This window comes from Kitasatospora sp. NPDC032757 (assembly GCF_055579305.1).
This window is the reverse complement of the sequence record NZ_JBVINN010000027.1, coordinates 57,672-115,342: the sequence shown is the minus strand read 5'-3', so window position 1 is coordinate 115,342 and position 57,671 is coordinate 57,672. Positions and strand designations below refer to the sequence as shown.

The following is a 57,671-nucleotide window of genomic DNA, read 5'->3' as shown; positions in this document are numbered from 1 at the left end:
CCAGAGGGCGAGCACCCGGGGCATGCCCGGCAGCGGGTCGGGAATCAGCAGGTGGGACAGGGTTCCCTTGGTGCCGGCGGCGACCTCCGTTCCGGAGAGGCCCGGCGGCGGCGCCCCCGGCAACGAGTACAGCGCCACCGCCTGGACCGTGGTCGGCTCGCCGCGCCGCACCCGGCCGCCGTGGAGGCCCTGGCCGGTGCCGGGCCGTCCCGCCGTGCCGTCGCGGGCCGTCGCGCCGTTGCGGCCCTTCCCGCCGTTCCGACCCGCCGTGCCGTCGCGGCCGGCGGCGCCTCCACGGTTCACCGCATCGCCGCGGCTCACCGCGTCGCCGTGACCGGCGCGCCGGTGTTGCACCGGTTCCCGGCGGCCGACGGCCCCCGGCAGGACGAGATCACTCACCGCGCCCCCTTTCCCACGACGCCGAGACTCCCGCCGCCGGAACCTCCCGGGAGCCCGCCGACCCGGACGGCCCGGGCAGAACGCGGCCCGACGCGCGGCGACCCGGTGGCCGCCGCTGCGCCCGTGACCCTTTCCAGCACGAAGAGTTCGTACGGAGTCGGCACCGGCGACCTGCTGCCGGAGCATGCTTCCCGCATGGCGGCACCCCTCTCTCTCGAAACCCTCGGCCCCAACCGGGCCGGACACGTTTAGAGATGGGCCGCCGAAGGTTTCGTCCCGCCGCGTTATCGATCCGTTATCTTCCGCACAGCACCCGACACCCCGCAATCACCGCCGGAAGCGCACGCCACAAGGGCCGCAAGTGCACACACCAATGACCCGAAGGCCGTACGGAAAACAGCACTTGACACCACATCGCCCGCACGAATCCCTCACAGCCGCACCCGGCCGGACACTGCCGTCCCTTTTCGTGCACACCTGACACACCGTCACGTCACCGCGGTCGCAACCCGATTGACTTTGGTCAGCGGAGATCACCGCTGGATCACGGAGCGCCGCACTGCGCCCCGGAATCGACGAACGCCGGTCCGGCCCCCCGCGATTGTGCCGACCGAACAGGTATTCTCCCGGCTACTTGTAGGCTGTGGCCCCCACCAGGGCATGACAGGAACTGCGGCAGCCTGTCCCGCGGCCCTCAGGCCCGCAATGCCCTGCACCACATCCACGCGATCGGGGCCTTATGCGACTCAATCTGAACCAACTGGCGATCTTCGCGAAGGTCATCGAATGTGGTGGGTTCTCCGCGGCGGCCCAGGTGCTGTTCCTGAGCCAGTCCTCGGTCTCCAAACAGGTGCAGAACCTGGAGACGTCCCTGCGAACCGTCCTGGTCGACCGCTCGGGCCCGAAGATCCGTCCCACCCCGGCAGGCCGGGTCCTGCTCGCCCAGACCAAGGAGATGCTGGCGCTGGCCAACCACGCCGTCGGCGCGGTCCAGGCGGCCGCGCGCTGGCCGATCGAGCGCCTGGTGGTCGGCAGCACGAGCACGGTCGGCGACTACCTGCTGCCGGCGGTGATGCGGGAGCTGCGACGCCGCGAACCCGACGGGCTGTTCACCGTGGTCATCAACGGCCCCGACTGCCTGGCCGACGCGCTCGAACAGGGCCGGATCGGCGTCGGCGTGGCCGACGGCCCGCTCCCCCCGGGTCGCTACGAGTCGGAGCTGCTCGCCAGCGACGACATGGTGCTGATCTGCGCGTCCGACCACCCGCGGGCCGGGCAGGAGGTCACGCCGGCCGAGCTGTCCACCGAGTCCTTCCTCCTCCTCGAACCGGGTTCCCAGACCCGACGACAGCTGCTGGAGCTCCTGCACACCTGGGACCTCGTCGGCGCGCGCACCCTCGACCTGTGGGGAATGGAGAGCATCCGGGAGGCCGTCCGCATCGGCCTCGGCGTCAGCCTGGTCCCTCGACGCTCCGTCCGCTTCGAGCTCCTCCACGGCGTCCTCGCCGAACTCCGCGCCTGCCCCGGCCCGGCCCCCCGCACCGTCACCGCCAACTGGACCCTCGCCCGCCCCCTCTCCACCTACGAGGAACTCCTGCTCTCCCTCCTCCACGACGTGGCCGGCACTCCCACCACCCCCCGTCGCCCCGCCGAACTCATCACCGACTGACCCCCCACCGCCCCCGCCCCACCGCCCGCGGCTGCGCGCCCGGCCCGACGGACCCGCGAACAGCCGCAGCCGCAGCCGCGAGGGTGGAGCTACAGGTGCCGGCGGCAGGGGAGTCGGTGTTCAGCCGGGTGCTCTCAGCCAGGTGCTCGATGCGGCCGCCCCCGCCCCCGGCCGGGGCCCGGGCAGCCCCGCCCCGAAGGACAACAGTCTCGGCGGCCGGTCCGCTCCTGTCAGTCCGTATGGTTCCGGGTTCTGCGCCGCGCGCCGTGTGGCTACCGTCCCAACCGCCCGACACCTGGCGGTCCGGAACGGCCGCCGTCACGCGCCCCTCAGGAGGTCACGTTGACCGCGCACCACCCCACCCGTAGGAGCATCCTCAAGCGGCCCGCCATGATGCGGCCCGACGTCGACGGCGTCATCGACCGCCCGCGCACGGCGTGAGGGGCGCCCCGGTGTTCCCCTCCTCCTCCCGCCGCGCCGCCCGCCGCGCCTCGCGCCTGGCCCTGGCCGCGCTCACCCTGCTGCTGCCGGTCACCGTGCCATCCGCCCCCGCCGCGGCCGCCGGGTTCACGGCGTCCTGCCCGGCCGCCGGTTACATCTCCCAGGGCTACACCCCGGAGCACAACGGCATCGACATCGCCAACGACTACGGCTCCCCGATCCACGCGGTCGGCGACGGCGAGGTGCTGGTCTCCGGCCCGGCGCAGGGCTACGGCCAGTGGATCCGCATCCTGCACCCGGACGGGACCATCACCGAGTACGGGCACATGCGCGAGCGGGACGTCGCCACCGGCGACCATGTGACGGCCGGTCAACTGATCGCGCAGATGGGCAGCGAGGGCACCTCCAGCGGACCGCACCTGCACCTTCGGGTCTGGGCCGACCCGGACGCGACCGTGCGCACCGACCCGATCCCCTACCTCGCGGAGCGCGGCATCACCATGCCCTGCACTCCGGGAACCGGCCCCCACCCCGCCCCGCTGGTGCACCCTGCGCAGTCCGGCCGGGTGGTGTCCGCGCGTTCGGCGGACGGCCGGCTGGAGGTGTTCGCCGCCGGCGCGAACGGCGTCTCGCACGCCTGGCAGACCGCCGTGAGCGGCGCCTGGTCGGACTGGGAGTCCCTCGGCGGCCCCGGCGGCGCGAAGCTGGCCATCGGCCCGAACGCCGACGGCCGCCTCGAGATGTTCGCCATCAACGGCAACACCTTCCAGCACCGCTACCAACTCCAGCCCTCCGGCGCCTGGTCGGACTGGGAGACCTTCGGCGGCGGCGGCCACGACATCGCCGTCGGCTCCAACCAGGACGGCCGCCTCGAAGTCTTCGCCTCCGGCCCCGCCGGCCTCTTCCACAAGTACCAGACCGCCCCCAACAGCGGCTGGGCCGAATGGGAGCCCACCGGCGGCGGACCCACCGACAGCGAGATCGGACTCGGCAAGGCCCCCGACGGCCGCCTCGAAGTCTTCGCCCTCAACAACGGCACCTTCCAACACCAGTGGCAGACCGCCGTCAACGGCGCCTGGTCCGCCTGGGAGACCTTCGGCGGCGGCGGCCACGACCTCACCGTCAACCACAACCAGGACGGCCGACTCGAAGTCTTCGCCTCCGGCCCCATCGGCGTCTTCCACAAGTACCAGACCAGCCCGACCACCTGGTCCGACTGGGAAGCCACCGCCGGCCCCGCCGACTCCCAGCTCACCAGCCAGCCGACCGCGGACGGCCGCATCGAGGTGTTCGCCATCAACGGCAGCACCGCACAGCACACTTGGCAGACCAACCTGAACGCCCCGTACGGCCCGTGGGACACCTTCGGGGCCGCCGGTACCGAGATCGTCGCGGCGGCCAACGCCGACGGCCGGATCGAGGTGTTCGGCACCAGCAGCGCCGGCGTCCACCACAAGTGGCAGACCGGGTTCTCCACCTGGTCCGACTGGGCCTGGCTCAACACCACCGCCGGACCCGCCGTCCCCTGACCACACCGGTAGCCCTCCTGGAGCAGAACCATGTCCCCGATCAGCAGGCGCGGCCTGCTGCGGACGGCCGGAGCGGGAGCACTCGTGCTCCCGCTCGCGGGCCGTACCGCCACCCCGGCGTCCGGCGCCGGCGCCACCACGCCCCACCTGTGGGTCGGCGCCGGCCCGTTCGGCCAGGTCCACGACCCGTCCACCACGCGCCGCCGCTACCTCAACGACCACACGCTGATCCGGGCCGGCGGGCGCTGGCACCTGTTCAGCATCGTCGGCGACAGTGCGCCGCCCGGGCAGGCCCCCGACAGTTCGGCCGAGGTCGCGCTCGCGCACGCCTCGGCGCCGGACCCGTCCGGGCCGTGGACCGGCCATCCGGACGCGCTGACCGTCGACACCTCCTACTTCGGGGAGGAGCACCTGTGGGCCCCACACGTCGTCGAGTCGGACGGCGTCCACTGGATGTTCTACGCGGCGGGCGGGCGCGCCGGGGCGGCGATCAACGCCGCCACCTCCACCGACCTGTTCACCTGGACCAGGCTGCCGTCCGGGCCGCTGTTCCGGGGGAACGCCGCCCGCGATCCGATGGTGCTGCGGATCGGCGCCGAGTGGGTGATGTACTACACCGAGCTGTCCGCCGTCGACGGCCGGCACCAGGTCTGCTACCGGCGCTCCACCGACCTGCTGACCTGGAGCGCTCCCGGCGTCGCCTTCACCGACGCGGCCACCTCCGCGGACGGCGTCTCCGTCACCGAGTCGCCCTTCGTGGTGGCCCGGGACGGCTGGTACCACCTCTTCGTCGGACCGCGGAACGGTTACGAGGGCACCGACGTCCTCGCCTCCCGGGACCCGTTCCGCTTCACCCTCGACGGCTACGCCGGCCATGTGCCGGGCCACGCGGTGGAGGTGGTCACCGACGGGCAGCAGTGGTGGGCGAGCGCCGCCGGCTGGTTCCGGCACGGCCTGTACCTGGCTCCGCTGAGCTGGCAGTCCACCCCGCCGCCCTGGCAGAGCCCGGACAACCCGGTCGCATCCCCGGACGCACAGGGCCGGCTGACCGTGTTCGCCCTCGACGCGGCCGACCGGTCGATGCTGCGCCGGGTCCAGCTCGACCCGGAGGCCGACACCTGGTCGGGCTGGGAGGAGTTCGGCGGCCCGGCCGGCGCGGTGCCCGTGCTGGGGCGCAACGCCGACGGCCGGCTGGAGGTGTTCTCGCTCGCCCCCGGCGGCGCCGGCCTGGACCACCGGGTCCAGCGCACGGACGGCACCTGGTCGGACTGGGAGGGGTTCGGCGGCCCGGCCGGCGCCGCCCCGGCCGTCGCCCGCAACGCCGACGGCCGCCTGGAGGTCTTCGCGCTCGGCCCGGGGGGCACCCTGATCGCCCGCCGCCGCCAGTGGTCGCCCGGCTCGCTCACCTGGGACGCCTGGGACGCGGGCTTCAGCGGCCCGGTGGGCGCGCCACCGGTCGTCGCCGCCAACGCCGACGGCCGGCTGGAGGTGTTCGTGCTCGCGCCCGGCGGCGCGGAGCTGCTGCACCGCTGGCAGACCTCGCCCGGCGGCGCCTGGTCCGCCTGGGAGCGCTTCGGCACGCCGGCCGGCGCCGCGCCGCGGGTGGCCCGCGACGGCACCGGGCGGCTGAACGTCACCGCGATCGCCCCGTCCGGCACGGCGGCCTTCCACCGCCGCCAGTCGGTGCCCAGCGGGGGCTGGGACGACTGGCGCCCGCTGCTGGGCTGGTCCACCGCCTCACCGCTGGCGGCCCCCGGCGCGGACGGCCGGCTGGAGGCGCTCACCCTCGCCCCCGGCGGCGACCGGCTCGCCCACCGCTGGCAGTCGGCGCCCGGCGGAGCCTGGGCACCGGACGACGTGCTCGGCGAGGACTTCGGCGAACCGGGACTGCTGCTCGCCGCGCCGCCCTCGGCCGCGGCCGACCCCACCGGGCGGCTGCACGTCTTCGCGGTGGCCGAGGACGGCCGGCTGCGCACCCGCGTCCAGGAGCGGCCCGGCGGCGGCTGGCGGCCGTGGGCCGCCTTCGGCGACCGCCCGGTGGCGCCGCTGCGCTCGGGGGCGCCGATGCCCTGACGGCCCGTCCGCCCGCTCCCCCGATTCCCCGTCAAGTGGCCTGCGCCACCATACGGTTTATTGTCATGCGCGAAGAGGTAACGTTCGTCCGTCTGGCAACGGTCAGCAGGCGAAACGGGGAGCGGTGCGCGGGACGGAGGAACGGTGAGCGGGATTCTCGTCCACCTGCCGGAGGGGAACGGCGACGACGCGGTGACCTTGCGGCTCGGTCCGGGAGAGCGGGCGCGCTTCGGCCGCGGCTCCGCCGGCACGCCGGTGGAGCTCCGGATCGGCGACGAGACGGTCTCCCGGCTCGCCGGCGAGATCCACGCGACCGACGACCACTGGCAGTTGAGCAACCTCAGCAACACCCACGCCTACCTGGTGGAGAACCCGGAGGGCGCCGGCGAGTACCTGCGGGTGCCGCCGCGGCGGATCGGCGCGCCGATCCCGTTCGAGTTCGCCCGGGTGGTGCTGCCCTCGCGGCGTGAGACGCCGCTGTCCTTCCAGGTGTTCGCGCCCGACCACGTCTACCTGGACCCGCACGCCCGCGGCGGCGGCTCCTGGGAGAGCCGAACCATGACGGCGTACTCCCTGGACGAGACCGCCACCTACTTCCTGGTCCTGGTCGCGCTCTGCGAACCGTGGCTGCGCGACCGCTCCCCCGCCGCCGTGCCCACCACCCCCCAGGTGGTCGCGCGGCTGCGCGGCCACCCCGCCTGCGCCCGGCTCACCGCGCGCGCGGTCAGCTCGCACCTCGACTACCTCGCCGACGAGAAGCTCCGCATCGACATGCCCGACGGCGCGGGCCGCGCGGACCGCCGCAGCGGCAAACGCGAGGCCGTCGTGGGGCTCGCCCTGAAGTTCGGCATCGTCCGCGAGGAGCACCTCGCGCTCCTGCCGCGCCCCGAAGCCGCCGAGGCCGGACGGTAGGGAGGGGCGCCGATGGTGCACGACCTGGCCCTCGGCGGGGACGGCGAGGAGCTGCTGCCGCCCGGCCACCGGGTCGGCGAGTGGACCGTCACCGGGCCCATCGGCGAAGGCGGCTGGGCGACCGTCTACGCCGCCCGCCGGGCCGGGGACACCGCCGGTCCGGACGGTCCGGCGGGTCCGGACGGCCCGGACGGCGCAGGCGGTGTGGACGGCACGGTCGCCCTCAAGGTGCTGCCGACCGCCGGACTCGCCCCCCGCCAGGCCCGCCAGGTCGCCGAAGCCGCCCGCCGCGAAGCCGAGTTGGCCCGCACCGCCCCGCACCCCCGGCTGGTCCGCCTGCTCGACACCCTCGCCCTGGCCGCCCCCGACCACCCCGCGCTCGACGGCGCGATCGTCCTGGTCATGGAACGCGCCCGGTGCACCCTGCGCGACCTGCTCGCCACCGGCGTCGACGAGGCCCGGGGCGGCCGGATCATCGCCGGCATCTGCGAGGGCCTGGCCCACCTGCACCGCTCCGGCTGGGCCCACGCCGACCTCAAACCCGAGAACGTCCTCATCGGCCGGGACGGCGAGGTCCGCCTCTCCGACTTCGGCCTCGCCATCGAACTCACCGGGACCCACGGCCACTCCGCCCCGATGGGCACCCCCGACTACCTCCCGCCGGAACGCTGGAGGGAACCGCTCGGCGAACACGGGGTCAAGGTCCGGACCACCGCCGACATCTGGGCGCTCGGCATCGTGATCCACGAGGTGTTCGCCGCCGGTGTCCCGCCCTTCCCCGGCGCCACCCCCGCCGCCCGCAGCGCGGCCGCCCAGCAGTACGCCGAAGGCCGCGCCGCCCTGCGCCTCTCCCCCGACGTCCCCCCGTTCTGGCGCGCCCTCGTCGCCGACTGCCTCGCCCCGACCCACGCCGCCCGCGCCCCGCACACCGCCGAAAGCCTGCTCGCCCGCATCCGCGCGCGCCGGCCCGGCCGCCGCCACCGCGGCCCACGACCGCGCACCGCCCTGCTCGCCCTCGCCACCTGCGCCACGGCCGCCGCCACCGCTCTCTGGCCGAACCCCGGCCCGGCCGCGCACCCCGCCCGCATCCGGGTCTTCAACGCCGAACGCGGCTGCCAGGACCGCACCGACCGCGACCCGCGGTGCAGCCTCGGCCTCGCCGTCGACCCCCTGCGCCCCTACACCGCCGAGAACGTCATCCCCACGCGCGTCTGGCACAACGACACCCTCGACGCCGACTGCCAACTCCCCACCGGCCTCCCCGTCATCGACGAAGAGGACCGCGCCTCCACCCTCTGGTACCGCATCCACCTTCCCGGCCCCATCACCGCCTGGCTCCCGGCCGTCCGCACCAGGGACCGACCCACCCTCCTCCACTGCCCCTGACCACCGCCGGGAACCCCGGGGCGGACCGGAGCCGGCGAGCCTGTCCGGGGCGAGGAGGTGATCACCCGCGTGCGCCGGTCCACCGGGGACCGTCGCGCACGCTCCTCCGGATCGTTCCGGATTCCCCGCCCCGCACGGCCGCTACTACCTTGTCGACGGCCGCCGGACGGGCCGGCCCGGAATGCAGGGAGCAGCGATGCCGACCACCGCCACCACCAGCCGGCCGAGCGCCGCCGTTCTCGGGCACCAGGAGCGCAGGGTGCTCCACGCGGTCGGCTGCGGCCTGAAGGACGACGAGATCGCCGCCGCCCTCGCCATCCCCGAGGACGCCGTGGCCGGACACCTCGCGCGGATCCTGGTGAAGCTCGGGCTGCGCGACCGGGCCGCCGCCATCGTGCACGCCTTCGACTGCGGAGTGATCGCCCCGGGCTGCGGCCCCCGCACGCAGGTGGGCCCGGTCTTGCGGAGCGCCGCCGGCCGGGCGGCCGGGCCGAGGGTGCGGATCTCCGTGCTCGGACCGGTGCGGGCATGGCAGGACGGGCGCGCCCTGGACCTGGGACACCTGCGCCAGCAGGCCGTCCTGGCGGCGCTGGCGCTGCACGGGGGGCGGACGGTCAGCCAGCAGGAACTGCTCGACGGGGTGTGGGGGTTGGAGGCGCCCGTCACGAACGTGGTGCCGGTCCACATCTACCGGCTGCGCAAGACCCTGCGCATCGGGGACAGCCCGGACTCGGTGATCGAGCACGACCGGTGTGGCTACCGTCTGGTCGCCGGCGCGGCCGAAGTGGACCTGGCGCGTATGGAGGACCTGGTCACCGACGCCGGGACGGCTCATCGGGCGGGCGACCCGGCCGAGGCGGTCCGCCTCTGTTCCCACGCGCTGGACCTCTTCCGCGGGGAGGTCCTGGCCGGCGTGCCCGGCCCGCTCGCCGAGCTGGAGCGGGTGCGGCTCGCCGAGCGCAGGATCACCGTCGCACAGCGGAAGTCGGAGTGGCAGCTGCACCTGGGCCGCTACTCCGAGGCGATCGCCGGGCTGTTCGCCCTGTCCGCGGAGCACCCCCTGAACGAGCAGGTGGCCGCGATGCTGATGCGTGCGCTGTACCGCGGCGGCCGGCAGGCCGACGCCCTGGCCGTGTTCGACCGCACCCGCCGCCGTCTGGCCGACGACCTGGGGGTTCCGCCGAGTCGGATGCTGCGGCAGACGTGCCGGATGATTCTGCGCGGGGACGAGGCCGGGCTCGGCCTCACCGGAGCCACGCCTTGACCGGGCGGGCGCCGGCCGCTCGGGGCGCCCGGCCGGAGCCGCCCGGTGACCGGCCGGACGGGCGGGTCCGTCCGTCCGTCCGTCCGCGACGCGCTCTCATATCGTCCCCGGCCGGCACCGGCAGATCACCCCTGTCCGTGGACGGATGGTCCCGGCCACGGACAGGTGGTGAAGGGATGCGGCCACGGGCCCGGCCGACGGGCGTCCCGTGACTACCAGGGGTACCAGGCGCCGTTGAACCACTGCTCGTTGGCGCTGTCGTTGTGGTGATCCATGTTGAAGTCTTCGGGGTAGTTCTTGACGTGGTTGTTCGGGTAGGTCCAGATGCCGGCGGACTCGTCGCAGACGTAGTCCCAGTGGCAGATCGTCTTGACGGGCACGTTGCCGAAGAACCTGTCGGCGCCGGCGAGCGGGGCGCCGATGACGCCGCCGAACGGCACGGCGCCGCCGTTGGCACCGGGAGGGCCCTGGCGCTTGGGGTCAGCGACGAGGATGGCGTTGACGTTGTCGAACGTCTGCCAGTTCTCGGTGACCCAGGTATGCACCACCCCGGCTCCCAGGGAGTACCCGGCCATCTTGACGTGCTGGCCCGGACACACCGCGCGTTGGTCGCGGACCAGCCGGTTCAGCTCGTTGACGCCGGCCCGCGCGCTCGCACCGTTGGGGATCTGGGTGGGATACCCGACATGCTGCTGGATGTTGCCGTAGAAGCCGTCGTTGTTCCACGAGCTGCCGGTGCCCCCGACAACGATCGTGTAGGTACCCTCGCACGGAGCGGCCACGCGTGCGGCGGCCCCCTGTGCCGTGGCTCCCTGAGCCGCCGTGAGCCCGATCGTCAACAGGAGTCCGGCTGACGCGGCCGCGATCCTTCGTGCTCGCATTCGATCCTCCTCATGCAGGTGGCCTGCGCGTCTGCTCCGATGCGGTACGCGGTCGGCCGAGGTCACCGGACCACCGTGGCAGCGGTCGATGACATCCCGATGACGTCCGCCGTCCGCCCCCCGCGTTCACCGCAGCCGGGCTGACGGTCACCGGGCTCACCGCAGCCGGAGCCGGCCGCGAGGACGGGCGCGGGGGAAGGGCAGGTCAGCGGGCCGGCTCCGGCGGCCAGGCGCCGGCCGCCAGGACGCCGGTGGCGTAGGCGCGGGCCACCAGCGCGGTGCGGTTGGGCAGGTGCCAGCGCCGGCTGAGCCGGGCGAGGTGGTAGTTGACGCCGTCCGGGGTGAGGCCGATCTCCTTGGCGATCTGGGTGGTGGTGGCGCCCCGGGCGGCTGCGGCGAGGATCCGGGCCTCGACCGGGCTGACCTCGGGGCGGGCGCCGGCCTGCGGGGTGACGGGCCGGCCGGCGGGTTCGTCCAGCCGGCGGAGGGAGAGCAGCAGGTTCGGGGTCTCCTCCGGGGCGTCGCTGACCAGGTCGACGGTCATCTCGCCGTGCCGTTCGGTGCCGTCGACGGCCGACCAGGAGACCCGGGCCGGGTACCGCGAGCGGCGGTGCAGCCGGACGGCCTCGGTGAGCGCCTGCAGGGTGGCACTGTCCCGGAGGGCGAAGAACTCGAGGATCTTGCGGTTCCGCAACTGCCCCGGCAGCAGACCGAATTCGGCGGCCATGGCGCGGTTGACGATCAGGATCCGGCCGCCGAACTCGCACACCGCGATGGGCATCGGCACGTGGTCCAGCAGGCGCAGGGCCCGGTTGCGCCAGATCACCGCCGGATCCTGCCGGCTGGCCGCCGGCGGACCGCAGCCGTCGGTCGGTCGCATGTGCAGCTCTCCTTACCGTGGCAGCGGATGGTGCATCAGATCCGACGGTTCGTGGGCAAGCCTCCGGATGGTGCTGGTACTACACAATCATGTAGTGATCGGTGGTGGGCATCCTCCGCGGCGGGCCCAGAGTGGAAGGCGGCCAGAACGTTCCAGCTACGGAAGGCGATTCACCGATGACCGAGACCTTGACCGAGACCATGAACGTCCCCCTGGTGGACATCTCGTCGGCGCCTCCCGTCGCCGCCCCCGTCCTGCGGACCATGGAGCTGGCCAGACAGTACGGCCCCGCCTTCGTCCAGCGGCTGCACGGACTCGACACCCTGATCGTCGGCAGCCTGGACCTGGTCACCGAGCTGGCCGACGAGGAGCGCTTCACCAAGTCGGTCGGTCCGGCGCTGGAGAACGTCCGCGAGTTCACCGGGGACGGCCTGTTCACCGCGTACAACGAGGAGCCGAACTGGGCCAGGGCGCACGACATCCTGGTGCCCGCCTTCGCGCTCGGCTCGATGCACACCTACCACCCGGTGATGCTGCGGGTGGCCCGTCGGCTGATCGACTCCTGGGACCGCCGGGCGGCCGCCGGGCTGACGGTGGACGTGCCCGGCGACATGACCCGGATGACGCTGGACACCATCGGGCTGGCCGGGTTCGGCTTCGACTTCGGCTCCTTCGAACGGGACGAGCCGCACCCGTTCGTGGAGGCGATGGTGCGCTGTCTGGAGTGGGCGATGACCAGGCTCACCCGCTCACCGGACCTCGACCACGGCGAACGCGACGCGGCGTTCCGGCTGGACGCCGGCTACCTGGCCTCGGTGGTGGACGAGGTGATCGCCGCCCGCGCCGGGGGCGGCGACCAGGGCCCGGCCGAGGACCTGCTCGGTCTGATGCTGGGCGCGGTGCACCCCGCCGACGGCACCCGGCTGGACACCGGGAACATCCGCAACCAGGTGATCACCTTCCTGATCGCCGGTCACGAGACCACCTCGGGCGCACTGTCCTTCGCGCTGTACTACCTCGTCAAGCACCCGTCCGTGCTCCGGCAGGTCCAGCAGGAGGTGGACGCGCTCTGGGGCGACCAGGCCGATCCGGAGCCTTCGTACGAGGACGTCGGACGGCTGCGGTACACCCGCCAGGTGCTCAACGAGGCGCTGCGGCTGTGGCCGACGGCGCCCGCCTTCAGCCGGGAGGCGCGGGAGGACACCCTGCTCGGCGGCCGGATCCCGGTCCGCGCCGGGGAGCCCGTCCTGGTGGCGACCACCATGCTGCACCGCGACGCCGCCTGGGGCGACAACCCGGAGCTGTTCGACCCCTCCCGGTTCGACCCCGAGCCGGAGGCGTCCCGCTCGCCGCACGCCTTCAAGCCCTTCGGCACCGGCGAACGCGCCTGCATCGGCCGGCAGTTCGCGCTGCACGAGGCCACCATGCTGCTGGCGATGCTGGTCCACCGCTACCGGCTGATCGACCACGCGGACTACCGGCTGACCATCAAGCAGACGCTCACCATCAAGCCCGACGACTTCACCCTCGCCCTCGCGCCGCGCACGCCCGCTCCCCCGGCGGCCGTCCCGGACGCGCCGGCCGCCCGCAGCGCCGGGGAGCTGCCCGGGCGGGTCCGCCAGGGGACCGGGCTGCTGCTCCTGCACGGTTCCAACTACGGCGCCTGCCGGGAGTTCACCCGGCAGCTGGCGGAGGCGGCCGCCGAACTCGGCTGCGACACCGCGATCGCCCCGCTCGACGCGTACGCGGGCGGACTGCCCACCGACCGTCCGGTGGTGATCACGGCCGCCTCGTACAACGGGCAGCCGACGGACGACGCCGCCGCCTTCGTCGGCCGCCTCCTGGAGGCGGCCGACCACGAGGCCGACGGGGTCGAGTACGCGGTGCTCGGCATCGGCGACCGGACGTACGCGGCCACCTACCAGCGCGTCCCGGCCCTGATCGACGACCGGCTCGCCGCCCTCGGCGGCGCCCGGCTGCTCGGCCGCGGCGAGGCCGACGTCTCCGGTGACCTGGCCGGCACGGTGCGGGCCTTCACCACGGCGCTGCGCACGGTCCTGCTGGAGCGCTACGGGGACGCCGGCGCTCCCGCCGTGCGGCCGAAGGAGGCGGCGTACACGGTGACCGAGGTGGCCGGTGGCCCGCTGGACGCCCTGGCCGCCCGGCACGACATGGCCGAGCTGACCGTGACCGCGGTCGGCAGCCTCACCGACCCCGCCTATCACCGGGTGAAGCGCCTGGTCCGGCTGGCCCTGCCCGCGGGCGTCGGCCACCGGACCGCCGACCACCTCACCGTGCTCCCGGCCAATGACCCGGCCCTGGTCGAGCGCGCGGCCAAGCTGCTGGGCGCCGATCCGGAGACCGTGCTCAACATCGTGGCGCACCGGCGCACCGGTCTCGCCGTGGACCGGCCGCTGACCGTCCGCGAACTGCTCACGCACCACGTCGAGTTGCAGGACCGTCCGACGGCCGGCCAGCGCGCCGAGCTGGCCGCACTCAACCCGTGCCCGCCCGAGCGGGCGGCCCTGCGGGGCGTGTCCGACGACGACCCTCGCACGCTGCTGGACCTGGTCGAGGACCACCCGGCCCTGCGGGAGAGCCTGACCTGGCCGGTGCTGCTGGAGCTGCTGCCGCCGATCAGGCCCCGGCACTACTCGATCTCCTCGTCGCCCTCCGGCACCGGCGAGGTCGAGCTGATGGTCTCCGTGCTCAGCGCCCCCGCCCGCTCGGGCCGGGGCACCTTCCGGGGCGCCGGCTCCGGCTACCTCGGCCGGGTGGCCGTCGGGGACACCGTGCTGGCGCGGGTCCAGCCATGCCGGGAGGTCTTCCGGATCGGCCACCGGACGCCGGTGATCATGGTGGCGGCCGGCACCGGTCTGGCACCCTTCCGTGGCGCCGTCGCCGACCGCCGCGCGCTGCTCGCCGAGGGAGCCGACCTCGCCCCGGCGCTGCTGTACTTCGGCTGCGACGCCCCGGACGCCGACTACCTGCACCGGGACGAGCTGGAGGCGGCCGACCGGGCCGGCGCCGTCTCGATGCGGCCCGCCTTCAGCGAGCGGCCGGTCGACGGGCAGCGCTTCGTCCAGGACCGCATCGCGGCCGAGGCCGCGGAGGTCTGGGAGCTGCTCGCCGCCGGCGCGGAGGTGTACGTGTGCGGCGACGGCGCCCGGATGGCCCCGGGCGTCAGGGCGGCGTTCCGGGAGCTGTACCGGCGCCGGACGCCGGGAGCCGATGAGCAGCAGGCCCAGGCCTGGCTCCAGCACCTGGTCGAGGCGGGCCGTTACGTCGAGGACGTCTACGCGGGCTGAGGCGCACCGGGCCGACGTCCACACGGGCTGACGTCCACGCGGGCGCGGCGGCGGCCACCCGGGCGCCGCCGCGCCGAGGGCCGGCTCCTCCGGCCACCGGACGGTCTCAGTCGCCGTCGATGAGCCGCTGCAGCGCGGGGGCGTAGAGGTCCGCCAGCCGCGCGGGCGTCGCGCGGTTGCCCGCACCCGGGCGGTGCAGGCTCAGTGTCGCTCCGAGGCCGAGCAGCAGGCCGGCGATCAGCTCGGCACGCAGCTCGGCGTCCGGTCCCGGCAGCGAGGCGGCGAGGCGGTCCGTCACCTGGTGGCGGAAGCGCTCGCGCAGCAACGTCCGCTCGTCCTCGTTGCCGAGCGAGAACACGACGCGCAACAGCGGGTCGCCGCGCAGTTCCCGGCGCAGCCGGACCATGGTCAGCACCAGGTGGCGGCCCAGCCCGGCAGGCTCGGCGGCGAGCAGCTCGTCCGCCGCGGGCCGGAAGTCGGCGACGGTGTTGAACAGTTGTTCCTTGCTGCCGAAGCGCTTCACGATCAGCGAAGGGCTGACGCCCGCGTCGGCCGCTATCCCCCGCATGGTGACGTCGGCGTAGGGGCGCAGGGTGAAGGCCCGACGGGCGGCGCGCAGGATCGCGTCGCGCCCGGTTACCTGCTCGTGGCCGGCGTCGGCCTCGGCGTTCGGCTCGGCCGCGCCGGTCTCGTCGGCGGTGGTCATGTGCTCTCCTGGGCCGGGGCCGCGGGCGTCGTCACCTCGACCGTACCGGGTGCGGCGGAGCCGGGGCGCGCCGTCCGGCCCGGGGGCAGGAAGAGCGTCGCGACCAGTGCGGCGGCGGCCATGGCGGCCGCGATCAGGAAGATCAGCAGATAGGCGTGCAGGGTGGGGGCGGTGTGCCCGTCGACGGTGAAGGTGACGTGGGCGAGCACGGCGGTGACCACCGCGCTGCAGCAGGCCTGCCCGACCGAGCGCATCAGCGTGTTCAGCCCGTTCGCCGCGCCGGTCTCGCCGACCGGCACGGCGCGCATCACCAGCGCGGGCAGCGCCGAGTACGCGATGGCGGTGCCGGAGGAGACGACCGTGGCGCCGGCCACGATCAGCCAGAGGCTGTGGCTGGTGAAGAAGCGCACCAGGTAACCGACCACCATGACGGCCGCCGCGAGGGCGAGCGTCGTCCTCGGTCCGTACTTCGCGGAGGTCTTGGCGGAGACCGGGGACAGCGCCACCATCGCCAGGCCGCCCGGCAGCAGGCAGAGCCCGCCCACCACGATCGAGGCGCCGAGTCCGTAGCCGGTCGACCTGGGCTCCTGCACCATCTGGGCGGTGACGAGGGAGTTCGCGTAGAACGCGAAGCCGATGAGCATCGCGGCGACGTTGGTCAGCAGCACGGCGGGCCGGGCCGAGACCCTCAGGTCGACCATCGGCGAGGAGGTGCGGAGTTCGTAGCGGCCCCAGACCAGCCCGAGCAGCACCGATCCGCCGAGCAGGCCGAGGGTGCGCGGCGAGGTCCAGCCCCAGCCGGCGCCCTGGGTGATCGCGAGCAGCAGGCCGACGAGCACGGCGCCGAGGCCGAGGGTGCCGAGGAGGTCGAAGCGCCCGCGTGAGCGCAGGGGCGACTCCGGGACGATCCGGAGCACCAGCGCGATGTCCGCCAGGCCGAGCGCCGCGGAGGCCCAGAACATGGTGTGCCAGTCGAAGTTCTCGACGACCAGCGCCGCCACGGGCAGGCCCACGGCGGCGCCGATGCCGAGGGTGGAGCTCATCAGGGCGATGGACGGCAGCACGCGCTCGGGCGGCAGTTCGTCGCGGATGATGCTGATTCCGAGCGGGATGACGGCGAGGGCCGCGCCCTGGAGCGCCCGGCCGGCGATCAGCACGCCGATCTGCGAGCTCACGGCGCACAGGACGGAGCCGGCGGTGAGCACGCCCAGCGAGGCGAGCAGCACGCGGCGCTTGCCGTACATGTCACCGACCCGGCCGAGCACGGGGGTGAAGACCGCGCCGGTCAGCAGGGTGACGGTGACCAGCCAGCCGGCCGCGCCCGGCGAGCTGCCGGTCAGGGCGGGGACGTGCGGGAGCAGCGGGACGACCAGGGTCTGCATGACGGCGACGACGACACCGCAGAAGGCGAGGACCGGCACGATCGAACGGGCCCGCGACGCCCGCGCGGACGGGGGAAGGGCCGGGGAGGGCGGGCCGGTCTCGGCCGTCACCGGGGTCGTCATGCTGCTCCAGACACTGCTCCGCCAAGGGGTGCACAAGCGTTCACCCATTCCCAGGGTAAACGCTTGTGCACCCCCCTGTCCCGTCCTTGGCCTCCCCCCGGCGGCGGGCCGCGGCGCGAGCGGCGGCGAGGGCGGACCTGGCCGCGCACAGGGCGGGTGCACCCGGCCCCGGCCACCGGAGGAGTCCTCGCTCCCCCGGACCGTTCGACCCCGTCCAGGCCGCTCCCTCCGGCCGCGGGCCACCCGCCCGGACCGCGGGCGCGGACCACGGGCGCGGGTTTCGGCAGCGCGGTTCCCATAGCCGGGACGACGGCTTATGATCGCGCGCATCGCGACGAGCCGCCGACTCCCGTTCGACCAACGGGAGTTCGTTTGAGCTGCCCACAAGGTCCGTAGCTCGGGGGAAACATGCGCTACACGGTTCTTGGACCGCTGGAAGTCTTCGACCACGGCACCCAGGTGCCCATCGAACGGCCGCGCCGGCGTGCGGTGCTGACGTTCCTGCTGTTGAACGCGAACCACCAGGTCTGCATCGAGCAGTTGGTGGACGCGCTCTGGGGCGAGCGTCCGCCGCGCAGCGCCCGCGGCCAGGTGCACACCGCCGTCTCGGCCCTGCGCAAGCTCCTCCCCGGGGCTGCCACCGGGGCCGGGGCGGGGGACGACGCCGGGCCGCTCGCCTCGCTGGCGGGCGGTTACCGCCTGTCGGTCGGGCGGCACGACCTCGATACCATGGACTTCTGCCGGGAGGTCGCGGAGGCGCGGCGGCTCACGGCGCTGGGCGAGCACACGCGGGCCGTCCGGCATTTACGGACCGGGCTCGGTCTGTGGCGCGGCGCCGCGCTCGTCGGGATCGATGCGCCGTTCGTGGAACCGTTCCGGGCCCATCTGGAGGAGGAACGTTTCGCCGCCTTTGAACTGCTGGCGGACATCGAACTCGGCGCGGGGCGGCACCACGAGCTGGTCCCCGAGCTGACGGCCCTGGTGGACCGCTACCCCGCCCGCGAGCGCCTCGTGGAGCAGCTGGTCCTCGCCCTGTACCGCAGCGGGCGGCAGACCGACGCGCTGGCCGTGGCCCGCCGGCTGCGGGCCCTGCTCGCGGACGAGTTCGGGCTGGACCCGGGGCCCGCCCTGGTGGAGCTGGAGCACGCCGTACTGCGCGGCGACCCGGCCCTGCTGGGCCCGCGCCGGCACACGCGCGCGGGCCTCCCCCGGCTCCGCCGGCTCTGCTGCCATCCGGCGCACACCCGTCCGTACCACCCGCGGACGGGCCGCTGACCGGCGCGGCCGCCCCCGCGGTCCACCCGCCGGGAACGCCGACCGGGATTGACCGGGAGCGACCGGATCCGTCCGGAACAGCAGGGCCGTCAGGAGCGCCGGGGCGTGGCGGGCCCCTGGAACAGGTAGGCGATGTCGTCCCACCGTACGACCAGGGCGCCCGCGGCCACGCCCGCGGCGAGGGCGGCCGCCGCCAGGGCGGGGGCCACGTCACCGCCGGGGGCCAGCGCCGCGGTGAGCGCGCCGGCGGCGAGCAGCGAGTTGCGCAGGACGAAGCCCCCGGCGCTGCCGCGGGCGGCGGGCTTCGCCGGGCCGAAGCACCGGCAGTCCGCCGCCCGCCCGGCCCGCAGGGTCGCGACGGTGAACCCGGTCAGCAGCCCGAGCGCGGCCACCGCGCCGGCCTGTCGTACCGTCACCAGCAGTACCACGGTCACCAGTTCGGCGGCGATCACACCGACGGCGGTCGGCAGCCGCAGGGCGGCCGGCAGCCAGCGGAAGCCCGCCAGGTCGGCGGTGAACGCGGCCAGGGCCGCGCGGCTGCGCGCCTTGCCGGTCAGGGCGGCGCCGAAGACCACCACCAGCAGGGCGCGGGCGGCCAGTTGCAGCATCGTCATGCGGTCCTCCTCGAACCGTGGGTCGTACGGTGCCCCGATCGGTTCAGGGACTGCGCGGGCCGCCCGTCGCGGGACATCCGGCGTACGGCGACGCCCAGGGCGGTGCGGCTGGGGACGGTGCCGAAGGTCCGGGAGTCCAGGCTGCGCGGGCTGTCGCCGAGAACGGCGAGGTGCCCGGGCGGCACCGCGGGGCAGCCGTCCGCGGCCTGGTCCCCCGGCATGCCGCTGACCCGCTTCACCAGCCAGGGCGTGTCCCCCGGGGCGCGCGGTCCGTCCGGGACGGGGATGACCACGACGTCGCCGCGGTGGAACACCGTGGTGCGGCGCACCAGCACCCGGTCGCCGTCCCGCAGGGTGGGCTCCATGCTGCCGCCGTGCACGACGACCAGCTCGAAGGAACGGCGCAGCAGCAGCACCACCGCAGCCCCGGCCAGTGCCCCGGCGGCGACGGCCGCCGCGGTCGGGGAGAGCGCGTTCACCGCACCGCCTCGGGTCGGTCCGCGTCGACGCGCGGCACGTCGTCCTGCACGTCGTCCTGCGCGGGCCGCCGGCCGGCCGGCCGGCGGCCCGCGGCGGGGCCGGCGGCGGGCGGACCGTCCGCGCGGTACCCCTCCGCCTGGGCGGCGAACATCTCCGCGTACCGGCCGTCGAGCGCCACCAGTTCGTCGTGGCTGCCGCGTTCCACGACCCGCCCCTCGAAGAGCACCACGATCATGTCGGCCTCGCGCAGCGCGGCGAGCCGGTGCGAGATCAGCAGGCTGGTGCGCCCGGTCCGGTGGCGGCGCAGCGCCTGGTGGACCTGCCGCTCGGCGAGCGCGTCGAGGCCGGAGCTGGGCTCGTCCAGGATGAGCAGCTCGCCGTCCTCGCGCATGAGCGACCGCGCGAGGGCGACGCGCTGCCACTGGCCGCCGGAGAGCGTGACGCCGTCCTGCTCGTCCTCGTCGGTGAACGTGCGGCTGAGCAGGGTCCGGTAGCCGCGGGGCAGCCGCTCCAAGGTCCCGTCGATGCCGGCGCGGCCGGCCGCGGCGCGGATCCGGCCGAGGTCCTCGCGGTGTTCGGGGGCGCCCAGGCCGATGTTCTCGGCGGCGGTCAGGTCGTAGGTCATGAAGTCCTGGAAGGTCGCGCCGATCCGGCGCCGCAGCTCGTCGACCGGCATGGTGCGGATGTCGACGCCGTCCCAGAGGATGCGCCCGCGTTCGGGGTCGTAGAACCGGCAGAGCAGCTTGACCAGCGTGCTCTTGCCCGCGCCGTTCACTCCGGCGAGGCCGACGGCGCGGCCGTGCGGCAGGTGCAGACCGACGCCGCGCAGCGCCCAGGGGCCGTCGGGGGTGTAGCGGAACCACACGTCCTCGAAGGTGATGCCGTCCCGCAGCGGGGCCGGTACGACCGTGCCCTCCGTCAGGTCCACGGGCGAGCCGAGCAGCGCCAGGTAGTGCCCGAAGAGCCGCAACGCCTCCTCCGCGCGCCCGAGTTGCATCACGATGGACGACAGTGCGCCCTGGACGGCGGCGACCGCGGCGGTGAACAGGGTCATGTCGCCGAGGGTGATCCGGCCGACGAGCACCTGCCGCGCGACGACGACGGCCGCCGTGCCCGCGGCGGCCGCGGTGAGCAGGGCGAGCCCCGACTGGACGAGGACGCTGCGGCGCAGGGCGGCCAGGCCGGCGCCGGTCGTCTCGCGGAGCCCGTCGAGCGCGCGCCGGCGGAAGAGCGGCCCGGTGCCGAAGAGGCGGATCTCCTTGGCGGCCCGGGGGTCGATGAGCAGCGTCCGGTAGAAGTAGTACCGCCGGGTGGCGGGGACGATGGCGGCGGCGGTGTCGGCGAGGCCCCGGGAGGTCCGCACGTGGCCGACGACGGAGACCGCGACGCAGAGGACGAGGAGCGCGCCCATCGGCGGCCAGAACACCAGCACCGTGCCGAGGAACCCGGCGATCGTCGCGCTGCTGCGGACCGAGTCGAGCAGGAAGTCGAGGACGTCGTGCGGTGCGCCCTGGGCCGCGGTCTCGGCGAGCCGGATCCGGTCCTGGGTGGCCGGGTCCTCGAACGGGCGCAGCCCGCGGTAGGCGTTGACCCGTTCGTAGAGCCGGTCCTGCACCTCCAGGTTGACGGCCCGGCCGACCACGGCGCCGGTCAGCGCCGTGACGTGGTTGAACACGGCGATCGCCCCGGCGAGGACGGCGCCGGCCGCCGCGAGCCACGCCACCCGGGTGCCGTCGGCCGCGCCGGGGCCGCCCGCGCCGGCGAGGGCGTCGACGAGCAGCTTGGTGACGTAGGCCGTCACGGCGGGGAGCACCCCGGTGAGCAGGGCGAGCAGGAGCTGGAGCAGGATCCCCCCGGGCGAGGCCCGCCAGCCCAGCCGCAGGGCGGCGGCCGCGGTCCGTGCCCGCCCGGCGACCGCCGTGATCACACCGTTTCCCGGACCGCAGCCGGGCGGTCGGCCTGCGCGCGGTGGGCCGGCGCGGGCACGACGTCGGCCAGCTCGTGACCGGCGGCGGTGATGACGCCGTCCTTGAGCCGGAGCAGCGTCGGGAAGGCGCCGACCTGGCCGAAGGCGGCGGTGGCCGAGGACTTCTCGGCGACGACGGCCACCCGGCCGACGGCGCCGAGGGCGGCGGTCATCCGGCGGGTCTCCGGGCTCTCCGGGTCGCCGACGACGAAGAACAGCGGGTCGTCGGCCCCGGTGGCGGCGCCGCCGGCCAGGGAGTCGATCAGCGTGCCGCAGGGCGTGCAGCCGACCATGACGAACCCGGCGAAGGCGTCACCGGAGGCCACGTCGGCCACGGTGAGCTCCTCCCCGGAGGTCGTGACGGCGCTGAACCCGCCGACGGCGGTGCCGACCGCCGGCAGGGCGTCGGGGGCACCCGTGCCGCCCTCCTCCAGCGTCCGCAGCCTGCGGATGACGGCGAAGGTGAGCACGAGGTTGGCCGCGGTGGCGATGCCGAGCACGACGGCGAGGGCGATGAGGGCGGTGAGCATGTCGGTTCCTCTCTGGGCCGTTCCGGGGGCGACAGAGGGCGGGGGCCGCCGGAACGGGGCCCCCGCCCATCCGGTCGTCAGCAGCCGTACGCGACCTTCTTGTTGTACTGGAGGCCGCCGGTGCCCTTGCAGGTGCCGGTGCAGTTGTAGTAGCCGTTGCACATCGGCTGCCACCACCAGCCGCCCGAGCAGTAGCCGCTCCTCGAGGTACAGGCGACGACACCGCAGTAGTCCGGCGGCACACAGGCGCCGGCCTTCTTCTGCTTCAGCACCGCGCCCAGCATCCGGTCGCCGAGTGACGTGAGGGTCCTGGTCATGAGACCTCCTTGTGGGGTGCGACCCGTCCGTTCGGGTCGCCCACCATGCTGTCCGGGCGCTCTCTCCATCGGCTCCTCATCGGCTCTGCGCCCGGAAGCGGCGGCGCACGGGTGCCCGGCCGGCTCGCCGGACCGGCGGTCCGGCGGTCCGGCGGTCCGGCGGTCCGGCGAGGGCCGGGCCGGTCAGCCGCTCGGCGTACCCGTCGCCGCGCGGTGCTCGGCGATGGCCTGCCAGACCTTGTCGCGGAGGAAGGGCGCCTCGGTGAAGCGGATACCGGTGGCGTCGCGCAGGGCGTTGGCGAAGGCGGGCGGGACCGGGTTGAAGGGGCTCTCGCTCATCGACTTGGCGCCGAGCGGCCCGATGGCGTCCGAGGTCTCCGTGAAGTGGACCTCGGTGCGCGGCACGTCGGCGTAGGCCGGCAGCCGGTAGCGGCGGAAGGCGGCGGCGGTGACCTCGCCGCGTTCGTCCACGAGGACCCGTTCGAAGAGGGTCGCGCCGAGGGCCTGGGCGACGCCGCCCTCGACCTGGCCGCGGCACTGCAGGGGGTTCATGACCTTGCCGGCGTCGGCGCCGTGGACGCTGCGCAGGATCCGGATCTCCCCGGTGCCGGGGTCGACGGCGATGCGGAACCACTGCGAGTTGAAGGCCACCGAGCGCGGGGAGCCGCCCCAGTGACCGTCGGCCGCGAGGTCGACACCCCTGCCGCGGGCCGCCTCGAAGACCTCCTTGAGGGAGACCTGCCGCCCGTCGCACTCGACCACGTCGGCGGCGAGCCGCAGCAGGCTGCGCGGCGTGCGGGCGTACTCGGCGGTGAAGGAGAGGATCCGCTCGGCGAGCGCGTTGGCGGCCTTCATCACGGCCTTGCCGGCGACCACCGTGCCCGCCGAGCCGAAGGCCCCGGTGTCGTGCCGGACGACGTCGGTGTCGGACTGCCGGATGGCGATGCGGTCCACCGTGGTGCCGAGCGCGCCGGCGGTGATCTGCTTGTGCACGGTGGTGGTGCCGTTGCCGAACTCGGCCGTGCCGACGGCGATGTCGTAGGTGCCGTCCTCCAGGAGCTTCACCGTCGCGTCGGCGAAGTGGCCGCCGGGCGGGCCGGTCGCGATGGCGGCCATCGCGAAGCCCTGGCCGACCAGCCAGCCCTCGGGTGCCTGTTCGGCGCTGCGGTCGTCGGCGATGGCGTTGCGCACCACCTGGAGGCACTGGTCGAGGCCGTAGCTGGCGATGTGCAGGTCCTCCTCCTCGCCGCAGGGGCCCTCCATGTGGTCGCCGGGACCGATGACGTTCTTCTCGCGCAGGACCAGCGGGTCGATGCCGAGGCGTCGGGCCAGCTCGTCCATCGCCGACTCCAGGGCGAAGGTCACCTGGCCGAGTCCGTAGCCGCGGAACGCCCCGGCGGGCACGCAGTTGGTGTAGACGGAGTAGGCGTTCACCTTCTTGTTCGGCGCCCGGTAGACGCCCATCGACTCGCCGACGCTGTGGAACATCACGGCCGGCCCGTGGTTGCCGTACGCACCGGTGTTGGCCACCACCCGGAACTGGAGCGCCGTCAGGGTGCCGTCCCTCCGGGCGCCGACCTTGACGGTGATCTTGAACGGGTGGCGGGTGGTCGCGCCGTGGAACTGCTCGGCGCGGGTGAACTCCAGCTTCACCGGACGGTGCAGCCTCAATGCGGCCAGCACGACGATGTCCTCGGCCAGCATCTCCTGCTTGCCGCCGAACCCGCCGCCGACCCGGCCCGCGACCACCCGGACCTTCTCCTGCGGCAGGTCGTAGAGCGCGCAGAGCGCACGCCGGGTCAGGAAGGGCACCTGGGTGGACGAGCGGACCGCGATCCGCTCCTCGCCGGTCGGCTCCCCGGCCTCGTCGAGCCGGTCCTCGAACCAGGCGACGCAGCCGTGCGTCTCCAGGCTGGCGTGCTGCACCCGCTGGGTCTGGAACGTCTCCTCGTAGACGACGTCGGCCTCGGCGAAACCCTGTTCGACGCTGCCCATCTCGCCGTGCACCTCGCCGCAGACGTTGTCCTCGGCACGGAAGATGCGCGACTCGGGACCCTTCGGGTGGATCACCGGCGCGCCGGGCAGCATCGCCAGCTCCGGATCGACCACGTACGGGAGTTCCTCGTACTCGACGACGATCCGTCGGCAGCCCTCCTCGGCCGCCCCCTCGCTGTCGGCCACCACGGCCGCCACGCGCTGCCCGACGAAGCGGACCACGTCGTCCAGCACCCGGGTGTCGTCCGGGTCCTCGGTGGGGTGCTCGTGCCGGGCGGAGGAGTACAGCTTGTCCGGCGCGTCGTGGTGGGTGAACACCGCGTGCACCCCGGGCACCCGCAGCGCGGCCGCGGTGTCGATCGAGACGATCCGGGCGTGGGGGTGCGGGGAGCGCAGGAGCTTCATGTGCAGCAGCCCCTCCACCTCGACGTCGAAGGTGTAGCGGGCGGTCCCGGTGACCACCTGCGGCCCGGCCGGCGCCCCGAGGCTGCGGCCGACGGCCTGCCCGGCGCACGGCTGTTCGGTGTGCGTGACCCCGCGAATGGCGTCCTCGATGGCCCGGTAGCCGGTGCAGCGGCACAGGTTTTCCTTCAACGCCCGGGGCAGGTCGGCCAGTTGCTCCTCGTCGAGGGCCGAGGTGGTCATCAGGAAACCGGCGGTGCAGAACCCGCACTGGAAGCCCTGGGCGTCCAGGAACCGCTGCTGCATCGGGTGCAGTTCGCCGTCCTTGGCCAGCCCCTCGACGGTGGTCACCGAGCGGCCCTCGGCGCGCCGGGCGGGGTAGATGCAGCTGTGCACCGGTCTGCCGTCGACCTGGACGGTGCACGCACCGCAGTCGCCGGCGTCGCAGCCCTTCTTGACCCCGAACCAGCCACGGTCGCGCAGGTAGGTGCGCAGGCACTGGCCCGGGCGGGGCTCGGCGTCGAAGTCCTGGTCGTTGACGCGGATCTCGAAGCTCATCGTCCGGCCTCCTCGGTCAGTTCGCGGCGGATCTCCTCGGCGAAGCGGAAGGTCATGTGCCTGCGCCAGGCCGGGAGTCCGTGGATGTCGTCGTAGTACTCGCCCGGCTCGATCGCGTACTCCACCGCCTCGCGCAGGGCCTCGGCGTTCGGCGGAAGCGCGAACCGGATGCGGATCGGCCGCACGGTCGAGGCGGTGACGGTGACGGTGAGCGTCCCGTCGACGGGGTCGCGCATTCCGATCACCAGCGCACCGGACCGGCCCAGTCCGTAGAGCGAGGCCTGCCGGAACGCCGTGCGCGCGGCGAGGGCACGGGCCGGCAGGGTGATCGAGCGGAGCAGTTCGCCGGGCTGGAGCACCTTGACGCCGGCGCCGATGACGAACCCCTCGACCGGGACCTCCCGCAGAGCGCCCGTCCGGGACTGCAGCAGGCAGACGCCGTCGAGGGCCGCGGTCAGCGAGATCATCGGCCCGGCGGGCAGCCCGTTGCACAGGTTGCCGCCGACGGTGGCCATGTTCCAGATCTTCCAGGACGCGAGGAACGCCCGGCAGCACTGCTCGAACAGCGGCGCCGCCGTCCAGTGCGCCGGCTTCGGGAACCGGGAGAGCTCGGCGATCGTGCAGGTCGCGGCGATCTCCAGGCCGCCCTCCTCGGTCGGCGTCAGCGGTTCCCAGCCCATCCGGCTCAGGTCGATCAGCCGGCGGATGTGGGGCTGGGGCTCGGAGAAGAGGTAGGTGCCGCCGCCCAGCCAGGCATCACCCGGGCGCCACGTGTCCCGGCGCCGGGCGTCGCACATCTCCGCCACCGTGTTCAGGTCCACGTCGCTCCACCGTCCTCGACCATTCGATTACGGCGATTGAAACAAGGGTGGGCGGCCCGGAACGAGTGGTGCCGCACACCGGCGATTCAGCTGCGGACTGGACGATCAACCAAGGCGGAATGCCCTCATCGGCTTGCATCTGCCATGATGTTGCGCTCCGTAGCCTCGCATATGCGGGGAGCTGCGGGTGACTGCGAGTGCGGGGCAGGCCCGGGGAAACGGGCACGCGCCGCGTCCGGCCGGCGCCCGGGCGTCAGGGGCCGCCGCGGCGCGTGCCCGGCCGGATCGCCCCCGGGCAAGGGGCGTCCTCAGTAGACGTCACGGACGTAGCGCTTGTCGGTGGCGAGCTGCCGGACGTGGGCGCCGGCTTCGTCGTCGTCCAGGCCGCCGTGCGCGGAGACGATGTCGCGCAGGGCCCGGTCGACGTCCTTGGCCATCCGGCCGGCGTCGCCGCAGACGTAGAGGTGGGCGCCGTTCTGCAGCCAGTCCCACAGGCGGGGGCCGTGCTCGCGCATCCGGTCCTGCACGTAGACCTTGGCGCGCTGGTCGCGGGAGAAGGCGAGGTCGAGACGGTCCAGGTGGCCCGACGCCTGGAACGCCGCCAGTTCCTCGCGGTAGTAGAAGTCGGTCGCCTCGCGCTGCTCGCCGAAGAAGAGCCAGTTCGGGCCGGTGTGGCCGCGGGCCTGCCGCTCCTCCAGGAAGCCGATGAACGGTGCCACCCCGGTACCCGGGCCGATCATGATCATGGGGGTGGCGGGGTCGCCGGGCGGGCGGAAGTGCGGGGAGCGCTGGACGAAGACGGGCACCGGACCGTCGTCGGCGGCGTCGGCGAGGAAGCTGGAGCAGACGCCGTTACGGGCCCTGCCGAGGTCGTTGGCGTAACGGACGACGGACACCGTGAGACGGACCTCGCCGGGGTGGGCCAGCGGGCTGGACGATATCGAGTACAGCCGGGGCTGCAGACGCCTGAGGACGCTGGCCCACTCCCGCGCGGTGGCCCGGACGGGGAACGCGCCGACGACGTCGACGGCCTGCCGGTCCCAGCTCCACTTCGCCAGCTCGCCCTTGTTGTCCGCCCGCAGCAGCCGCCGCAGGCCGCCGTCGCCCGTGCGCTCGGCGACGAAGCGCAGCAGGTCGGGGGTGATCTTCGCGATCTCCAGCCTGGTCCGCAGGGCCTCGCCGAGCGGGATGTCCCCCGCGTCGGCGACCGGCACGGTGTCGGCGGGGTCGAGGCCGGTGACGGCGAGCCACTCCGCCACGAGCTCCGAGTCGTTGGCCGGCCAGACGCCGAGCGCGTCGCCCGCCTCGTAGGCGAGGTCGCCGTGGTCGCCGCCGCGGATGTCGAAGGCGTACTGCCGGACCTCCTTGGCCGAACCCGGGAGGCTGAGGAGCCGGTTGCCGATCAGCAGCGTGGCGAAGGGTGAGGTCCTGGAGTAGCCGGACCGCTCCGGCGCAGCCGGTGCGGCTCCGGGCCCGGCGGGCTCCGTCACCGCCGTGGCGGGCGCGGGCCGGGCCGCGGACCCGGCCGGGGCGGACGTCGCCCGGGCGGGCTCCGGCCGGCGCTCCGCCAGCGCCCCGAGGACTTCGTCGAGCCACTTCCCGGCGGCCTCGGCGTAGTCCGGTTCGCAGTCGGTGCGGGCGGCGAGCCGGGTGGCGCCCAGCTCGCCGAGGCGCTGGTCCAGGCGGCGGCCGTGGCCGCAGAAGTCGTCGTAGCTGGAGTCGCCGAGGGCCAGCACCGAGTAGCCGAGGTCGGCGGCGAGGGCCTCGCCCCCGGCGCAGAGGGCCGCCCAGAAGCCGGAGCCGTTGTCTGGTGCGTCGCCGTCGCCGAAGGTGCTGGTGACGAACAGGACCGGGGCGCCGGCCGGCAGGGAGGCCGGGCTGACGTCGTCCATGCCGAGGAGCCTCGCCCGCCAGCCGGCCTCGGTGAGGCGGCCGACGGTCATGGCGGCGGCCTCCTCCGCGTTGCCGGTCTGCGAGGCCCACAGGACGAGGACCTCACGCGCGGGCCCGTCGGCCGCCGGCGGCGATTGCTCGCCGGTACGCGGCGCGGGGGGCGGCAGCACGGCCGGCGACGGGGCGCCGGCGGCGGTGCGGGAGAACCTGCCGGCCAGCACGCCGTTGACCCACAGGGCCCGCTCCGGGTCGATGGGGGCCCGCGCGGGCAGGACCGGCACCGTGGCGCCCTGCGGCGGGGCCGCGTCCAGTCCGGCGAGGAAGCCGGCCAGGAAGTGCCGCTCGCCGGTGGCGAAGGCCGGCGGGGCGAGGTCCGCGATGCCGAAGAGGCTGCTCAGCGCAGCGGTGCCCGCACCCTGCGGCGCGAGGGGTGCCGGGTGCGGCCGGGGCTCCCCCGGGGCGGGCCCCACGGCGGCGGGCACGGGAGCGGCCGCCGTGCGCTCCGGCGCCGGCACCGGTCTCAGCGAGACGGCGCAGACCTTGAACTCGGGCTGGAAGGAGAGCGGGTCCACGGCGTCGTTGGTGACGGCGTTGATGCTGAGGTACTCGCCGAAGAGGTCGTTCCAGTGGAACGGCGCGAAGCAGTTGCCCGGCCGTACCCGGTCGGTGACGACCGCCGGCAGCACGGCCCTGCCACGCCGGGACGCGATCTCCAGGTGCTCTCCCCCGGCGATGCCGAGCGCCTCGGCGTCCTGCGGGTGGACCTCGACGAAGGGCCCGGGGTCGAGCCTGTTGAGCTTGGCGACCTTCCCCGTCTTGGTCAGGGTGTGCCACTGGTGCTGCAGGCGGCCGGTGTTGAGGACGAACGGGAAGTCGTCGTCGGGCAGCTCGGCGGCCGGCAGGTGCGGGCGGGGGAAGAACGAGGCGCGGCCGCTCGTTGTGGGGAACGCCAGCCGGGGGCGGATGCCGTCGGGCCGCTCCAGCAGGGTCTGGCTGACGCCGTCGTTGACGTACCGGACCGGGTTGCGGTCCGGCCCGTCCACGGAGGCGCTGGGCCACTGCACCGGGGTCTCCCGCAACCGCTCGTACGTCACGCCCCGCAGGTCGTAGCCGGTCTTCGGGTTCCACGCCCGCTTGATCTCCTCGAAGACCTCCTCGGCGCCGTCGTACGTGAAGCCCTCGGCGAAGCCCATCGCGCAGGCGACGCGGGCGATGATCTGCCAGTCCGGCAGGGCCTCGCCCACGGGGTCGGCGGCCGGCCGGGCGAGGGTGAGGTTGCGCTCGGAGTTGACCATCACGCCCTCGGCCTCGGCCCACATCGCGGCGGGCAGCACCACGTCGGCGTAGGCGTTGGTCTCGGTGTCGGCGAAGACGTCCTGGGTGATGACCAACTCGGCCGCCTCCAGGCCGGCGATGACGGTCTTCCGGTTGGCGACCGTCGCGGCCGGGTTGGTGCAGATGATCCAGCAGGCCTTGATCCCGCCTTCCGCCATCCGCGAGAACAGCTCGACGGTGCCCTGGCCGGCCTCCGCGCGCAGCGTGCCCGGGGCGAGGCCCCACAGCCCCTCGGTGAACTCGCGGTCGGCCGGCACCAGGACGGAGCGCTGGCCCGGCAGACCCGGGCCCATGTAGCCCATCTCGCGCCCGCCCATGGCGTTCGGCTGGCCGGTCAGCGAGAAGGGGCCGCTGCCGGGGCGGCAGATGGCACCGGTCGCCAGGTGCAGGTTGACCAGCGCGTTGGTGTTCCAGGTGCCGTGGGTGGACTGGTTGAGCCCCATCGTCCAGCAGCTCATCCACTCCCCGGCCTCGCCGATGAGCCGCGCCGCCTCCCGGATGTCGGCCTCCGGGATGCCGGTGATCCCGGCGACCGTCGCGGGTGTGTAGTCGGCGAGGAAGCCGGGCATCGCCTCCCAGCCCTCGGTGAACTCCTCGATGAAGGCCGGGTCGGTGTGCCCGTTCTCCACCAGCAGGTGCAGCAGGCCGTTGAGCAGCGCCAGGTCCGTTCCCGGCCTGACCTGCAGGTAGAGGTCGGCCTTGTCGGCGGTCGCGTTGCGGCGCGGGTCGACGACGACGAGCTTGGCGCCCGCCTTGACGCGGTCCATCAGGCGGAGGAAGAGGACCGGGTGGCAGTCCGCCATGTTGGCGCCGATGACGAAGAAGACGTCCGCGTGCTCGAAGTCCCGGTACGAGCCCGGCGGCCCGTCGGCGCCCAGTGAGAGCTTGTAGCCGGTGCCCGCGCTGGCCATGCAGAGACGGGAGTTGGACTCGATCTGGTTGGTGCCCACGAAGCCCTTGGCCAGCTTGTTCGCCAGGTACTGCGCTTCGAGGCTCATCTGGCCGGACACGTAGAACGCCAGCGCGTCCGGGCCGTGCTCGTCCAGGATCTCCCGCAGCCGCCGCGCGGTCGCGGCGATCGCCTCGTCCACGTCCGTCGCGGCCGGCTCGGCGCCGCGCTCCGCCCGGACCAGTGCCGTGCCCAGCCGGCCGGCGGCGGCGAGCATGTCCGCGCTGGTGGCGCCCTTGGTGCAGAGCCGGCCGAGGTTGGCGGGGTGGCCCTTGTCGCCGGACGCCTTGACCACCGTGCGCCGCCCGGTGGCGGCGTCCGTCGTGACGTCGAGCAGCACCCCGCAGCCGACACCGCAGTACGAGCAGACGGTCTTCACGGTGCTGGTGGCCTTCGGGCCCGACGCCGTCACAGGGGCTCCCCCTCGGTAGGACTCCTCCTCGCCGCCCGCCGGACCGTGCGGCTCCTGCGGGCGACCGTGGGGGCACCCCCACCGTCAGCACCGTAGGAAGCCCGGGTTACCACCGCATCACGCCGACTGATCATCGATGGTTAACGCTGCCGCACGCCGGTCGCGGCCGGGTGTGAGCGAACCGGCCGCCGCGGGCCGGTCAGCGGCCGCGGACGGAACCGGGCCGGTCGGCGGCCGCGTCTTCACAGGTGCCCGAGTCCCTGATGACCGGGTGCACGGAGGTGAGCCCGGATGAAGACCTTCGAGCGTGCGACGGCCCGGTGGAGATCCCTGACCGTCGGGCACCGGCTCGTCGCCCTCGGCGTCGGCGGCGGCGCCGTGCTCCTCGCGATCCTGCTGGCGGTCGTGCTCACCGTCGGCGGCGGGGGCGGCCCCGGGCACACGGCGGCCGGCCTGCCGCCCGCCCCGTCGGCTTCCCCGCCGGCCGGCCCCTCCGGTCCCGGCGGCGCGGGTGCCGTGTCGCCGCTCACCGGGCTGCCGGGTGGAGCGGGCAGGATCATCGCCGTCAAGATCGACAATGCCGCCGCGGCCAGGCCCCAGACCGGCGTGAACGCGGCCGACGTGGTGTACGCGATCGAGGTCGAGGGCGGCCTCTCGCGGTTCCTGGCGGTCTACGACTCGAACCACCTGCCCGCCGGCGACCGGATCGGCCCGGTGCGCAGCGCCCGGGAGAGCGATCTGCCCATCCTGCAGCAGTACGGGCGGGTGGACTTCGCGTACTCCGGGGCGCAGACCGCGTTCCTGCCGGTGCTCGCCGCAGCGGACGTGTTCAACAGCTCGCCGGTGCAGGACAGCTCGTTCTTCCGCGGGCAGTGGAACGTGCCGCCGTTCAACCAGTACGTGGTGCCGTCCGGGATTCTGGGCCACTTCCCGGACGCGGCGGTGGCCCGCGACGTCGGCTTCCGCTTCGGCGACGCGCCGGCCGGCGGCGTCCCGGCCGCCTCGTTCACCGCGCGGATGCCGGCGGCCTCGTTCACCTTCACCTGGTCCGCCGCGGAGGGCAGGTACCTGGTGGCGGTCGACGGCAGGCCGGCCACCACCACGGACGCCGGGCAGATGGGAGCGCCGACGATCGTGGTGCAGAAGGTCGCCGAGACCACGTCGCCCCGAGGGCTGGTCGACTCGTTCGGGCACCTCGTGCCCTACGCGCCGACCGTCGGCAGCGGTGAGGCGGTCTTCCTGCGGGACGGCGCGGCGTACCGGGGCACCTGGTCGCGGTCCGACGCCTCCGCCGGCACGGAGTTCAGCTACGCGGGGCGGCCGATGACCTTCCACCCCGGGCAGGTCTGGATCGTCCTCGAACCCGCGTGAGGTTCACCGGACCGCCCGGCCGGGTGCGGGCTCAGGCCGTTCCGCCGGCGCCCCGCCGTTGACGCCGTCCCGGGGCCGGCCCGGGCAGCCGGCAGAGCACGGGTACCTTCCTCGCCCGTGGCCCGGCACGGCCTGACCTGGACCTCCCGCGCCCCGGGGGGGGCCGCCGCCGCCGTGCCCGGCCGGCCGCGGGCACCGGCGCCGGTGCCCGCGCGAGAGGGCGAACGGAGCGTGTACACCGAGCTGTTGCCATTCGATGTCCGAATTGTTTCAAAGTCTGCACAGATGCCTCCCCGGCACCCGCCCCGACCTGCGGTTTCACCATCGTTCGCGGAGCGCGTCAGGCCCTCGCCGGAGTGCCTCACCAGCCTCCTGAGTCACACGCCCACCACCTTGACCCCGTTGTGAGAAATCTGGCCTGAATCCGCATCCGACGGGTCTACGATCTCCCAACGTCGGACCGGATCATGGCAGTTCACGATCATCAGGGGGGTGGCATGGGTCTGCTCGGCGGCGATCTGCCCTTCGCCCGTACCCTCACCGCCCACGACCATGAAGCACTCGTCTCGCTCGGAACCCCGAAGACCTTCGCGGCGGGGCAGCACCTGCTGTCCGAGGGGGACCGCTCCACCCACGTCCTGCTGGTCCTGGCCGGCTGGGCCATGGTCTTCGTGGCCACCGACCGCGGAGCCACCCGGCTGGTCCTCGGCCTGCGCGGACCGGGCGAGCTCATCGGCGAACTGGCCGCGTTGGACCAGCGGCCGCGCAGCGCGACCGTCCAGGCGCTCGGGCCGGTCGAGGCGCTCGTGATACCCGGAGACGGCTTCCGGCGCTTCCTGGCCACGAGCCCGCGGGTCGGCAGCCAGGTGATGGCCCAGCTCGCCTCCCGGCTGCGGGACTCCGACCGGGAACGCTCGGCACTCGCCTCGCTCACCGTCGTCCAGCGCCTCGCCAGCCGGCTCGTCGAGCTCTCCACCACCGACGCCACCGCCGGGCCCGCCCGCACCCGTTCCGCCGAGGGCGGTTCGGCGTCCGTCGTCCACCTGGCGCAGGACGACCTCGCCGCCACCGTCGGCGCCACCCGCGAGGCGGTGGCCAAAGCACTCAAGCTGCTCCGTGACCAGGGGCTGGTGCGGACCGGCACCCGGATGGTCGAGATCCTCGCCCCCGCCCCGCTCCTCCTGCTCGCGCAGGGGCCGCACGACCAACGGCCGGAGGCCAGACCGCGCCTCTGAGCGCAGAGAGCGGGGGATCGCCGGCGCATGTAAAGCATCACAGACAACCCGGCGCCCGGCGCCGGATTCTGACGGTGTGCCGAAGACAAGCGTGGGGGTGAACGTGCACGACCAAGCAGTCGACGCGGTGTACGAGTTGGTGGTCAGCGTGGACGTCCGGAAGTCCGGCGCCTACAACGATGCGGGAAAGACCCGGATGCGGCGGCAGCTGTACGCCGTCCTCGACCGGGCGTTCGCCGAGGCCGGGGTACCGGCCCGCGCCGTCCACCGCGAGGACCGCGGCGACGGCATCCTGGCGGCGGTGGGCCCCACCGTCCCGCCCGCCCGCATCCTCGGCGTCTGGGTCACCGAGGTGCACGAGCAGCTGCGCCGGGAGAACCCCGACCTGCGGATGCCGCTCGGGCTCCGCGTCGGCCTCCACGTCGGCCCGGTCACCCACGACGCCCAGGGCATCAGCGGCCACGCCGTCGACCTCGCCTGCCGGCTCACCGACTCGGCCGCCGCCCGCCTGCTGCTCGAACGCGACCGGGCCGACCTGGTCGTGGTCGTCTCCGACTCGCTCTACCGCGAGGTCGTCCACCACGGCGGCCGCTTCGTCGACCCCGATGACTACGCGCCGGCCGACCTGCGGACCAAGGACGGCGCCACGCCCGCGTGGGTCCGGCTCCCCGGCCGGCCCCGGCCTGCACAGGTGCCGGACGGCGCGGAGCAGGACGGCGCGGAGCAGGACGGCGGCGGGCAGGACGCGCCGGGCCGGCGGGAACCGGCGGAGTACACCCTGGCGGCCCCGCTCGTGCCGGAGGTGCGGGAACCACAGGACGTCCAGGAGATCCCGGAGCAGACGATCGTGCACGGCGACGTGTCGGTGCACCGCGACAACACCTACCAGGGGCCGGTGCACATCGGCCGCACCACCGGAGGGGCGCACCGTGGCTGAGCCGAGGAACGCCCCCGCCGCCCCGGCCGCGCGCCGGGCGGACGAGCCGCGCGACCGGGCCGACCGGCGCGCCGGCGAGGACCGCCCCCGGCGCGAACCGTCCGAAGGCGACGGCCCTGAGCGTGACCGGCCCGAGCGCGCGCGCCCGGCGTCCGGGCCCGGCGACCGGGACGGCCGCGAGCGGCCCCGGGCCGACCCGGAGCGGGCCGACGAGGAGCGCCCGGCCCCGGGCGGCGCCGAACCCGGGGCCGCGGACGGGGAGCACCCCGCCGGCGACCGGCCGGCCCAGGACCCGGAGGACCAGGAGCGCGCCGAACGCGAGCGCGCCGCCGGCCGGTTCCGCGAGCGCAGCCGCGACCGGCTGCTCGACGAGCAGGAGGAGGAGGGCGGGGCGGCGGTCGGCATGGGCGCGACCTCCCGCGCGCACCGCCAGGCCCGTGGCTCGTACCAGGTCGGCGGCGACCACAACCTGTTCGACCGCACGGTGTTCCACCAGGCCCACATCGGCGACGTCCACCTGCGGCTGGACAGCCGGCAGGCGGTCGGCGCGGTCAGCGGCCCGGTGCCCGAGTCGGAGCTGCGGCGGGTCCGCCGGATCTACCTGGAGCCGGAGGGTTACGTCGACCTGCAGCAGGCGCTGCGCCGGCAGCGGGTCCTGGTGCTCGCCGCGGCCCCCGGCGCCGGGCGGACCTGCACCGCGCTGGCTCTGCTCGACGAGCTGACGCAGGACCGGCCGCCGGCCGCGGACGGCCCGCAGGACGGCGTGCGGGCCGTCGGGCCCGCGGAACCACCGGCCCGGGTCTCCCGGGTCTCCCCGGAGACGGCCGTGCCGCAGCTGACCGCCACCGTCGAGGGGAACGGCGGGCAGCGGCACGGCTACCTGCTCGAACTCCCCTCCGGCCACGGCAATCCCGGCCTGCCCCCGGGCGAGCTGGAGCTGGACGCGCTCGCCGCCGCGCTCGCCGGCGTCGGCTCCTACGCGGTGCTGGTGGTGGCCGCCGGCCCCACGGCCACGCCCCTGCTGTCCGGGCGGTACGGCCGGATCTGCCCGCCGGCTCCGACCGAGCAGCTGCTGCGCGCCAGGCTGGCCGCACATCTGGCCGGCCCGGACGCGGAGAGCACCGAAGCCGCCGGGGCCGCCGAGCGCGCCGAAGCCGGCGCCGCGGCGGAGTCCGCACCCGCCGGGGGTGCGGACGCGGACACCGGGCAGCCGGGCGACGCGTGCACCGACGGGCCCGGTGCCGCGTCCGGTTCCGGTCACGCGTCCGGTCACGCGTCCGGTTCCGGTGACGGGCCCGGTCACGCGTTCGGTGACGCGTCCGGTGACGGCGCCCGTGGGACCGGCGACGAGGCGGCCGCCCGGGCCGCGTGGGCGGCCGAGCTGGCCGACGACCCCGAGCTGCGGGCCGGCGTCGGGCTGGAGGACCTCCGCCCCGCCGAGGCCGAACTGCTCGCCGACCTGATCGCCGCCCACGTCTTCGGCAGGCTGACCCGCGAGGAACTCCTCGGCGGCTGCCGGAGCCTGGCCCCGCAGCAGGCCCAGGAGTGGTTCGCCGGCGCGGACCGCGAGATCGCCGGCGCGGCCGAGGAGACCGGCCGCTCGGCCGCCACCGTGCTGCACCCGACCGCCTCCCGGATCGCGCTGGCCGTCCTCAACGGCGCCGTGCACAGCACCGTGGCGGAGGCGGCCCACCTGCTCACCTGGGAGCTGGCGGTGGCCCGCGACCCCGGCAACACCCCGGCCCGCCCGTTGTTCTGCGACGATCCGGTCTCCGATCTCGCCTACCTCCGGGCCGAGTTGACCGAGGGCGAGGTGGAGACGGCGGGCATCAGCGCGCCCGCCCGGATCGTCCGCTACCGGGGCTCGGCCCTGCCCGCCGCCGTGCTCGCGGAGGTCTGGGACCGCCACCACCCGGCCCGCGAGCCGATGGTCCGGTGGATGCGGCTGCTGGCCGACGACCCTCGGCCCGAGATCTGGGTGCGCGCCGCCCTCGCCTCCGGAGAGCTCTGCGCCCGGGACTTCGCCAACGGCTACGAGAAGCTGGTCCGTCCGATGGCCACCGCCCGCACCACCCAGCGCCGGGCCTTCGCGGCCACCGTGCTCGACCAGACGGCCCGGCACGAGAGCCACCGGCCGGCCGTGCGGGCCCTCGTCCGCGACTGGACCAAGTCGGACTCCCCGCGCCTGCGCTGGACCGCCGCCCTGGCCCTCGGCTTCGGCCACGCCGCCCCGGTGGAGGCCGCACTCGACGGACTGGCCCGGATCGGCACCGACGAGGAGGACGACCAGGCTCCGCTCGCCTCGCACAGCGTCGTCCGCCTGCTCTCCGGCCCGGACGACCGGGCGGTGCTGCGCCGGCTCGCCGACTGGACCGGCGACCAGCGGGTGCCCTACCAGGACCTCGGCCTGCTGACCGTCGTGCGGCTCGCGCTGACCACGGTCGGTGAGGTCTGGGACGGCGAGGCCTCGCCGGACCTCGGCGACTACCTGGACTGGCCGCTGCCGCTCGCCCTCGCCGTCACCCGCCCCGACCGGACCGGTCCACTGGCCGACCTGATGTGGACGGCGCTGCGCACACCGCGCTCCCACGAAGCCGCCACCGACTGCCTGGAGTTCTGGCTTCGCGGTGCCGTCGACGACGACGGCCCGGACACCCGGGCCGGCCTGGCCGCGCTGCTGCCGGCCCTGCTGAGCACCGACAGTGAACGGCGGCTGCTGGACTGGCTGTTGCGCCGCATGATGAACGACCCGGACGATCCCCTGCCGAACGCGCGGGGCCGCGAGCTCTGGCACCTCGCCACCGGCGGCCGCCCCGGCGGAGACCACGGCGGGGGCCGGGAGGGGCGGGGCGGGCGCCGCGGCCGCGACGGTCACGACGGACGGTCCGCCGACGCCGTCGGGACATCGGAGGAGGAACGATGACGGACAACCCGCGGGCCGCCGCAAAGCCCGCCGGCCGGGGCAGGTCCGGCACGCCCGAGCAGCCGGCCGGTCCGCTGCTGAGGGAGTACCCGCGCCCGGACGCCGGCGCCCGCCACCCGAGCGCCGAGGTCGCCCTGGTGCTCTTCTATCGCAACGGCGGCCACAGCGTGGTCACCGCGATGGGCACCGAGCACTTCGGGCGGCCCCTGATGGCACGCCCGGTGACGGTCTGCGAGGTGGCCAGGGGCACCCATGTCACCCGGCTGACCCTTCAGGTCCCCGCGGCCGGCAGCGCCACCTTCTTCGAAGTGGAGGCGGACGTGCAGTGGTCGGTCACCGACTACCGCAAGGTGGTGGACGAGCAGGTCAAGAACGTGGCCGTGCGCCTGCGGGCACCGCTGGTGGAGCGCCTGCGCGGGATCTGCTCGAACTACCCCGTGTCGGCCGCCGCGGAGGCCGACCGCGCGGTCAAGTCCGCCTGCCGCAACGGGCAGTGGGACGACCTGGGCTACGACCTCGGACTGCGGGCGGAGCTCTTCGTGCGCTTCGCGGTGGACAAGAAGACCATCCAGCACGTCGACGCGGAACGGAACTTCGACCACGACGACCGCACGGCGGCACGCAGCCACGACCGCGCGCTGGCCGAGGAGCACCGGCGCACCGAGCTCCTGCAGATGCGCATGCGCAAGTTCCGGACGATGCTCGAGGGCGGCGAGTGGAGCCAGATCTGCTTCATGCTCGCCGACAACCAGGACGAGGCGCGCGCGTTCATGGAGATGCTGCGCCAGGAGTCCCGCGCCGACAAGCGTGAACTGCTCGACCACACCCTGCGGCTGGTCGAGAAGGGGGTGATCCAGTCGGCCGAGCTGGAGTCGCAGGTCAGGGAGTTGCTCGGGACCACCGCCTACCGCGTCGAGGGCAGCTTCGGCCGGCCACCGCTCCGCGAGCCGGCTCGGAGGGCCGAGCTGTCGCCGGGCGGGCGCCGGGGTCGCGGTCAGGACGACGAGGACGCCACCCGGTGGGAGGACCGGCACCGGGAAGACCGTGGCGACGCCCGCAACGCCCGCAACGACCACGACGACCGCCGTCGGACCGGCCGCACCGCCGGCCGGAACGAAGACCGGAACGAAGACCGGAACGACGACCGGAGAGACGACCGGAGAGACGACACGGGGAGCGACCGGCCCCCCTTCACCCCGCTGTGGGTGGATGCCGAGCCCGCCGCCCCGCAGCGGCCCCCCGCGGCCCGGACCGGCCGCCGGCCCAGCGAGGCCTTCGACGACTGGGAGTACCCCGGGTCCGACGCCGCCGGCGGAGACCGTCGTACCGAGGACCGCCGCCCGGACGGACGCCGCCCCGACGAGCGCCACGACGACGGACGCCGCCCCGACGACGACCGGGAGCGCGACGACCGCCCGTGGTCCCCCGGCGAATGGAGCTGACGACTCGTGACCGACACCCACGCCGAGACCGGCCCGGCCCCGCACCCCCCCGCCGCCCCCTGCCCGGACGAGGCCCGCTTCGTCGCCGACCGCCTCCTGGCGGCAGTACGCGAGGACATCGGCCGGGCCGACACCAAGTCATCGATCCTGCTCACCGCCGCCCTCGGCCTGCCCGCCCTCCTGCTGGGCCGCAGCTGGGCCGCCGACCGGCCCGGACCGCTCGCCGCCGTGCTGCTCGCGCTCGGCGGCCTGCTCTGGGCCGCCGGAGCCGTGGCGCTGGTACGGGCGATCCTGCCCCGGACCGGCACCCTGCGCGACCGCGACGGCGTCACCTTCTTCGGCGACCTCGTCGCCGCGGAGGGCCGGTCCGCACTCGCCGGCCGGGTGGCCGCGGCCGGCCGCGACCCGCTCGACTGGCTGCTGGTCCAGGCCGTCGACGTCAGCACCATCCTCGCCGCCAAGTACCGCTGGATCCGCTGGGGAGTCGCCTGCCTGGCGCCCGGCTCGGTCCTCGCCACCGCCGGGCTCCTGCTCACCTGAGCGCCCGGCCCGCCCCCTTCGGACGGCCCTCCACCGGGCGGCCGGCCGAACGCCCCCTGATCCAGAGGAGACGACGGTGCAACACCTGCCCTTCGCGCCCTTCCGCCGGCGCGGCACGACCGGCGTACGGGCGCCCGGGCCCCGGCGCGCCGGCGGCCTCGGTCGGGCCGCAGCGCTCACCGCGGCGGCCCTGCTCACCGCCGGCCTGCCGCCCGGCCCGGCCGCGGCCGACGAGCCCGGCACCGGCGCGGCCGCCCCGGCGGCCATCGGCCCGGTCAACTACGCGGTGGCCGTGGACGAGTCGGGCAGCCTCAAGGCCGCCGACCTCGACCGCGAGCGGGCCGCCGCCGTCCGCATCGCCCTCGGGGAGGTCCACCCCGCCTCGACCATCGGCGTGTTCGGCTTCGCCAGCGCGGACAACGACTCCCAGCACCCGGTGGACGAGGTCTGCCCGCCCACCGTCCTGGACGCCGCGGGCCGCGACCAGATCGGCGCGTGCATCGGCAAGCTGCACAGCCGCGCCCCGGGTGAGGGCCAGGGCACCGACTTCCCGAACGCCGTGCTGCAGGGGGTCAGCCGGCTCAGCACCGGGACCGACCCGGCCACGCCCCGGGTCCTGTTCGTCCTCACCGACGGCAAGCTCGACGTCAGCGACAGCCCGGCCTACGGGGATCCGGCCCACCGCGCCGCCGCCGGCGAGGAGGCCCTGAGCCGCGCCCTCGCCGCGGCCAAGGCCGCCGGCATCCAGGTCTGGCCGCTCGGCTTCGGCTCCGACATCGACCGGGCCGCCCTGGACCGGATGGCGGCCGGCGGCTTCCAGGACGGCTGCGTCAACCTCCCCGACGCCAAGCCCCGCGCCTCGGTGGTGCCGGACTCCGCCACCGTCGGCAGCGCGCTGGAGACCGCCTTCGCCGCCGCGCACTGCCTGCGCACCACCCCCGGGGGCAGCGGCCGCCCGCCGATCGACCTCCAGGTGCGGATCTCTCCGCTCACCACCGTGGGCAGCATCGTCGTCGACAAGGGCGACCCGGCGGTGACGGCCACCTACTTCGACCCCTCCGGCCGCGAGATCACCGGCACCACCACCGACCCGGTCTCGCAGTTCGAACTCTCCGGCCGCCAGCAGTCGGTCGAGTCGCTGCGCATCACGGACCCGCTGCCGGGCCAGTGGCGGATCCACCTGGACGCCCCCGAGGACCACCGGGCGCAGCTGGCCTCCGTCAGCGTCCTGTGGCGCGGTGCGCTGCGCAGCTCCATCACCATGGCCCCGCCCTCGCCGCGGGCCGGCGAGCAGGCGGTGGTGACGCTCAAGCTGCAGACCCGCAAGGGGTTCCAGATCACCGACCCGCAGGACCTGAAGGACCTGGGCGTCAGTGCCGGCCTGACCGGTGAGGGCTTCGCCCCCGTGCCGATCAGACTGGCCGACGACGGCGTCGCCCCGGACCCGAAGGGCGGCGACGCCACCTTCACCGGGACGGTCACCGTGCCCGCCGGCGCGACCGGCCGGATCAAGGCCTCCGGCACCCTCACCGCCGCCGGGCTGATCGCCGACGAGGACCGCTCGGCGGGCACCCTGGTCGCCCCGGCGGTGCCCCTGGTGACGGCCTCACTCACGCTCGACGGCGGCGCCGACCGGCGCATCCACCCCGGGGACGAGGTCGCCGGCACCGTCGCCCTGCACAACGGCGACGGCGTCGCGCACACCCTGCGGCTGGCCGTCACGGACAGCTCCGAGGGCCTGCTGAAGCTGGAGCCGGGGCAGATCACCCTGGCGCCCGGGGAGTCCCGGCGGGTCGACGTCACGCTGACCGCCGGCGGGTCCAAGGCGTTCCGGGGGCTGCTCGACCGGGGCGATCTGCGGCTCGGCGGCAAGGTCACCGTGGTCGACACCTCCGACCGGGACCGGGTCCTCGTCGACAGCCCGCTGTCGCTGACCGTCACCCCGCCGCCGACCTTCTGGGAGCGGTGGTGGTGGGCCTGCCTGATCACCGGCATCGTGCTGGTGGTCGCCGTGGTGGTGCTGCTGACCCTGCGCCGGCTGCGGTGGGCGCGGACCAGCCCGGCGGGGCTCTCGCTGCTCCTGCTCGACGCGGACGGCCAGAAGGTCGGCCAGCTCACCGCGACCGCCGGCACGGGCGGCTGGTACGAGTTCGACGTGGTCGGAGTGGGCGGCCCGAACCCCCGGATCGTGCGACGGCCCGGCGGCCCTTACCGGGTGCAGCGCAACCAGGACGGCGGGGCGATGCTCGAAACCCGACGGCAGGCGAGGTCCCGCCTCGACCCGGGCCACCCGGTGCCGCTGGCGGAGGGGCTGAGCCTGGACATCGCGCCGGGGCGGGGCGCGACGGCCGACCCGCGCCGGCCGGCCGGCGGCGGGCGACCACCGGCCGCCGACCAGCCGCCGGTCTCCCCTTACCTGTGACCCTGCCCGACCGCCGGTGACCCGGGGCGCCCGCCCGGCGCCCCGGCCCGCCCCCGACCGTCCCACTCCCTCCACCGTCCAGACACACCCGTCCCAGCCACACCCGAGCCGGCCGCCCCGCGCGGCCGGATGAAGGCGGACCTCATGAAGATCTTCCAGCCGATGCTCTTCGTCGGCCTGGGCGGCACCGGCGGCCTCGTCGGCGCCGAACTGGAGCGGCGACTGCGCGCCGAACTGTGCGGCCCCGACGGCACCGCCCTGGGCCACCTCGGCGACCTGGCGCCCTACCAGCTGCCGGACTGCCTGCAGTTCGTCTACGCCGACTTCAGCGAGGCGGACCTGGCCAGGCTGCCGCACGCCACCGTCGACCCGGCCCTGCGGGCCGCCTACAGCCGCACCTCGCGCGCCACCCACGACCTGTTGCCGAACTTCGACAGCTCGCCCGACGTCACCAAGATGCTCCGCGCCAGCCTCCCCGACGAGACCGCCGCCTGGCTGCCGCCGCGCAACAGCGAACCGCGCGTCACCCCGCTGAAGAACGGCGCCGGGCAGCTGCCCACGGTCGGTCGGGCCGGCCTGTTCGGCACCCTGCGCAACGGCCCGGACCCGGTGCTGGAGCCGCTGATGCAGGCCATCGACGCGCTCGCGCGCGCGGGCGGCGTGCTGAGCCAGCTCGGCGGCGGCCAGGTGTCCGGCTGCGACGTCTTCGTGGCCTTCTCGGTCGCGGGCGGCACCGGCGCCGGGATCTTCCTGGACTACCTCTACCTGATCAACCACGCCTTCCGGGAGAAGCGCTTCGACGGCGTCAAGATCTACCCGCTGGTGGTGATGCCGTCCGCGTTCCCGCCGGCGACCGGCGGCGGCCGCGAGGCGGAGCTGAACTCCGCCCGCGCCCTGGTGGACCTCTTCCGGCTGGTGGACGAGCAGAACGCGCCCGTCGAGGGCGCCGAACTCGGCGACCTCGACGAGGACCTGACGCTGCGGATCCGCTACCCGCACACCGCCCCGATCCGGCTGCGCACCGGCATCCTGCCGACCGCCTTCCTGTTCAACCGCACCGCCGGCATCCGCCAGGACGACCTGCGGCGCTCCATGGTGTCGCTGGTGATGTCGCTGATCGGCACCGAGCTCGGCGACGGCCGGCAGAGTTCCCGCGCCCGGGCCGACGACGACTACCAGACCTTCGCCGCGAGCTTCATCAACCGGGGGGTGCAGCGGGCGGCGATGGCGCCGTCCGGAATCGGCCGGCGGGGTGTCTCCACCAGCCTGGTCGCCTCCATGACCGCGCCCGTGGACGAGCTGGCCGCCCTGGTCTCGGGCCGGATCCTGCGCGCCTCGGTCGAGCAGCTGAGCGACCGTTCGCACCGCTCCGACCGGTCCGCGGAGGAGCTGGTCAAGCAGATGTTCGCCGACTCCGGCCTGGAGGACCTGCTGGAGCGGCCGGCGCTCGAACTGCAGCCGCTCGCCCCGGAGCCGCGCGGCAGCTCGGCGATCGAGACCGCGCTGGCCGCCCGGCTGAGCGACATGCAGTCCGAACTCGCCAACCTGGCCCGCCAGGTGGCGCTGCGCACCGCCGACATGGCGAGGGACTTCGCGCCGCGCAGGGCGGTGGACAAGCTGCTGGCCACGGTGGACCCGTTCACGGTCGAGCGGATCGTCAAGGGCGTTCCGCAGGAGGCGAACGACCTGGCCCGGCTCGGCTTCCTCGGGATGCTCGACAACCGCACCCGGATGCCCGCGCTGCCGCCGGGCACCCGCGACCAGCCGCCGTCCGTCCCGAGGATCAAGCGCCGGATCGGCGGGCTGGCCCAGCCGCGCTGGGGGGACGAGGACGTCCAGGCCGTGCTGCGCGCCCAGGACGCCTGGTACCGCTGGCGCAGCCGGCAGCTCTGGCACGACGGCTGGAAGAACCAGCAGCAGCGCTGGGAGCCGACCGCCCGGGCCCTGGACGCCGAGGTGAGCCGCCTGGTCTCGGCCTTCCGCAAGCACTCCGACCAGGAGCCGAGGGCGTTCGCCGAGCAGTCCCGGGTGCTGTACGAGGACCGCACCGGCGTCTCCTACCTGCTGCCGCCGCAGCGGGACCTCAAGCACTTCTACGACGACCTGGTGACCCGGCTCGCCGCCCGCGAGGGCCTGACCAACACCGAGGACCAGGCCGCCCTGCTGCTGCGGCTGGTCGGCGGCGACGAGTGGCGCGCCGCGAACACGGCGAGCCGGCGCAGCCCCGACGGCGCGGTCGGCGGTGTCAAGGCGGTCGTGGAGGCGGGCGTCAAGCGGCTCTTCGCCGAGAGCGGCGCGCAGTTGGAGGAGCGTCCGCTGCTGCCGTCCATGGGGGTGCTGCTGGCCGCGGCGGCGGGCAGCGCGGAGGAGGCCGAGCTGGTCAGCAAGGAGGCGCTGGAACAGTTCGGCCGCAAGCTGGCCGGCCTGCTGCCGGCCGGCTTCGTCCCGGAGGGCACCGGGCCGCTCAAGGCGCTGGTGACGTACCCGCGGGTCAAGAACGTCGACGAGGTCGAGGCGTTCCTGCGCAAGGAGCTGCGGCTGCCCAAGGACGCGCGGCCGGAGTTCCGCGGGGTCGACACGGAGTCGATCACGGTCGTGCTGTTCCGCAGCGAGATGAGCCTGACCGAGGTGCCCGAGGCCCGCAAGGTGCTGCGCCACTGGGCCAAGGTGAAGGACAACGAGCAGAGCGAGGACGTGCTGCGCTGGCGCCAGCGCCTCGGCCACCGGGACGACTGGCTGGTCTCCACCGAGGCGGACCGGCGCAACGTGCTGCACCGGCTGCTCTGCCTGCTGTGGAACGGCCAGGTGGACGTGCTGGAGGGGCCCGAGGACTCCCCGCAGCTGATCCGGCTGCGGCTGTTCCGCGAGCGCGGCACCGATGTGCCGGGTGTGCGGCTGCGCCTGGGCGAGCAGCAGAACGGCGTCTCCGGCTGGGCCGAGCTGCTGCGTGCCTACGAGCGCTGGACGGTGCTGGACGACGAGCGCACGGTCGGGGACTACTGCAGCCGGCTGATGAGCGCCCGCCCGGTCGGGCTGTCGCGTTCGGCCAGCCGGCCCGATCCGTTGTTCGTGCGGCTGGTCGAGCAGGTCGCGCCGCAGCAGCTGCGCATGCTCAAGTCCCGCCGGGAGATCGGCGGGGAGCGGGTCGAGGGCTGGTTCCGCCCTCTGTGGCAGTTCTGGGCGGAGACCCTGCCGGGGGCGCTGAGGCTCGACTTCGGCGACCAGCGTGCCGTGCAGCCGAACCTCGGCAGGCTGCTGGAGGTGATCCAGCGCGGCGAGCTGTCGCCGCGGCCGGTCGAGGACGTCGACGACGACGGGCCCGCCCACCAGCCGCGGGCCGTGCGCGAGGAGGACGACTGGGGCACCGTCCGGCCGGCCGAGGGGGGCGCCTGGCCCGGCACCGAGCAGGGCCGCGACGGCGACCGCAACGACGGCGACGGGCGGGACCGGCGTGCCGGCCGGGCCCACGACGGCGGACCGGACCGCGACTCCGACCGGCCCTACGCCGACGAGCGGTCCTACGCCGACGAGCGGCCCCACGAGGGCGAGCGGGGCGCCGACCCGGGCCGCGGGTCCGGGCGGGACCCCGGCCGCGACGGCGGCCACGAGCCGTCCCCGGAGTGGGCCGAGCCGCCGCTGCACAAACCGTCCGAGCCGCCGTACCGCCCGTCCTGGTGGGACGAGGACCCTGACGGACCGACCACGGACCGCCGGGGCGGTGAGCCCGCGTGAGCGCACCCCTGACCCAGTCCGCACCGGTCGTCCACCTCGACCTGCGCACGGACGAACTGGCCGGCACCGACCCGGCCGGCCTGCGGGCCGCCGTCTCGGCCCGCCTCGCCCGCCAGGGCCGGCCGCAACCGCACGACCAGCGGTTCCTGGTGGTCGACACCCCCGCCGGGCTGGCCGAGCACCGCACCCGGTACGAGCAGATCATGGGCTACCGCACCCCCGGCCGGGTGCACGTGCTCTGCCTGCTGGTGGGCGGCCTCTCGGCGAGTGCCTCCGAGGGCTACCCGGCCGAACGCCGGCTGGTGCGACCCGCCACCCTGCGCGGCCCCGAGGCCGGCCTGCTCTGGGCCGGCGACCTCCAGGCGGGCGACGGCCTCCAGGAGCCGGCCGCGCCCGACGACCCGCAGGCGCTGGCCGTCCTGGTCGACCTGCTCAGCATCCCCGAGGTGTACGACGAGACCCTGGACGTGCTGGGCGGCCTCCCCGAGGGGGTGGCCGCTCCGGGGCTGCGCGTCCTGGAACACGGCCTGTCCGCGGACGTCCGCAGCCAGGCGTGGAGCGAGGCGCTGCTGCGGTTCGCCGGCTCCCACACGGCCTCCCCCGCCGGACCGGCGGCCCGTACGGGCGGGGACCTGCCGCCCGCCCTCTCCTCGCTGGTCACCGGCGCCACCACCGGCAGCCCCGGCCGGCGCGAGGAGGGCGGAGCCGCCGCCCGCGCCCACCACGCGGCCGTCGACGCCCTGGCCGACGCCGAGACCGAGCTCGTCACCTTCGGCAGCCCCGCCGGCCTGCTCACCGGCGCCGGCCGGGCCGAGCTGGAGTCGGCGCTCGGCCGCGCCCGGGAAGCGCTGGACCGCTACCGCGAGGTGGTCGGGCAGGTACTGCGCAGCGACGGCGGGACGGCCGGCGTGCAGTCCGCCGCCGAGTCCTCGACCCGGCTCGCCCGGCTCGGGATGGCGGTGGCACCCGCCGGTACGAGCGGCGAGCGGATCGGTGACAGCCTGCGCAGCCTCGCCCTGGGGCTGCTGCGCGAAGGGCTGCCGCTGCGCTCGGTGGCCCAGCGCTTCGCCCTGCTCTCCGAGCAGGTGCAGCCGCTGTCCAACGCACCGCTGCTGGCCGACCTCGACCGGCTGCGCGCGCCCGAACCGGGCGAGCGCACGCTGGACCCCGACCCGCCGGGCAACGGCGTGCTCGCCGTGACGGGACTCCTCGGCGCCGCCGGCGGCCTCTGGACCTGGTCGGCCACGGCGGCCGCCCTCACCGTCCCCGTGCTGGTCGTGCTCGGCATGCTGCTGGTCGCCTTCCGCCTGCCCGGCGGCCCGGCCCGGCCGGCGGACGCCCGGCGGCTCGGTGCGGCCGCGCTCGCCGGCGCCGCCGTGGCCGCGGTGACCGCGCAGCTGGCCGGCCTTCCGGTCTGGTCGGCCGTGGCAGGCCTGCTGCTCGCGCTCGGGTGCTGGGCCTGGCTCCTGCTGAGGGCCTGGCACATGCACGCCCAGCGCTGGGGCCGCGAACGCGGCGTCACCCCGCTGCAGGACGAACTGAACGGCCTGGACGACCTGTTGGCCCGCGCCCTGCGCGAGTGCTGGGCCGTCGAGGAGCGGCGCTACTGCGCGGACGCCGCACTGTCCGTGGTCGGGGTGCTGCGGGCGACCGCCGAGGCCGCGGAGGACGAGGCGACGCGCGACCTCGCCTCCGACACGCCCGCAGCCACCGAGGAGGCGGCCGACGACTGGCTGAACGGGCCGGCCGAGGAGGGCGACGACGACCTGTCCTGGCAGGACGAGTTCGACTGGACCAGTGTCCCGCCGCGGCCCGACCGGTGGCCCGACGCCGGGCCGGACGAGCCCGCCGGAATCGGGGAGGCCGGTCCGGGCCCCGACGGGGAGGGCGCCTCCGGCTCCGGTCCCGGTCCGGTTGCCCGCCCCGGCGCACCGCGCTGGCTGGAGCGCGGCGAGGCCAAGGGCGGCCCCGACCTCGTGCCGACCCTGGCCGCCGACCTCACCGACGCCACCCTGACCGCCCTGGAGCCGTACTGGGGTGCGGTCGAGCGCGGCTACGCCGGCGACGCCGCACAGGAGCGGATCGCCGAGCGGGTCCGCGAACTCCTCGGCGTGGCCCGCGAACACCTGCGGCACAACGACGTGCTGCCCGCCCCGCCGTTCACCGCGCCGCACCGCGTCCGCAGCGGGCCCGCCGGTCTCCTGGGCATCGACGCCCGACGGGTCGCCGACCCGGCCACCGTCGACCCGGACGGGCAGGGCGTGGTCCAGCTGAGCTCCGCCGAGCAGCTGGACCTGCTCAGCCGCAACCCCGCGGCCGTCGCCCTGATCCGGTTCGCCCCGGAGGCCGCCCGCGACGGCTCCGCCGCCGGTTCGGCCGCCGACCCGGTCGTCGGCACGGCCGCGGGCCACCAGGAGAGCCGGGACGTCCGGACCGCGGCCGGCCGGTACGCCGGGATGCTGCGGCTGACCGCGCTGCGGGCCGGCGTCGTCGAGACCGTGCGGCCGCGGCACGACGCGCCGTCCGACACCGAGGAGGAGCAGTGGTGAGCGCCCCCGGGCCGGGCCCGCAGAGCGGCGGCCCCGCCCGTGCCGAGCCCGTCGAACTGTCCTTCCTCGATCCCGACGGGAGGCGGTGCCACGCCTGGGCCCGGTTCGGCTCCGATGCCGGCCCGTCGGCCCGGGGCCTGCCCCGGACGCGCAACGCGCTGCTGAACGAGCGCGTGCGGTGCGTCCAGGTCCGGATCGCCGACCCCGACGCGCCCGGCGCCGCCGAGGCGGCCCGCGCCGCGCTCGACACCGAGGCGGCGGCCGCGCTGCGGCTCCACCACGCCCTCGGGAGCCCCGGCGCCGCCCGGCCGTTCCCCGTCGTGATCGGCTACGAGCTCGACGTGGCCGAGCCGTTCGTGCTCTACCGGCCCCCGCGCGGCCGGACCGCCGACAAGCTGCACGGCCTCCCCAGCACCCACCTGCGCATCATCGAACGGGACCTGGTCGACGCCGTCGGCCTGCTGGCGGAGCTCGGCCTGGTCCACCACGGCATCACCCCGGCCACCGTCCGCTGGGACGGCTCGGAGATCCAGCTCTGGGGCCTGGACGCGGTGACGCACACCGGGCGGCCCCGCGCGCCCCGCGGCCCCGCGCCCTACGCACCGCCGGAGGTGCGCGGCGGGATCGGCCGCAGCGATCCCCGCGACGCCCTGTGGAGCGCCGCCCAGGTGATGTACCGCCTCGTCACCGGCCGGGCCGGCGACCCGGACCGGGCCCCGGCCGACCTGGCCGACCACCGGTCGCTCGCGCACACCATGGGGCCCTCGTTCGCCCCGCGGGCCTCCGACCGCCCCGCCCCGGCGGCCCTGCTCGGCCTGCTCGCCCCCGACCGGGCCCCCGCGGCCACCCGGCTGGCCGGCGACGGCCTCACCGCCCACCGGGCCGCGTTCGACCGGGCCCTCGCGCTCAAACGCTCCGCCGGCGCGGCGCCGCCCGGCGGAGCGGTCGGCCACGGCGGCGGCGGGCCGGAGCCGGAGCAGGCCACGGACGCCGCGCCCGGCGAGGTGCTCTGCCCGTACTGCCTGGAGCTGATCCGCTTCGACCCGGCCGCCCTCTACACCCCCGACGCCGTCCAGGAGCTCCAGCCGTACGACCTGGGGGCGCAGCGCAGTCCGCGGCTGCTCGCCGACGAGCTGCGCGGCGCCTTCCAGCTCTGCCAGGGCAACGCCGGCGTGCCGCCGCACCACATCCCCGTTCCCTACCTGACCAACGGGCGCCCGCTGACGGTCGCCATGATCGGGCAGTCCAACACCGGCAAGAGCCACCTGCTCACCCAGATGATCGCCGAGATCGCCGACGACCGGCTGAAGCCGTACGGCGTCAGCTGGCAGTCCGTCAACCCGGAACAGCACGCCAGCTTCCTCAACAACCGGGTGGTGCCGCTGCGCGACGGGAGGGTGCTCGCCCACACCGCCGGGCTCGGGCACAGCGAGTCCGCCCGCTTCGTGGAGTCCCTGCTGATCACCGACGCGCGGGGGCGGATCCGACCGCTGGCCTTCTTCGACCTCGCCGGCGAGGACCTGCTGCGCACCGACGCACTGCTGCGCTTCCTGCTCGGCATCGACGCCCTGGTCTTCGTCGTCGACCCCACGCTCGCCATGCCGCTCGCCCAGCTCGACGACATCCGCACCGCGCTCGGCCAGCACGTCAACCGTGACGGCGACCCGGCGTTCGCCACCGCCCTGGACCGCATCCCCAGGACCGGCCCCTACCTCACGGTCCCGTCCGCCGTCGTGGTCGCCAAGGCCGACCTGCTGCGATCCGAACCCCCCGTCGACCGCTGGCTCAGCGAACCGGGCCACACCCCGCTGAGCCGCCGACGGATCCACGAGGAGAGCCGCGACGTGTACGCACTGCTGGAGCGCCACGCCGGCAAGGCCTGGCTGCGCCCCTTCGACACCGCCCTGCACTGCACCCTGCACGTGGCCTCGGCGACCGGCGGACGGCAGGAGGACAGCCGCTACCCCCGCGGCGTCCGGGCCCAGCGGGTACTCGAACCCCTGCTCTCGCTGCTCGCGATGCACGGGATCGTCGAGCTGGCCGACGGCGGCCCCGGCGAGGAGGTGGACGCATGAGCACGCCCGGCACCGGCCCCCTCGACACCGTCGACCAGATCGCGTTCCGCTGGCAGGGCAACCAGGGCCGGCGGGGCTCCGGCACCGCCGCCGCGGCCTGGTCCTGCGCCAGGGAACGCGCCGAGGACCTCGCCCACGAGCTCGCCCCGATGCTCCGGGTCGACGACGCGCTGCGCCCCAGCATCGTCCGCACCGTCCTCCAGGACGGCGAGGCCGCCCTCGTCCAGCGGTGGCCCACCGCCGACGCCGGCGGCCGGCCCAACACCGCCGCGCACGTCCTGCTCGGGCCGGCCAACCTCCTCGGCCCCAGGACCTGCCTGGGCCTGCGGGACTGGACGTGGAGCCGGCAGGAGTTCGCCGAACAGGAGAGCGGCCGGTGCGATCCGGTGCCGCGGACCGCCCTGTGGGACGCCGCGGAACCGGCCTGGGCCGACACGCTGGCGCAGCTGCCCGACGTCCGTGAGGCGCTCACCGCCGCCACCGCCGCCCTGCTGCGCCGCCCAACGCACCGCCTCTCCCTGCGCAGCGACGCCTTGCCGGGCTGGCCGGGGGAGAACCGGTCCGGCGTCGTCATCGCCGGCCTGTACCAGGTCTTCGGCTACCGGTGGCTGGGCCGCGCGTGGACCTTCGCCACCTACGACATGACGGACCGTCACGACCTGATGGTCACCTGGGTGGCGGACTGGTCGACCGACTCGGGGCAGCAGCGGTCGCGCTACCGCATCGACCCGAGGCGCCCCGAGCCGGACCTCGCGCACGAGCTCGCGGGCCACCTGGTGGAGCGGTGCCTCGCCGCCACCGAGGAGGGCCGCCGGTCCGGGGGGCTGCCGGAGCTGACGCGGGAGCTGCCGGACGGCGCGGGGCTGCCGGCCGAGGCGCGGCTGCGGGAGCTCGCGGACGTGCTCGGCGTCCGGCCGCGGCGGCCCGGCGGCGGTTCCACGCCCGCCGCCCGGCCGGGCGAGCACCCGGTGCACACCGGCACCGGCCGGCCGGGGAGCCGGCGCACCACCGGGCCCGGCGGCTGGGCCGGTGACCGGGCCGAGGGCTGGACCGACGGCTGGACCGGCACCCGGGCCGACGGCCGGGCAGGCGACCGGCCGCACGAGGGGCCCGGCGACCGGCCCGGCGGCGCGCACACCGGGGGACGCCGCTACGAGGCGGCGGACGACCCCGACGAGGCGCCCCTGTACGAGGAGCCGGTGCACGAGACACCGCTGCCGGCCCCCGCTCCCTCGCCCTCGCCGCCCTCGCTGTCGCGGCTGCACGAGGACCTCCTGAGGATCGGCCCCGCCCCATCCGAGGCCGTGCGCCACGAGCTGGACCGGCGGATCGCCGTGCTGAGCGACAGGGACGTGCTCGGCCTCCTCGGGGAGGAGGCCCTCCCCTTCCCGGCGGTCAACCGGCTGCTCGACGGCCTGAGCCGCCGCGGGGGGCGCAGCGCGGAGCAGGCGTCCGAGCTCTGCGCCGAAGTCCTGCACCAGCGCCTCTACCTCTACCGACCCGGACTGGACCCGGTCGGCCACGACAGCGCGGACGACGACAGACTCGCGAAACGGGCCGCCTGGCTGTTCCGCTGGGCGGTGGCCCCCCACACCCGGGACCCCCACCACACCGAGGCGCTCGGGGCGTGGCTGGGCGAACTCGTCCGTCCCGGCACCGGCCTGGAGGCTCGACTGCTGCGCCGGCTGGTGCCACCCCCCGGCGAACAGGCAGAACCCGGCCTGCCGCCCGACCTGCCGCCCGAGCTCTGGCGCCGGCTGCTCCACGAGCTCGCTCCGGGCGCTCCGGGCACTCCGGGTGCAGCAGGCCGGGCGGGGCCGGCGGCCGTGTGGTCCAAGGCGCCCGCACCGCACGCGGGCCCCGCGTCCCCGGACCCGCCCGCGGCGGGGCAGCTCGCCGAGCCGCCCCCGGCGCCCGCGCCGCGGGCGGGTGCGCCGGGGCAGCCGGTTCAGCCGGTGGACCGACGTCCACCGCAGGCGCAGGCCCCCACGGCACCGGCGCGTGCCCCGGAGGCGGCAGTCGCTCCGGGGCCGGGCGTTCCCGCGCGCCCGTCGTTCGCGACCGCTGCGCCGCCCGAGCACCCTCCCCAGCCGCTGTACAACCAGCCGCACCACCAGGGCGACCAGCGCGACGACCTCCCGCGGATCGCGGCATTCGCCGTAGGTCTGCTGATCCTCCTGGTACTCGCCCTGACCGTTCTCTTCTCCCGTCACTGACCCCCGGCGGCCCGGCGCCGACGGGGGTCGGCCGCCGGGGAGCCCGGGCCGACGACCTGGCCGTCCGCCCCCGGGGAGTCGCACTCCCCGGGGGCGGACTTCACCACCCGGGGCTCGATCCGGAGAAGCGGACCAGGGGCCACGGCCTCCGGACGACGCAGGCGGGACGCCGAAGCCCGGCCTGCGGGGCCCGCGCACGCCGGGCCCCCGGATCGGAGGAGGCCGGCGTCCGGCGCGCCGGCCGAATACCCCCGCGCCACGGCCGGCACGGGTGATGGGCGCTCAGGTGGCGTCTGGAACTCCTGGACCGGCCCGCAGGCCGCGAGCCGGTCGAGACGCGCCGAGCGGGGCGTTCCGGCGGGTGGAAAGCCCGCGAGACCTGCGGAGGCTCACATGATCCCCCTCCGATGACCGCTCCTCACCTTGGCATGCCAGGGTCATATTCACCGGGCCCCACGGGCCACCCGCCCGCCGGGCAGAGGGCCGCCGCGCAGGCGCAGCCCCTCACTCCGATGCGTGTATCGCTCTCTTGACTGGCGTCACCAGAGCGCCATACTGGCCTCACTCCCCGCTCGCCGAAGAGGTGCCGCCACATGGAGCTCACACCCTCAGCGCATCTGGACACGTTCTGCCGCGACAGCCTTCCGCCGCTCGACCAGTGGCCGGAGTTTCTCTTCGAACTGCCCGAGCTGGCCTATCCGGACCGGCTCAACTGCGCGCACGCGCTGCTCGACGAGACGATCGAGCGCCTCGGCCCCGACCGGCCCTGCCTGCTCACCCCGACGGAGCAGTGGACCTACGGCGAACTGCGCGAGCACGCCGACGCGGTGGCCCGGGTCCTGACCGAGGACCTGGGCCTTGCCACCGGCAACCGCGTGCTGCTGCGCGGCCCCAACACCCCCTGGCTGGTGGCGTGCTGGCTCGGCGTGCTGAAGGCCGGCCTGGTGGCGGTCACCACCATGCCGCTGCTGCGGGCGCCCGAGCTGACCGCGATGATCGAGATCAGCCTGCCGGTCGCGGCGCTGTGCGACCACCGCAACCTGGCCGAGCTGGAACGGGCCGCCACGCCCGGCCTCGCCGTCCTGGCCTACGGCGGCCCCGGACCGGACGACCTCACCGCCCGCTGCGCCGCCCGGCGCGGCCCCTTCACCGCCGTGCCCACCGCCGCCGACGACGTGGCGCTGATCGCCTTCACCTCCGGCACCACCGGCCGGCCCAAGGCCACCCTCCACTTCCACCGCGACGTCCTGGCCAACGCCGACACCTTCTCCCGGCACGTGCTGCGGCCCACCCCCGACGACCTCTTCGCCGGCACGCCGCCGCTCGCCTTCACCTTCGGCCTCGGCGGGCTGGTGGTCTTCCCGCTGCGGGCCGGGGCCGCCACGCTGCTGCTGGAACAGACCGGCCCGGAGGAGCTCGCCGAGCAGGTCGCCCGGCACCGGGTGAGCGTGCTGTTCACCGCGCCGACCGCCTACCGGGCGATCCTGGCCGCCGGGCTGGCCGACCGGCTGGCCGGCGTGCGGCGCTGCGTCTCGGCCGGCGAGCACCTGCCGGCCTCCGTCTGGCAGGCCTTCCACGCGGCCACCGGACAGCGGCTGGTCGACGGGATAGGCGCCACCGAGCTGCTGCACGTGTTCATCTCCGCCGCCGACGGTGACATCCGCCCCGGCGCGACCGGGCGGCCCGTCCCGGGCTACCGGGCCGCCGTGCTCGACGCCGACGGCTCGCCGGTACCCGACGGCCGGCCGGGCCTGCTCGCCGTCAAGGGCCCCACCGGGTGCCGCTACCTGCGCGACGAGCGCCAGCTCGGCTACGTCCGCAACGGCTGGAACCTCACCGGCGACACCTACGTCCGCGACCCCGACGGGTACTTCTGGTACCAGGCGCGCACCGACGACATGATCGTCTCCGCCGGCTACAACATCGCCGGGCCCGAGGTCGAACAGGTGCTGGCCGGCCACCCGGACGTGCTGGACAGCGCGGTGGTCGGCGCACCCGACGAGCGGCGTGGCAGCGTCGTCAAGGCGTACGTGGTGCTGCGCGAGGGCGTGCCGGCCGGGCCGGAGACGGAGCGGGAGCTCCAGGAGCACGTCAAGCGGACGATCGCGCCGTACAAGTACCCGCGCGAGGTCGAGTTCGTCACCGAGCTGCCGCGCACCGCGACCGGCAAGCTGCACCGGGCCGAGCTGCGCCGCCGGGCCGCCGCGCGGCCCGCCAGCGTGGCGGTGGGGCGGCGGGTGGAGTGGTCGGACACCGACGCGGCCGGGCACTACCACTTCTCGGCGGTGCAGCGCTGGGTCGAGGCGGCCGAGGCGGTGCTGCTGCGCCGGCTCGGGCTGGCCGGGCTGTTCGGCCGGATCCCACGGGTGCACTTCGAGGCCGACTACCGCGAACGCCTCTGGTTCGGCGATCCGGTCCGCACCGAGCTGCGGGTCCTGCGGGTCGGCGGCTCCTCGCTGCACTACGCGTTCGAGGTGCACGGCCCGCAGGGCCTGGCCGCCGCCGGGCGGATGTCGGTGGTGCACGCCGCCGCGCAGGCCAAGGGCGCCGAGCCCTGGCCCGCCGAGGTGCGCCGGGCGCTCGCCGAATCCGGTCCGCAGCAGCCGGAGGAGTACCGATGAGCGACGCAGGGGTGCCGGCAGGCGCAGCGGTGCCGGCAGACGCCGGAGGGCTCCCGGTGGGCGACGGGGTGCGGCGGGTCGCGGTGATCGGCGCCGGGCCCGGCGGGCTCTACTTCGCCGCGCTGGCCAAGAAGTTGGCGCCGCACCGGGAGATCACGGTGTGGGAGCGCGACGACCGCGACGACGCGTTCGGCTTCGGCGTGGTCTTCTCGGACGAGACGCTGGACGGCATCGCCCAGGCCGACCCGCAGGTCTTCGCCGCCCTGTCGGCCGAGTTCGCCCGCTGGAGCGACATCGACGTCCGGTACGCCGGCCAGGTGCGCACCTGCGGCGGGCACGGCTTCGCGGCGCTGGACCGCAACCGGCTGCGCGCGGTCCTGCAGGAGCGCTGCGCCGAGCTGGGGGTGGACGTGCGCTACCGCACGCCCGCGCCGCCGGTCGCCCGGCTGGCCGCCGAGTACGACCTGGTGGTCGCCGCCGACGGGGTGCGCTCGGCGACCCGCGCGGCCTTCGCGGAGGCCTTCCGGCCCGAGCTCGACGAGCGGCACTGCCGCTACATCTGGCTCGCCACCGACAAGGTCTTCGAGGCCTTCACGTTCATCGTGGAGCAGCACGACTTCGGCGCCCTGCAGGTGCACGCCTACCCGTACGGCGACCGGCGCTCGACCTTCATCGTGGAGATCGCCGAGGAGGCGTGGCACAAGGCCGGCTTCGACGCCCTGGCCGGGCGGGAGTCGAGGCGCGGGGAGAGCGACCTGGCGAGCGTGCGGCGGTGCGAGCAGCTGCTCGCCGGGCACCTGGACGGACACCGGCTGATCCCCAACGCCTCGCGCTGGATCCGCTTCACCACCGTGCGCAACGCGCGCTGGCACCACCGCAACGTGGTGCTGCTCGGGGACGCCGCGCACACCGCCCACTTCTCGATCGGCTCGGGCACCAAACTGGCCCTGGAGGACGCCCTCGCGCTGGCTGCCGCGCTGCACGAACAGCCGGTGCTGGAGCACGCGTTGACGGCCTACGAGACCGGGCGACGGCCGGTGGTGGAGTCCGCGCAACGGGCCGCGCAGGCGAGCCTGGAGTGGTTCGAGACCGTCGGGCGGCACACCGGCCAGGGCGCCGGGCAGTTCGCCTTCAACCTGCTCACCCGCAGCCGCCGGGTCACGTACGGCAACCTGCGCGCCCGGGACGCCGCCTTCGTGGACTCCGTCGACGCCGACTTCGCCGACGCCGACCTCGTCGACGCTGACCTCGCCGACACGACGAACGGCGACGCGACGAACGGCAACGCGCCGGGCGGCGACGCAACCTCCCCCGGCGGCGCGGGCGTTCCGCCGATGTTCCGGCCGCTGCGGCTGGGCGGGCTGCAGCTGCGCAACCGGATCGTGGTGCCGCCGCTGGCCACCTTCACCGCCGTGGACGGGCTGCCCAGCGGCTTCGACCGGGCCCAGCTCGCCGCCCAGGCCCTCGGCGGCGCCGGTCTGGTCTTCACCGGCATGACCGCGGTCAGTGCGCAGGGCCGGGCCACCGGACGCTGCCCGGGCCTGTGGTCGGACGCCCAGGAGGCGGCCTGGCGTGCGCTGGTGCGCTCGGTCCGCGAGCTCGGCGACACCCCGCTGGGCATCCAGCTGACCCACGCCGGGCGGCGCGCGGCGAGCAACGTGCCCGGCCCGGACGGGATCGGGCACCCGCTCGCGGACGGCTGGCCGACGCTGGCCGCCTCTCCCCTGCCCTGGGAGCCGGCCGGCCCGCCCCCGCGCGAGGCCGGCGCAGCGGAACTCGCGGGCGTGGCCGCCGACTTCGCCGCCGCCGCGGCCCGCGCCGACCGGGCCGGATTCGACGTGCTGGGCCTGCAGTTCGGCCACGGTCACCTGGTCTCCGGGTTCCTCTCCCCGCTGACCAACCACCGCACCGACCGCTACGGCGGCCCGCTGGAGCACAGGCTGCGGCTCGCGCTGGAGGTGCTCGACGCGGTGCGGGCCGCCTGGCCGGCCGGAAAGCCGATCGTGGTGCGGATCTCGGCCGCCGACTGGGCGCCGGGCGGCACCACCGAGGCGGAGGCGGTGGCGATCTGCCGGGCGCTGGCCGCCGCCGGAGCGGACGCGCTGGACGTCTCCACCGGCGAGGTGGTCGCGCACCAGAGGGTGCCGTACGGGCGCGGCTACCAGGTGCCGTTCGCCGACCTGGTCCGCAACGCGACCGGGATCCCGACCGTCGCGGTCGGCGCGATCTCCGGTCACGACGACGCCAACTCGGTGCTGCTGGCCGGCCGGGCCGACCTGGTCGCGGTCGGCCGGGCCCAGCTGTACGACCCGCTGTGGACGCTGCACGCCGCGGCCGAGCAGGGCTACACCGGCCCCGGGGCGCGCTGGCCGCAGCCCTGGCAGGCGGGCAGCCGCCGGCCGCCCGGGCCCGGCGCGGACCGGGTCGCGCCGCGGCTGCGGCTGCTGCCCGAGGCGGCCGCGCCGGTGCACCGCCGCTGGCTGCCCGACCGTCCTGACGACCCGCCGCCGGAGCGGGCGCCGGCCCGACCGGCGGACCGGCCCGGCCGGAAGACCACCGAGCCCGTACCGAACTGAGGGAGGACCGGATGCCCCACCTGCCCCGCTTCACCGCCGCCGCCGTCCAGGCCGCCCCCGTCTACCTCGACCCGGACGCCACCGTCGCCAAGGCCGTCGCCCTGATCGCCGAGGCCGCCGCGCACGGCGCCGCGCTGGTGGTCTTCCCCGAGGTCTTCGTGCCCGGTTACCCGTACTGGAACTGGACGATGAACCCACTCCAGGGGTCCCCCTGGTTCGAACGCCTCTACCACGCCTCGGTCGACGTGCCCGGCCCGCAGGTGGACGCGCTGTGCGCCGCCGCCCGCCGGGCCGGCGTGGTCCTGGTGATCGGTGTCAACGAGCGCGGCCGGCACGGCGTCGGCACGCTGTACAACACGCTGCTCACCATCGGCGCGGACGGCCGGCTGCTCGGGGTGCACCGCAAGCTCGTGCCGACCTGGGCCGAGAAGCTGACCTGGGCCCAGGGGGACGGCAGCTCACTGGTGGTGCACCGGACACCGGTCGGCCCGCTCGGCGTGCTCGCCTGCGGCGAGAACACCAACCCGCTGGC

The 57,671-nt window shown here is 75.2% G+C and carries 35 protein-coding genes and 1 pseudogene (2 of these 36 cut by a window edge); 23 read left to right on the top strand and 13 right to left on the bottom strand.

What is annotated here, in order from left to right:
- Positions 1-399 carry the 5' portion of a helix-turn-helix domain-containing protein gene (locus ACZ5WK_RS26360; RefSeq protein WP_465550691.1) on the bottom strand. It extends 516 nt beyond the left edge of the window, so the window shows 399 of its 915 coding nt (coding positions 1-399); the start codon lies at positions 397-399; its stop codon lies beyond the left edge, outside the window.
- Between the two features lie 739 nt (positions 400-1,138).
- On the opposite strand from ACZ5WK_RS26360, the gene ACZ5WK_RS26355 reads away from it, so the two are divergent.
- From ACZ5WK_RS26355 to ACZ5WK_RS26330, 6 genes are all read left to right on the top strand, one after another.
- Positions 1,139-2,068 carry a LysR family transcriptional regulator gene (locus ACZ5WK_RS26355; protein WP_465550689.1) on the top strand — a complete coding sequence of 310 codons (930 nt, stop codon included), beginning with the start codon at positions 1,139-1,141 and terminating at the stop codon, positions 2,066-2,068.
- A gap of 452 nt (positions 2,069-2,520) precedes the next feature.
- Positions 2,521-4,038 (top strand): DUF8189 domain-containing protein, encoded by a 1,518-nt coding sequence (locus ACZ5WK_RS26350; RefSeq protein ID WP_465550687.1) that lies wholly within the window; start codon positions 2,521-2,523, stop codon positions 4,036-4,038.
- Between the two features lie 30 nt (positions 4,039-4,068).
- Positions 4,069-6,111 (top strand): DUF8189 domain-containing protein, encoded by a 2,043-nt coding sequence (locus tag ACZ5WK_RS26345; protein WP_465550685.1) that lies wholly within the window; start codon positions 4,069-4,071, stop codon positions 6,109-6,111.
- A 144-nt stretch (positions 6,112-6,255) separates the two neighbouring features.
- Positions 6,256-7,023: a serine/threonine protein kinase gene (locus ACZ5WK_RS26340; protein ID WP_405358860.1), complete on the top strand. Its 768-nt coding sequence runs from the start codon at positions 6,256-6,258 to the stop codon at positions 7,021-7,023.
- Positions 7,024-7,035: 12 nt separating this feature from the next.
- Entirely contained in the window at positions 7,036-8,409 is a 1,374-nt protein-coding gene (locus ACZ5WK_RS26335; RefSeq protein WP_465550683.1) for a serine/threonine-protein kinase, read from the top strand.
- 196 nt (positions 8,410-8,605) lie between these two features.
- On the top strand, positions 8,606-9,673 hold the full coding sequence (locus ACZ5WK_RS26330; RefSeq protein ID WP_465550681.1) for an AfsR/SARP family transcriptional regulator: 1,068 nt from the start codon (positions 8,606-8,608) through the stop codon (positions 9,671-9,673).
- Positions 9,674-9,885: 212 nt separating this feature from the next.
- On the opposite strand, the gene ACZ5WK_RS26325 is transcribed toward ACZ5WK_RS26330, so the two are convergent.
- Both ACZ5WK_RS26325 and ACZ5WK_RS26320 read right to left on the bottom strand, forming a co-directional pair.
- Positions 9,886-10,554, bottom strand: coding sequence for a cutinase family protein (locus ACZ5WK_RS26325; protein WP_465550679.1), 669 nt, complete (start codon positions 10,552-10,554; stop codon positions 9,886-9,888).
- A 205-nt stretch (positions 10,555-10,759) separates the two neighbouring features.
- Complete coding sequence (locus tag ACZ5WK_RS26320) at positions 10,760-11,434, bottom strand: LuxR C-terminal-related transcriptional regulator (protein WP_465550677.1); 675 nt, start codon at positions 11,432-11,434, stop codon at positions 10,760-10,762.
- Positions 11,435-11,610: 176 nt separating this feature from the next.
- On the opposite strand from ACZ5WK_RS26320, the gene ACZ5WK_RS26315 reads away from it, so the two are divergent.
- Positions 11,611-14,742 carry a bifunctional cytochrome P450/NADPH--P450 reductase gene (locus tag ACZ5WK_RS26315; protein WP_465550675.1) on the top strand — a complete coding sequence of 1,044 codons (3,132 nt, stop codon included), beginning with the start codon at positions 11,611-11,613 and terminating at the stop codon, positions 14,740-14,742.
- A 106-nt stretch (positions 14,743-14,848) separates the two neighbouring features.
- Here ACZ5WK_RS26315 and ACZ5WK_RS26310 read toward each other — a convergent pair whose 3' ends face one another.
- Positions 14,849-15,448, bottom strand: a complete 600-nt coding sequence (locus ACZ5WK_RS26310; RefSeq protein WP_465550673.1) for a TetR/AcrR family transcriptional regulator — start codon at positions 15,446-15,448, stop codon at positions 14,849-14,851.
- Positions 15,445-16,953 (bottom strand): MFS transporter, encoded by a 1,509-nt coding sequence (locus ACZ5WK_RS26305; protein ID WP_465550671.1) that lies wholly within the window; start codon positions 16,951-16,953, stop codon positions 15,445-15,447. The genes ACZ5WK_RS26310 and ACZ5WK_RS26305 overlap by 4 nt, the downstream gene beginning before the upstream one ends.
- Positions 16,954-17,361: 408 nt before the next feature.
- Between ACZ5WK_RS26305 and ACZ5WK_RS26300 the strand changes: the two genes are divergently transcribed.
- Positions 17,362-18,228: an AfsR/SARP family transcriptional regulator gene (locus tag ACZ5WK_RS26300; RefSeq protein WP_465550669.1), complete on the top strand. Its 867-nt coding sequence runs from the start codon at positions 17,362-17,364 to the stop codon at positions 18,226-18,228.
- Positions 18,229-18,317: 89 nt separating this feature from the next.
- On the opposite strand, the gene ACZ5WK_RS26295 is transcribed toward ACZ5WK_RS26300, so the two are convergent.
- The 8 genes from ACZ5WK_RS26295 to ACZ5WK_RS26260 all read right to left on the bottom strand — a co-directional run bounded on the left by ACZ5WK_RS26295 (position 18,318) and on the right by ACZ5WK_RS26260 (position 30,500).
- Positions 18,318-18,842, bottom strand: a complete 525-nt coding sequence (locus ACZ5WK_RS26295) for a MauE/DoxX family redox-associated membrane protein (protein ID WP_465550667.1) — start codon at positions 18,840-18,842, stop codon at positions 18,318-18,320.
- Positions 18,839-19,321, bottom strand: a complete 483-nt coding sequence (locus ACZ5WK_RS26290) for a S26 family signal peptidase (RefSeq protein ID WP_465550665.1) — start codon at positions 19,319-19,321, stop codon at positions 18,839-18,841. Before ACZ5WK_RS26290 ends, ACZ5WK_RS26295 begins: the two co-directional genes overlap by 4 nt.
- Entirely contained in the window at positions 19,318-21,249 is a 1,932-nt protein-coding gene (locus ACZ5WK_RS26285) for an ABC transporter ATP-binding protein (RefSeq protein WP_465550663.1), read from the bottom strand. The genes ACZ5WK_RS26290 and ACZ5WK_RS26285 overlap by 4 nt, the downstream gene beginning before the upstream one ends.
- Positions 21,246-21,818 (bottom strand): hypothetical protein, encoded by a 573-nt coding sequence (locus tag ACZ5WK_RS26280; protein ID WP_465550661.1) that lies wholly within the window; start codon positions 21,816-21,818, stop codon positions 21,246-21,248. Before ACZ5WK_RS26280 ends, ACZ5WK_RS26285 begins: the two co-directional genes overlap by 4 nt.
- Before the next feature lie 77 nt (positions 21,819-21,895).
- A complete protein-coding gene (locus ACZ5WK_RS26275; protein WP_396321152.1) occupies positions 21,896-22,135 on the bottom strand; it encodes a hypothetical protein in 240 nt (79 codons plus the stop codon).
- Positions 22,136-22,318: 183 nt separating this feature from the next.
- Positions 22,319-25,090 (bottom strand): molybdopterin-dependent oxidoreductase, encoded by a 2,772-nt coding sequence (locus ACZ5WK_RS26270; RefSeq protein WP_465550659.1) that lies wholly within the window; start codon positions 25,088-25,090, stop codon positions 22,319-22,321.
- Entirely contained in the window at positions 25,087-25,911 is an 825-nt protein-coding gene (locus tag ACZ5WK_RS26265; protein WP_465550657.1) for an FAD binding domain-containing protein, read from the bottom strand. Before ACZ5WK_RS26265 ends, ACZ5WK_RS26270 begins: the two co-directional genes overlap by 4 nt.
- 308 nt (positions 25,912-26,219) lie before the next feature.
- Positions 26,220-30,500 (bottom strand): molybdopterin-dependent oxidoreductase, encoded by a 4,281-nt coding sequence (locus ACZ5WK_RS26260; RefSeq protein WP_465550655.1) that lies wholly within the window; start codon positions 30,498-30,500, stop codon positions 26,220-26,222.
- A 291-nt stretch (positions 30,501-30,791) separates the two neighbouring features.
- Here ACZ5WK_RS26260 and ACZ5WK_RS26255 point away from each other — a divergent pair, with 291 nt between their 5' ends.
- The 15 genes and pseudogenes from ACZ5WK_RS26255 to ACZ5WK_RS26185 form a co-directional block, all read left to right on the top strand.
- Entirely contained in the window at positions 30,792-31,871 is a 1,080-nt protein-coding gene (locus tag ACZ5WK_RS26255; RefSeq protein ID WP_465550653.1) for a DUF3048 domain-containing protein, read from the top strand.
- Positions 31,872-32,368: 497 nt separating this feature from the next.
- Entirely contained in the window at positions 32,369-33,106 is a 738-nt protein-coding gene (locus ACZ5WK_RS26250) for a Crp/Fnr family transcriptional regulator (protein ID WP_396321149.1), read from the top strand.
- A 76-nt stretch (positions 33,107-33,182) separates the two neighbouring features.
- Positions 33,183-34,043 (top strand): nucleotidyl cyclase domain-containing protein, encoded by an 861-nt coding sequence (locus ACZ5WK_RS26245; RefSeq protein ID WP_465550651.1) that lies wholly within the window; start codon positions 33,183-33,185, stop codon positions 34,041-34,043.
- The gene (locus ACZ5WK_RS26240) at positions 34,036-36,966 is read left to right on the top strand and encodes a hypothetical protein (protein ID WP_465550649.1); all 2,931 of its coding nucleotides are present in this window, start codon (positions 34,036-34,038) and stop codon (positions 36,964-36,966) included. Before ACZ5WK_RS26245 ends, ACZ5WK_RS26240 begins: the two co-directional genes overlap by 8 nt.
- Positions 36,963-38,408, top strand: a complete 1,446-nt coding sequence (locus ACZ5WK_RS26235; protein ID WP_465550647.1) for a hypothetical protein — start codon at positions 36,963-36,965, stop codon at positions 38,406-38,408. The genes ACZ5WK_RS26240 and ACZ5WK_RS26235 overlap by 4 nt, the downstream gene beginning before the upstream one ends.
- A 6-nt stretch (positions 38,409-38,414) precedes the next feature.
- The gene (locus tag ACZ5WK_RS26230; RefSeq protein WP_465550646.1) at positions 38,415-38,948 is read left to right on the top strand and encodes a Pycsar system effector family protein; all 534 of its coding nucleotides are present in this window, start codon (positions 38,415-38,417) and stop codon (positions 38,946-38,948) included.
- A 76-nt stretch (positions 38,949-39,024) separates the two neighbouring features.
- Entirely contained in the window at positions 39,025-41,370 is a 2,346-nt protein-coding gene (locus tag ACZ5WK_RS26225) for a vWA domain-containing protein (protein WP_465550644.1), read from the top strand.
- Positions 41,371-41,514: 144 nt separating this feature from the next.
- On the top strand, positions 41,515-45,102 hold the full coding sequence (locus ACZ5WK_RS26220; RefSeq protein ID WP_465550642.1) for a tubulin-like doman-containing protein: 3,588 nt from the start codon (positions 41,515-41,517) through the stop codon (positions 45,100-45,102).
- Positions 45,099-47,651, top strand: coding sequence for a hypothetical protein (locus ACZ5WK_RS26215; protein WP_465550640.1), 2,553 nt, complete (start codon positions 45,099-45,101; stop codon positions 47,649-47,651). Before ACZ5WK_RS26220 ends, ACZ5WK_RS26215 begins: the two co-directional genes overlap by 4 nt.
- Positions 47,648-49,726 carry a protein kinase family protein gene (locus ACZ5WK_RS26210; protein WP_465550638.1) on the top strand — a complete coding sequence of 693 codons (2,079 nt, stop codon included), beginning with the start codon at positions 47,648-47,650 and terminating at the stop codon, positions 49,724-49,726. Before ACZ5WK_RS26215 ends, ACZ5WK_RS26210 begins: the two co-directional genes overlap by 4 nt.
- Positions 49,723-51,942 (top strand): hypothetical protein, encoded by a 2,220-nt coding sequence (locus tag ACZ5WK_RS26205; RefSeq protein WP_465550636.1) that lies wholly within the window; start codon positions 49,723-49,725, stop codon positions 51,940-51,942. The genes ACZ5WK_RS26210 and ACZ5WK_RS26205 overlap by 4 nt, the downstream gene beginning before the upstream one ends.
- Positions 51,943-52,535: 593 nt before the next feature.
- A pseudogene (locus ACZ5WK_RS26200) lies at positions 52,536-54,146 on the top strand (AMP-binding protein); the annotation flags it as partial.
- Between the two features lie 15 nt (positions 54,147-54,161).
- The gene (locus ACZ5WK_RS26195) at positions 54,162-54,563 is read left to right on the top strand and encodes an acyl-CoA thioesterase (RefSeq protein ID WP_396321300.1); all 402 of its coding nucleotides are present in this window, start codon (positions 54,162-54,164) and stop codon (positions 54,561-54,563) included.
- Positions 54,560-57,139, top strand: a complete 2,580-nt coding sequence (locus ACZ5WK_RS26190) for an oxidoreductase (protein WP_465550634.1) — start codon at positions 54,560-54,562, stop codon at positions 57,137-57,139. The genes ACZ5WK_RS26195 and ACZ5WK_RS26190 overlap by 4 nt, the downstream gene beginning before the upstream one ends.
- An 11-nt stretch (positions 57,140-57,150) precedes the next feature.
- Positions 57,151-57,671 carry the 5' portion of a carbon-nitrogen hydrolase family protein gene (locus ACZ5WK_RS26185; protein ID WP_465550632.1) on the top strand. The gene runs 493 nt beyond the window's last position, so 521 of the gene's 1,014 nt are visible here — the first part of the coding sequence; it begins with the start codon at positions 57,151-57,153; its stop codon lies beyond the right edge, outside the window.

Bases quoted from the DNA above. Each gene is read 5' to 3' on its own strand.
- ACZ5WK_RS26325 (WP_465550679.1), bottom strand. From the start codon at position 10,554: ATGCGAGCACGAAGGATCGCGGCCGCGTCAGCCGGACTCCTGTTGACG.
- ACZ5WK_RS26275 (WP_396321152.1), bottom strand. From the start codon at position 22,135: ATGACCAGGACCCTCACGTCACTCGGCGACCGGATGCTGGGCGCGGTG.
- ACZ5WK_RS26255 (WP_465550653.1), top strand. From the start codon at position 30,792: ATGAAGACCTTCGAGCGTGCGACGGCCCGGTGGAGATCCCTGACCGTC.
- ACZ5WK_RS26310 (WP_465550673.1), bottom strand. From the start codon at position 15,448: ATGACCACCGCCGACGAGACCGGCGCGGCCGAGCCGAACGCCGAGGCC.
- ACZ5WK_RS26320 (WP_465550677.1), bottom strand. From the start codon at position 11,434: ATGCGACCGACCGACGGCTGCGGTCCGCCGGCGGCCAGCCGGCAGGAT.
- ACZ5WK_RS26280 (WP_465550661.1), bottom strand. From the start codon at position 21,818: ATGCTCACCGCCCTCATCGCCCTCGCCGTCGTGCTCGGCATCGCCACC.
- ACZ5WK_RS26335 (WP_465550683.1), top strand. From the start codon at position 7,036: ATGGTGCACGACCTGGCCCTCGGCGGGGACGGCGAGGAGCTGCTGCCG.
- ACZ5WK_RS26330 (WP_465550681.1), top strand. From the start codon at position 8,606: ATGCCGACCACCGCCACCACCAGCCGGCCGAGCGCCGCCGTTCTCGGG.
- ACZ5WK_RS26315 (WP_465550675.1), top strand. From the start codon at position 11,611: ATGACCGAGACCTTGACCGAGACCATGAACGTCCCCCTGGTGGACATC.
- ACZ5WK_RS26220 (WP_465550642.1), top strand. From the start codon at position 41,515: ATGAAGATCTTCCAGCCGATGCTCTTCGTCGGCCTGGGCGGCACCGGC.
- ACZ5WK_RS26295 (WP_465550667.1), bottom strand. From the start codon at position 18,842: ATGACGATGCTGCAACTGGCCGCCCGCGCCCTGCTGGTGGTGGTCTTC.
- ACZ5WK_RS26235 (WP_465550647.1), top strand. From the start codon at position 36,963: ATGACGGACAACCCGCGGGCCGCCGCAAAGCCCGCCGGCCGGGGCAGG.
- ACZ5WK_RS26250 (WP_396321149.1), top strand. From the start codon at position 32,369: ATGGGTCTGCTCGGCGGCGATCTGCCCTTCGCCCGTACCCTCACCGCC.
- ACZ5WK_RS26190 (WP_465550634.1), top strand. From the start codon at position 54,560: ATGAGCGACGCAGGGGTGCCGGCAGGCGCAGCGGTGCCGGCAGACGCC.
- ACZ5WK_RS26270 (WP_465550659.1), bottom strand. From the start codon at position 25,090: ATGAGCTTCGAGATCCGCGTCAACGACCAGGACTTCGACGCCGAGCCC.
- ACZ5WK_RS26205 (WP_465550636.1), top strand. From the start codon at position 49,723: ATGAGCACGCCCGGCACCGGCCCCCTCGACACCGTCGACCAGATCGCG.
- ACZ5WK_RS26345 (WP_465550685.1), top strand. From the start codon at position 4,069: ATGTCCCCGATCAGCAGGCGCGGCCTGCTGCGGACGGCCGGAGCGGGA.
- ACZ5WK_RS26300 (WP_465550669.1), top strand. From the start codon at position 17,362: ATGCGCTACACGGTTCTTGGACCGCTGGAAGTCTTCGACCACGGCACC.
- ACZ5WK_RS26305 (WP_465550671.1), bottom strand. From the start codon at position 16,953: ATGACGACCCCGGTGACGGCCGAGACCGGCCCGCCCTCCCCGGCCCTT.
- ACZ5WK_RS26355 (WP_465550689.1), top strand. From the start codon at position 1,139: ATGCGACTCAATCTGAACCAACTGGCGATCTTCGCGAAGGTCATCGAA.